This is a genomic window from Saccharothrix sp. CCNWYY140, from assembly GCF_037401995.1.
Taxonomy (GTDB): domain Bacteria; phylum Actinomycetota; class Actinomycetes; order Mycobacteriales; family Pseudonocardiaceae; genus Actinosynnema.
In genome coordinates this window covers 1-51,692 of record NZ_JBBEGC010000051.1, presented here as the reverse complement: position 1 = coordinate 51,692, position 51,692 = coordinate 1, and the positions used below count along the sequence as shown (strand labels likewise).

The 51,692-nt window shown below is 71.1% G+C and carries 48 protein-coding genes; 28 read left to right on the top strand and 20 right to left on the bottom strand.

Translation table 11 applies throughout. The features are described from left to right. Nucleotides 1-283 precede the first annotated feature (283 nt). The 5 genes from WBN91_RS22195 to WBN91_RS22175 all read left to right on the top strand — a co-directional run bounded on the left by WBN91_RS22195 (nt 284) and on the right by WBN91_RS22175 (nt 3,790). Nucleotides 284-709, top strand: a complete 426-nt coding sequence (locus tag WBN91_RS22195) for an SRPBCC family protein (protein ID WP_337726042.1) — start codon at nt 284-286, stop codon at nt 707-709. 73 nt (nt 710-782) lie between these two features. Beyond that, on the top strand, nt 783-1,145 hold the full coding sequence (locus tag WBN91_RS22190; protein ID WP_337726041.1) for a YciI family protein: 363 nt from the start codon (nt 783-785) through the stop codon (nt 1,143-1,145). Beyond that, nucleotides 1,142-2,347, top strand: coding sequence for an RNA polymerase sigma factor (locus WBN91_RS22185; RefSeq protein ID WP_337726040.1), 1,206 nt, complete (start codon nt 1,142-1,144; stop codon nt 2,345-2,347). The genes WBN91_RS22190 and WBN91_RS22185 overlap by 4 nt, the downstream gene beginning before the upstream one ends. Nucleotides 2,348-2,358: 11 nt before the next feature. Then, nucleotides 2,359-2,994: a Pr6Pr family membrane protein gene (locus WBN91_RS22180; RefSeq protein ID WP_337726039.1), complete on the top strand. Its 636-nt coding sequence runs from the start codon at nt 2,359-2,361 to the stop codon at nt 2,992-2,994. Nucleotides 2,995-3,025: 31 nt separating this feature from the next. Further along, complete coding sequence (locus WBN91_RS22175; RefSeq protein WP_337726045.1) at nt 3,026-3,790, top strand: EI24 domain-containing protein; 765 nt, start codon at nt 3,026-3,028, stop codon at nt 3,788-3,790. On the opposite strand, the gene WBN91_RS22170 is transcribed toward WBN91_RS22175, so the two are convergent. After that, on the bottom strand, nt 3,783-5,672 hold the full coding sequence (locus WBN91_RS22170; protein WP_337726038.1) for a beta-propeller domain-containing protein: 1,890 nt from the start codon (nt 5,670-5,672) through the stop codon (nt 3,783-3,785). The two genes, WBN91_RS22175 and WBN91_RS22170, sit on opposite strands and share 8 nt — an antisense overlap. A gap of 154 nt (nt 5,673-5,826) precedes the next feature. Between WBN91_RS22170 and WBN91_RS22165 the strand changes: the two genes are divergently transcribed. The 4 genes from WBN91_RS22165 to WBN91_RS22150 all read left to right on the top strand — a co-directional run bounded on the left by WBN91_RS22165 (nt 5,827) and on the right by WBN91_RS22150 (nt 8,108). After that, entirely contained in the window at nt 5,827-6,195 is a 369-nt protein-coding gene (locus tag WBN91_RS22165; RefSeq protein WP_337726037.1) for an FKBP-type peptidyl-prolyl cis-trans isomerase, read from the top strand. Nucleotides 6,196-6,291: 96 nt separating this feature from the next. Then, the gene (locus tag WBN91_RS22160; RefSeq protein WP_337729398.1) at nt 6,292-6,840 is read left to right on the top strand and encodes a YbaB/EbfC family DNA-binding protein; all 549 of its coding nucleotides are present in this window, start codon (nt 6,292-6,294) and stop codon (nt 6,838-6,840) included. 24 nt (nt 6,841-6,864) lie between these two features. Next, nucleotides 6,865-7,167 carry a type VII secretion target gene (locus tag WBN91_RS22155; RefSeq protein WP_337726035.1) on the top strand — a complete coding sequence of 101 codons (303 nt, stop codon included), beginning with the start codon at nt 6,865-6,867 and terminating at the stop codon, nt 7,165-7,167. A gap of 92 nt (nt 7,168-7,259) precedes the next feature. Continuing rightward, nucleotides 7,260-8,108 carry a hypothetical protein gene (locus WBN91_RS22150; protein WP_337726034.1) on the top strand — a complete coding sequence of 283 codons (849 nt, stop codon included), beginning with the start codon at nt 7,260-7,262 and terminating at the stop codon, nt 8,106-8,108. A 148-nt stretch (nt 8,109-8,256) separates the two neighbouring features. Here WBN91_RS22150 and WBN91_RS22145 read toward each other — a convergent pair whose 3' ends face one another. Next, nucleotides 8,257-9,408 carry a glycosyltransferase 87 family protein gene (locus tag WBN91_RS22145; RefSeq protein WP_337726033.1) on the bottom strand — a complete coding sequence of 384 codons (1,152 nt, stop codon included), beginning with the start codon at nt 9,406-9,408 and terminating at the stop codon, nt 8,257-8,259. A 187-nt stretch (nt 9,409-9,595) separates the two neighbouring features. On the opposite strand from WBN91_RS22145, the gene WBN91_RS22140 reads away from it, so the two are divergent. Both WBN91_RS22140 and WBN91_RS22135 read left to right on the top strand, forming a co-directional pair. Beyond that, the gene (locus tag WBN91_RS22140) at nt 9,596-10,180 is read left to right on the top strand and encodes a DNA-binding protein (protein WP_337726032.1); all 585 of its coding nucleotides are present in this window, start codon (nt 9,596-9,598) and stop codon (nt 10,178-10,180) included. Between the two features lie 28 nt (nt 10,181-10,208). Then, nucleotides 10,209-10,865, top strand: coding sequence for an RES family NAD+ phosphorylase (locus WBN91_RS22135; protein WP_337726031.1), 657 nt, complete (start codon nt 10,209-10,211; stop codon nt 10,863-10,865). A 13-nt stretch (nt 10,866-10,878) separates the two neighbouring features. On the opposite strand, the gene WBN91_RS22130 is transcribed toward WBN91_RS22135, so the two are convergent. Then, nucleotides 10,879-11,427 carry a GNAT family N-acetyltransferase gene (locus tag WBN91_RS22130; RefSeq protein WP_337726029.1) on the bottom strand — a complete coding sequence of 183 codons (549 nt, stop codon included), beginning with the start codon at nt 11,425-11,427 and terminating at the stop codon, nt 10,879-10,881. A gap of 137 nt (nt 11,428-11,564) precedes the next feature. Continuing rightward, the gene (locus WBN91_RS22125; RefSeq protein ID WP_337726028.1) at nt 11,565-13,466 is read right to left on the bottom strand and encodes a S9 family peptidase; all 1,902 of its coding nucleotides are present in this window, start codon (nt 13,464-13,466) and stop codon (nt 11,565-11,567) included. Between the two features lie 243 nt (nt 13,467-13,709). On the opposite strand from WBN91_RS22125, the gene WBN91_RS22120 reads away from it, so the two are divergent. After that, on the top strand, nt 13,710-14,306 hold the full coding sequence (locus tag WBN91_RS22120; protein WP_337726027.1) for an MmpS family transport accessory protein: 597 nt from the start codon (nt 13,710-13,712) through the stop codon (nt 14,304-14,306). 36 nt (nt 14,307-14,342) lie between these two features. Here the strand turns inward: WBN91_RS22120 and WBN91_RS22115 are convergent, their stop codons facing one another. Together WBN91_RS22115 and WBN91_RS22110 are read right to left on the bottom strand one after the other, a co-directional pair. Further along, nucleotides 14,343-16,115 (bottom strand): AfsR/SARP family transcriptional regulator, encoded by a 1,773-nt coding sequence (locus WBN91_RS22115; protein WP_337726026.1) that lies wholly within the window; start codon nt 16,113-16,115, stop codon nt 14,343-14,345. Nucleotides 16,116-16,282: 167 nt separating this feature from the next. Next, nucleotides 16,283-17,278, bottom strand: coding sequence for a TerC family protein (locus tag WBN91_RS22110; RefSeq protein WP_337726025.1), 996 nt, complete (start codon nt 17,276-17,278; stop codon nt 16,283-16,285). 304 nt (nt 17,279-17,582) lie between these two features. Here WBN91_RS22110 and WBN91_RS22105 point away from each other — a divergent pair, with 304 nt between their 5' ends. Both WBN91_RS22105 and WBN91_RS22100 read left to right on the top strand, forming a co-directional pair. Continuing rightward, nucleotides 17,583-20,447, top strand: coding sequence for an alpha/beta fold hydrolase (locus WBN91_RS22105; protein WP_337726024.1), 2,865 nt, complete (start codon nt 17,583-17,585; stop codon nt 20,445-20,447). Continuing rightward, nucleotides 20,444-21,370, top strand: coding sequence for an ABC transporter permease (locus tag WBN91_RS22100; protein WP_337726023.1), 927 nt, complete (start codon nt 20,444-20,446; stop codon nt 21,368-21,370). Before WBN91_RS22105 ends, WBN91_RS22100 begins: the two co-directional genes overlap by 4 nt. Here the strand turns inward: WBN91_RS22100 and WBN91_RS22095 are convergent, their stop codons facing one another. After that, complete coding sequence (locus WBN91_RS22095; RefSeq protein ID WP_337726022.1) at nt 21,371-21,778, bottom strand: winged helix-turn-helix transcriptional regulator; 408 nt, start codon at nt 21,776-21,778, stop codon at nt 21,371-21,373. Between the two features lie 67 nt (nt 21,779-21,845). Here WBN91_RS22095 and WBN91_RS22090 point away from each other — a divergent pair, with 67 nt between their 5' ends. Beyond that, entirely contained in the window at nt 21,846-22,766 is a 921-nt protein-coding gene (locus tag WBN91_RS22090) for an NADP-dependent oxidoreductase (protein WP_337726021.1), read from the top strand. 10 nt (nt 22,767-22,776) lie between these two features. Further along, on the top strand, nt 22,777-23,160 hold the full coding sequence (locus WBN91_RS22085) for a VOC family protein (protein ID WP_337726020.1): 384 nt from the start codon (nt 22,777-22,779) through the stop codon (nt 23,158-23,160). Here WBN91_RS22085 and WBN91_RS22080 read toward each other — a convergent pair. Further along, the gene (locus tag WBN91_RS22080; RefSeq protein WP_337726019.1) at nt 23,157-23,510 is read right to left on the bottom strand and encodes an MmcQ/YjbR family DNA-binding protein; all 354 of its coding nucleotides are present in this window, start codon (nt 23,508-23,510) and stop codon (nt 23,157-23,159) included. The two genes, WBN91_RS22085 and WBN91_RS22080, sit on opposite strands and share 4 nt — an antisense overlap. A gap of 297 nt (nt 23,511-23,807) precedes the next feature. Here WBN91_RS22080 and WBN91_RS22075 point away from each other — a divergent pair, with 297 nt between their 5' ends. Next, complete coding sequence (locus WBN91_RS22075; RefSeq protein ID WP_337726018.1) at nt 23,808-27,629, top strand: NACHT domain-containing protein; 3,822 nt, start codon at nt 23,808-23,810, stop codon at nt 27,627-27,629. Nucleotides 27,630-27,658: 29 nt separating this feature from the next. Here WBN91_RS22075 and uvrB read toward each other — a convergent pair whose 3' ends face one another. Next, nucleotides 27,659-29,815: an excinuclease ABC subunit UvrB gene (gene uvrB / locus WBN91_RS22070; protein ID WP_337726017.1), complete on the bottom strand. Its 2,157-nt coding sequence runs from the start codon at nt 29,813-29,815 to the stop codon at nt 27,659-27,661. Between the two features lie 57 nt (nt 29,816-29,872). Continuing rightward, a complete protein-coding gene (locus WBN91_RS22065) occupies nt 29,873-31,162 on the bottom strand; it encodes a DUF5685 family protein (RefSeq protein ID WP_337726016.1) in 1,290 nt (429 codons plus the stop codon). Nucleotides 31,163-31,275: 113 nt separating this feature from the next. Between WBN91_RS22065 and WBN91_RS22060 the strand changes: the two genes are divergently transcribed. Both WBN91_RS22060 and WBN91_RS22055 read left to right on the top strand, forming a co-directional pair. Then, nucleotides 31,276-31,788: a DUF402 domain-containing protein gene (locus tag WBN91_RS22060; RefSeq protein WP_337726044.1), complete on the top strand. Its 513-nt coding sequence runs from the start codon at nt 31,276-31,278 to the stop codon at nt 31,786-31,788. Nucleotides 31,789-31,924: 136 nt separating this feature from the next. Next, the gene (locus tag WBN91_RS22055; protein ID WP_337726015.1) at nt 31,925-32,443 is read left to right on the top strand and encodes a DUF402 domain-containing protein; all 519 of its coding nucleotides are present in this window, start codon (nt 31,925-31,927) and stop codon (nt 32,441-32,443) included. On the opposite strand, the gene coaE is transcribed toward WBN91_RS22055, so the two are convergent. The 3 genes from coaE to rpsA all read right to left on the bottom strand — a co-directional run bounded on the left by coaE (nt 32,419) and on the right by rpsA (nt 35,861). Then, on the bottom strand, nt 32,419-33,603 hold the full coding sequence (gene coaE / locus WBN91_RS22050; RefSeq protein ID WP_337726014.1) for a dephospho-CoA kinase: 1,185 nt from the start codon (nt 33,601-33,603) through the stop codon (nt 32,419-32,421). The two genes, WBN91_RS22055 and coaE, sit on opposite strands and share 25 nt — an antisense overlap. Nucleotides 33,604-33,645: 42 nt before the next feature. Beyond that, nucleotides 33,646-34,239, bottom strand: coding sequence for a hypothetical protein (locus WBN91_RS22045; RefSeq protein WP_337726013.1), 594 nt, complete (start codon nt 34,237-34,239; stop codon nt 33,646-33,648). Between the two features lie 131 nt (nt 34,240-34,370). Then, nucleotides 34,371-35,861 (bottom strand): 30S ribosomal protein S1, encoded by a 1,491-nt coding sequence (gene rpsA, locus WBN91_RS22040; RefSeq protein ID WP_121227167.1) that lies wholly within the window; start codon nt 35,859-35,861, stop codon nt 34,371-34,373. A gap of 192 nt (nt 35,862-36,053) precedes the next feature. Here rpsA and WBN91_RS22035 point away from each other — a divergent pair, with 192 nt between their 5' ends. The 5 genes from WBN91_RS22035 to WBN91_RS22015 all read left to right on the top strand — a co-directional run bounded on the left by WBN91_RS22035 (nt 36,054) and on the right by WBN91_RS22015 (nt 41,145). Then, nucleotides 36,054-36,884 carry a class I SAM-dependent methyltransferase gene (locus WBN91_RS22035; RefSeq protein WP_337726012.1) on the top strand — a complete coding sequence of 277 codons (831 nt, stop codon included), beginning with the start codon at nt 36,054-36,056 and terminating at the stop codon, nt 36,882-36,884. 10 nt (nt 36,885-36,894) lie between these two features. Continuing rightward, complete coding sequence (locus tag WBN91_RS22030; protein ID WP_337726011.1) at nt 36,895-37,851, top strand: GNAT family N-acetyltransferase; 957 nt, start codon at nt 36,895-36,897, stop codon at nt 37,849-37,851. Between the two features lie 143 nt (nt 37,852-37,994). Next, nucleotides 37,995-38,666, top strand: coding sequence for a hypothetical protein (locus tag WBN91_RS22025; protein WP_337726009.1), 672 nt, complete (start codon nt 37,995-37,997; stop codon nt 38,664-38,666). Next, the gene (locus tag WBN91_RS22020; RefSeq protein ID WP_337726008.1) at nt 38,663-40,558 is read left to right on the top strand and encodes a YhgE/Pip domain-containing protein; all 1,896 of its coding nucleotides are present in this window, start codon (nt 38,663-38,665) and stop codon (nt 40,556-40,558) included. Before WBN91_RS22025 ends, WBN91_RS22020 begins: the two co-directional genes overlap by 4 nt. Then, nucleotides 40,555-41,145: a TetR/AcrR family transcriptional regulator gene (locus tag WBN91_RS22015; protein WP_337726007.1), complete on the top strand. Its 591-nt coding sequence runs from the start codon at nt 40,555-40,557 to the stop codon at nt 41,143-41,145. The genes WBN91_RS22020 and WBN91_RS22015 overlap by 4 nt, the downstream gene beginning before the upstream one ends. 335 nt (nt 41,146-41,480) lie before the next feature. Here the strand turns inward: WBN91_RS22015 and WBN91_RS22010 are convergent, their stop codons facing one another. Together WBN91_RS22010 and WBN91_RS22005 are read right to left on the bottom strand one after the other, a co-directional pair. Continuing rightward, entirely contained in the window at nt 41,481-42,065 is a 585-nt protein-coding gene (locus tag WBN91_RS22010) for a hypothetical protein (protein ID WP_337726006.1), read from the bottom strand. Beyond that, nucleotides 42,062-42,658 carry a shikimate kinase gene (locus WBN91_RS22005; RefSeq protein ID WP_337726005.1) on the bottom strand — a complete coding sequence of 199 codons (597 nt, stop codon included), beginning with the start codon at nt 42,656-42,658 and terminating at the stop codon, nt 42,062-42,064. Before WBN91_RS22005 ends, WBN91_RS22010 begins: the two co-directional genes overlap by 4 nt. Before the next feature lie 248 nt (nt 42,659-42,906). Here WBN91_RS22005 and WBN91_RS22000 point away from each other — a divergent pair, with 248 nt between their 5' ends. Further along, nucleotides 42,907-43,515 (top strand): hypothetical protein, encoded by a 609-nt coding sequence (locus tag WBN91_RS22000; protein ID WP_337726004.1) that lies wholly within the window; start codon nt 42,907-42,909, stop codon nt 43,513-43,515. Nucleotides 43,516-43,588: 73 nt separating this feature from the next. Here WBN91_RS22000 and WBN91_RS21995 read toward each other — a convergent pair whose 3' ends face one another. The 3 genes from WBN91_RS21995 to WBN91_RS21985 all read right to left on the bottom strand — a co-directional run bounded on the left by WBN91_RS21995 (nt 43,589) and on the right by WBN91_RS21985 (nt 46,244). Next, a complete protein-coding gene (locus tag WBN91_RS21995) occupies nt 43,589-44,341 on the bottom strand; it encodes an STAS domain-containing protein (protein ID WP_337726003.1) in 753 nt (250 codons plus the stop codon). 84 nt (nt 44,342-44,425) lie between these two features. After that, the gene (locus WBN91_RS21990; RefSeq protein WP_337726002.1) at nt 44,426-45,724 is read right to left on the bottom strand and encodes an alpha/beta hydrolase family protein; all 1,299 of its coding nucleotides are present in this window, start codon (nt 45,722-45,724) and stop codon (nt 44,426-44,428) included. A 13-nt stretch (nt 45,725-45,737) separates the two neighbouring features. Next, nucleotides 45,738-46,244: a GNAT family N-acetyltransferase gene (locus WBN91_RS21985; protein WP_337726001.1), complete on the bottom strand. Its 507-nt coding sequence runs from the start codon at nt 46,242-46,244 to the stop codon at nt 45,738-45,740. Nucleotides 46,245-46,320: 76 nt separating this feature from the next. On the opposite strand from WBN91_RS21985, the gene WBN91_RS21980 reads away from it, so the two are divergent. Continuing rightward, complete coding sequence (locus WBN91_RS21980) at nt 46,321-46,764, top strand: winged helix-turn-helix transcriptional regulator (protein ID WP_337726000.1); 444 nt, start codon at nt 46,321-46,323, stop codon at nt 46,762-46,764. On the opposite strand, the gene WBN91_RS21975 is transcribed toward WBN91_RS21980, so the two are convergent. Continuing rightward, nucleotides 46,748-47,830, bottom strand: a complete 1,083-nt coding sequence (locus WBN91_RS21975; protein WP_337725999.1) for a nucleotide disphospho-sugar-binding domain-containing protein — start codon at nt 47,828-47,830, stop codon at nt 46,748-46,750. The two genes, WBN91_RS21980 and WBN91_RS21975, sit on opposite strands and share 17 nt — an antisense overlap. A 53-nt stretch (nt 47,831-47,883) precedes the next feature. Beyond that, the gene (polA, locus tag WBN91_RS21970) at nt 47,884-50,553 is read right to left on the bottom strand and encodes a DNA polymerase I (protein ID WP_337725998.1); all 2,670 of its coding nucleotides are present in this window, start codon (nt 50,551-50,553) and stop codon (nt 47,884-47,886) included. Nucleotides 50,554-50,666: 113 nt separating this feature from the next. Between polA and WBN91_RS21965 the strand changes: the two genes are divergently transcribed. Next, a complete protein-coding gene (locus tag WBN91_RS21965) occupies nt 50,667-51,029 on the top strand; it encodes a hotdog fold thioesterase (RefSeq protein ID WP_337726043.1) in 363 nt (120 codons plus the stop codon). Nucleotides 51,030-51,155: 126 nt separating this feature from the next. Then, nucleotides 51,156-51,590 (top strand): DUF4352 domain-containing protein, encoded by a 435-nt coding sequence (locus WBN91_RS21960; RefSeq protein ID WP_337725996.1) that lies wholly within the window; start codon nt 51,156-51,158, stop codon nt 51,588-51,590. Nucleotides 51,591-51,692: the final 102 nt, after the last annotated feature.

The following is a 51,692-nucleotide window of genomic DNA, read 5'->3' as shown; positions in this document are numbered from 1 at the left end:
CGAAACGTGGTTGGGCTTCGCCCAGGCCGGACGGGGAAAGAAACCGAGGCCCTTCCCGTGGTCGCTGCCGCTTGGCGTGCGCCTTCGGCGGAAAAGCATCCCGCCCTGCGGGCGAAAAGCGGCGCGGCCGGTGAGTGGAGGGTGGAGTGGGCTTGCGGCCGGCGGCCGGGTGGGTGGACGGGTCGTCGGTGGGTGAGATGTGGGGTGGGTTGGGTGTCGCGTGGGGTGGGGGTTGTTCGACGTCCTCTGCGGAGGGGCTCGGGCGAGCGGAGGATGAGTGGTCATGGATGTGGTGGCACGGCGGGTTGTTGCGCGGGCGCCTGACGAGGTGGCCGCGTACGCGATGGACTGGCGGCACGATCACGAGTGGACGCAGGGGATCAAGAAGGCTGAGCTCACCTCGCCCGCGCCCGGTGGTGGGTTCGGGGTCGGGGCCGAGGTGACTCGGACCGCCTACTTCCTCGGGCGGCGGATCGACTACGTGCTCCGCGTCGAGGCGCATGAGCCGCCTGCGCTGTTGGACATGCGGTCCGTGGCCGGGCCGTTCCCCATGCACGTCACCTACCGGTTCGACCCCGCGCCTGAGGGCACGTTGGCTTCGATCCGGGTTCGGGGTGGACGGTACAAGCTGCTGGACCCCCTCATGGGGTGGTTCGTGCGGCGCAACCTTCGCAAGGATCTTCGGGATCTGGCGGAAAAAGTTGGCTGAGTGTGTCGCGCGGCGGGGGTGGTGTCCGACGTTCTCGGTGTCGGGGCCGCAATGAGACCTAGGAGCTCTTGAGATGAAGTACCTGCTGCTGATCCAGTCCAACCCCGCCAACTGGGCCACCCTCACGCAGTCCGAACAGGACGGCATGATGACCGAGTACCGCGCGTTGACCCAGGAGATGGTGGAGTCCGGGGAGCACCTGGACGGGGGACCGCTGACCGACCCGCAGACCACCCGCACGGTTCGGGTGCGGGACGGGCGGGCCGAGGTGACCGATGGGCCGTTCGCCGAGTCCAAGGAGTACCTGGCCGGGTACTACCTCGTGGACGTGGAGTCCGAGGAGCGGGCTGTCGAGTTGGCCAAGCGGATCCCGGACGCCCGGTTCAACGCCGTTGAGGTGCGGGCGGTCATGGACATGGGTGGTTTGGAGTCTTGAGTGCGCTTGTCGAGGGCCTGTTGCGCGAGTTGGCGCCGCAGGCCCTCACGGCCGTTCTCCGGTACGGCGCCGACTTCGGTGCGGCGGAGGACGCCGTCCAGGAAGCCTTGTTGGCCGCTGCGGTGCAGTGGCCGGGTGAAGGCGTGCCGGACAACCCTCGTGGGTGGTTGGTTCGGGTGGCCTCGCGCAAGTACCTGGACTGGCGGCGGCGGGAAGCTGCCCGGCTCTGCAAGGAAGCCGAGTCGGTGGAGTGGTCGCGGCCGGTGGAGGTGGACCACTGCGACGAGTTGACGCTGCTGTTCCTGTGCTGCCACCCGGCCCTCTCCCGGCCGGCGCGGGTCGCGTTGACGTTGCGGGCGGTCGGTGGGTTGACCACCGAGGAGATCGCTCGGGCGTTCCTGGTGCCCGAGCGCACGATGGCGCAGCGCATCACGCGGGCCAAGCGGCAGGTCGCGACCGGTGGGCTGCGGTTCACCCCGCCGCCGCCGCACGAGTTCGCGCAGCGCATGGACACCGTGCTGGAGGTCCTCTACCTGGTCTTCAACGAGGGCTACGCGGCCAGTTCGGGCGTGGAGGTGCACCGGGCGGCGTTGACCGGCGAGGCGATCCGGCTGGCCCGGCAGCTGCACCGGATGGTGCCCGACAACGCCGAGGCGGCCGGGCTGCTCGCCCTCATGCTGCTGGTCGACGCCCGCTCCGCCGCCCGGTCCGACGGCGGGCGGCTGGTGCCGCTGCGCGAACAGGACCGGTCGAAGTGGGACGCCGGGCGCATCGCCGAGGGGATCGCGCTGGTCGAGTCGGCGCTGCGGGACGGGGTCGTGGGGCCGTACCAGGTGCAGGCGGCGATCGCGGCGCTGCACGACGAGGCCCCGACCGCCGAGGACACGGACTGGCTCCAGATCGTCGGCCTCTACGAGGTGCTGGAACGCCTGTCCCCCGGACCGGTGGTGCGGCTCAACCGGGCGGTCGCGGTGGCGATGGCCGACGGTCCGCACGCCGGGCTGGCCCTGCTCGCCGGACTGGACGACGACCCCCGCCTGGCCCGCCACCACCGGCTCGCGGCCGTGCGCGCGCACCTGGTCGAGCTGACCGGCGACCACGCGCGGGCCGTCGAGCTGTACCGGGCGGCGGCGCGGGCCACGGCGAGCGTGCCGGAACGGGACTACCTGCTCGGCCGGGCGGATCGGCTTACCCGCGGGTAACCTCCGCGATCATGGACGTTCGACGCGGGTGGTTCGGGTTCACGGCCCTGGTGGTGCTGGTCGGTCTGGTGGTGCAGATCCTGGTGACGGCCGGTGACTCCACCGGCCGCTTCCCCGACCTGGGGCCACGCCTGTTCAACGTGTTCTGCTTCTTCACCATCCAGTCCAACGTCCTGGTCCTGGTGACCTCCGCCCTCCTGGCCGCCAACCCGGACCGCCCGTCCACCCTGTTCCGCGCCCTGCGCCTGGACGGCGTCCTGGCCATCGCGGTGACCGGGGTCGTCTTCCACACCGTCCTCAAAGGCCTGCACGCGCTGACCGGCGCGGCGGCGTTCGCGGACTTCCTCCTGCACACCATGTCCCCGGTGCTGTGCGTGATCGGCTGGCTGGCGTTCGGCCCGCGCGGCGCGATCACCGGCCGGGTCATCGGCTGGTCGGTGGTGTTCCCGTTGGCGTGGCTGGCGTTCACGCTCGTCCGGGGCGCGGTCATCGACTGGTACCCGTACCCGTTCGTCAACGTCACCGCCCTCGGCTACGGCCGCGTGCTGCTCAACTGCGCCGCCGTCGCCGTGCTGTTCCTGGCGCTCGCGGCGGGCGCGCTGTGGCTGGACCGCCTGATGTCGCGCAAGCAGGCCCCGGTGGCGTAGCGGCGGCGGTTATGCTCCGCCGGTGATCAGGGTGCTGCGCGACTTCTCCACCGGTGTCGGACTGCTGGCCAAGGGCTTCGGACTCGTGTTCCGCTCGCCCCGGCTGCTGCTCATCGGCGCGATCCCGGCCCTGATCACCACGGTGCTGCTGATCGGCAGCGTCGTGGCGCTGGGCGTGTGGATCGACGACATCGCCGCCTGGGCGACCCCGTTCGCCGACGACTGGAACGAATCCCTGCGCACGGCCACCCGGTTCGTCGCCGGCGCGTCGATCATCGGCGCGTTCCTGGCCGTGGGGCTGCTGCTGTTCTCCGCGATCACGCTGATCATCGGCGGGCCGTTCTACGAGCACATCGCGGAGACCATCGAGGACGAGCACCTGGGCGGCGTGCCCGAGGCGCAGAAGGTGAGCTGGGCGCGGTCGGCGGCGGTCGGCATCCGGGACGCGATCCTCCTGGTGGGGCTGGCGATCCTGTGCGCGATCCCGCTGTTCGCGGCCGGGTTCATCCCCGTCGTCGGGCAGACGGTGGTGCCGGTGCTCGCGGTGTGCGTGAACGCGACCCTGCTGGGCATCGAGCTGACCGGCATCCCGTTCACCCGGCGCGGGCTCAAGCTGGGCGTGCGGCGGAAGGTGCTGCGCAGCCGCCGCGCGGTCACGCTCGGGTTCGCCGTGCCGACCTACCTGCTGTGCCTCGTCCCGCTGGCGGCGCTGGTGGTGTTCCCGGCCGCGATGGCAGGCGGCACGGTCCTCGCGCACCGCCTGCTCACCGGGACCCTCGACCAGCCGGTCAGGTGAACGGGATCCAGGCCTGCTGGACCAGCCCGTCCAGCTTCGTGACCTGGAGTCCCGCGGTCGACGCCGTCCACAGCTCGTCGCCCACCACGAACGCCCGCCGCACGCCCTCGTAGTCCGAGACGCCCTTCTGCCGCACCATGCCCAGCTCGCTGAAGGCGCTGCCCTGCAAGCGGAGCACGAGCACGCCGCTGGTCGGCGGGAAGACCGGCTTCTCACCGGTCGGGTAGGTCATGACCGGGACCACCACGAGGTCCTTCCAGTGCAGGAAGGCGTGCGGGTCGAACTCGACCTCGGAGTAGCCGCCCGGCAGGTGGTGGCCCGCGACCTTCCTCGGGTCGGCGGCGTTCGAGACGTCGAACAGCGACACCTGCGTGCCCTGGACCCGGCCCTGCTCGTTGGCTTCCTGCCCGACGCCGATGAGCTTGCCGTCACCCGCCGGGTGCAGGTAGGCGGAGTAGCCGGTGATCTTCAGCTCGCCGACCTTGCGCGGCTTGGTCGGGTCGGACAGGTCGAGGGTGTAGAGCGGGTCGGTCTGGCGGAAGGTCACCACGTACCCGACCGGTCCGACGAACCGGACGCTGTAGATGCGTTCGCCGATGCCCAGCCCGTCGATCTTGCCGACCTCCTTGAGGGTGGCGCCGTCCTTCTTCAGGACGCTCACCGCGCTCTGGGACGCGGGCGGCTGCTCGGGGATGCCGGCGGCGTTGAACGCGGTGGTGGCGATGCGCAGGTGACCGTCGTGCTCGGACAGGGAGTACTGGTTGAGCGGGCTGCCGGTGACCTGGCCGGAGGCGACGTGCTTGGGCGGTCCGGGCTGGGAGATGTCGAACTGGTGGACGGCCGTGACGCCGCTGGGGCGGTTCTGGTTGGGCACCAGGTGGTGGTCGTCGGCGACGTAGAGGGACTTGTCCGTGGCGTAGACGGTGTCGCCGTCGGCGAGGATCGAGACGGCGTCGCCCGTGCCGAGGTCGCCGGGGAAGTCGAAGGTCAGCACGGACAGCATCGAGGTGCCGGAGTGGGTCTGCGGGTGGCTGACGCGCTCGCAGGCGACCAGGGTGCCGGTGGACCGCTTGCCCTGCTCGGTCAGCTCGTACTGCGGCAGCCAGGACTCGATGGGGGCGGTCGCGGCGATCTCGCGGTTGCGCAGCAGCGCCTCGGCCTCGGACCGGGCGCCGTCCGGGTAGACCCAGGGCAGGCGGGGACCGGAGTGCACGACGACGCGGACGACGTCCCCGATCTGGCGGGCGTCGAGGTAGCGGCCGTCGACGGTGAGCGAGCCGACGACCTTGGGTTCCTTGAGGTCGATCAGCGTGATGGTCGAGCCCTGCTCGGGGGCGAAGCCGGGGTCGACGGTGCCGCGTTCCATGACCATCGTGGAGCCGGCGAGGACCAGCGCGCGGTCGCCCTGGACGAGCAGCTGCGAGGCGAACCCGGCCGGGAGGTCGAGGGTGGCGGTGAGCTTGCGGGAGGCCGCGTCGACCACGCGCAGCTTGCCGTCGACGACGGTGACGACCCGGGTGCCATCGGTCTTGACCAGGTCCGGTTCGTCCACACCGGCCTCGTGGACGTTGGTGGTGGAGTGCTCCTTCGCCTCGGCCGGTGCGGCCTGGCGGGCGTCGGCCGACTGGACGTCCCCCTCTGCGAACAGGAAACCCTTGTTGCCCAGCCCGTACACGCCGACGTGCGGCGCGGCGGCGGTCCGCAGCCCGTCGAGGGCGGCGCCGCACCCGTCGTAGGCGACCAGTTCCACCGGCACGTTCTCCACCGGCTGGTCCGTCCGCAGGTCGAAGACGGAGGGCACGGCCGACGCCGCGCTCACCCCGACCAGCAGGGCGGCTCCGCCGAACACCGCCGCCCGCCTACCCCAGCTCCATCGCGTCATGGCTGGAGGACGGAGGAGGGGCGGTGGTGCGTTGCGCGGGTTTGCAGGCGGGTGCGGAGGAACCGATCCAGCGAGGGCGTGTGGGTCGCGCGGTCGGACGAACGGGGACGTGATTGACTCGGGGCGCAACGATTCCGATCGCTAGGAGAACGTCATGACCAAGCCCGTGGTCGAGCCGCACGACGGGCCGGCGCCCGCGGACCTGGTGATCCAGGACATCACCGTGGGTGAGGGGCCCGAGGCCCAGGCGGGTCAGCTCGTGCACGTGCACTACGTCGGCGTGTCCCACTCCACCGGCGAGCAGTTCGACGCCTCCTGGGACCGGGGCGAGGCGTTCAGCTTCCCGCTCGGCGGTGGCCGGGTCATCGCGGGCTGGGACCGGGGTGTGGCCGGCATGAAGGTCGGCGGCCGGCGCAAGCTCGTCATCCCGCCGCACCTGGGCTACGGCGACCGCGGCGCGGGCGGCGTCATCAAGCCGGGCGAGACGTTGATCTTCGTCGTGGACCTGCTCGGCGTGAACTGAGCGCTCGCCACGGGTGGTCCGGCGCCCCTGAACAGGGGAACCGGACCACCCGCCGGCGCGTCAGGGTGGGGTAAGGGACCAGAGGGGGAAGTGGCAGTGCCCGAGGACATCGGCGGCTCGGAGCGGATGCTCCAGCAGTGGCAGGCGAGCATCCAGGAGAAGGCCGACCGCTACCAGGAGATGGCGACCCGCGTGCAGGGCCTGTCCATCTCCGAGGCGTCCAAGGACGGCCAGATCCGGCTCACCATCGGGTCCAACGGCATCCTCCAGCACCTGGAGATCGCCGAGGCCGCGGGCACCAAGCGGATGGCCGAGGTCGCCGGCGAGGTCATGCGGACCCTCCAGAGGGCGCAGTCGCGCATCCCGGAGCTGCTCCAGCAGGCGATGGCCGAGACCATCGGCACCCGGGACGAGACGGCGAACGTGCTGTTCAACGAGGCCAAGAAGAACTTCCCGGCCCCGCCCTCGGACGACCCGCCCGCCGCGCCGCAGCGCGCCCAGGAGATCAACTTCGGCATCGAGGACGACTACCAGCCGCCCGCCGGACCCCGCCACGCCGCGCCGCCGCCACCGCCGCAGCCCCACCGCCGACCGCCCCGCCAGGACGAGGACGACGACTTCGACGGCCAGTCGTTCCTGCGCTGACCGCCACCGATCGGGGGAGACCACATGACCGGCTACGAGATCGTCTCGGACACGCTCGACGCCCACGGCAAGGAGCTGGCCGACCTCAGCTCGCGCATCCAGACCGCGATCGACGCGGCCCGGACCGTGAGCATGCCCAACGACGCGTACGGCATCATCTGCCAGCCGTTCCGCATGATGCTCGACCCGGTGGAGCAGTGGGGCCTGGACGCGCTCGGCGAGGCCGTCGAGGCGATGGAGGCCTCCGGCCGCGAGGTCAAGAACACGGTGGACCAGTACCGCGAGATGGAAGAGTCCATCAGCGACAGCTTCAAGACCTCGGGCTGACCCCCGGCTCACCCAACCGGACCACACCCGCGCAGCGCGAACGTTAAGATCAGCGCGCACTGTGCGGGGGGAGCCGAAGGGGTGTTCGACGCATGAGCCAGCCAGCCACACCGCTGTCCGAGCAGGAGCAGCAGCAGCTCGTCCGGCTGATCGGCCGGGCCATGCTGCCCGCGCTCCCGCAGGGGTGGCAGCGGGTGCGGGCCGAGTACCGGGCGGCCGGCCGGCACATCGAGGTGGACCTGGCGTTCGCCGGTCCGGACGGCCAGTGGCGCCCGGTGCGCCCGCCGATGGACGTCGTGCAGCTGTTCGGCCAGCTTCGCGCCGGCATGTACCAGCCCGACCGCGGGACCTGGCTGTCCGCGGTGTACGAGATCGAGCAGCCGGGCACCTTCTCGGTCGACTTCGACGCCGAGGACGAGCCGCGCTGGCGCAACGCGCCGCCGGTGATCGGCTTCCAGGACGAGCTGCGCACGTTCCCCCGATCCGACGAGCGCATCCCGGACTGGCTGCGCCAGCGCGTCGGCCTCCCGCCGCGCGTGGAGCCGGCCCCGGTCGGCGACGCCGTGCCGGCGGGCGAACTGCGCACCGCCCACGTCTACGACGGCCGCGACGAGGCCGGTCGCCCCGTGGTGAACCGCCAGACCGTGGACCCGCAGCTGCGCGATGCCCTGCTGGCCTACCTGGAGGCGGCGCCGGTCGTGCTGGCCGCGCGGAACCTGGACGTGGACGAGTTCGCGCCGGGCGAGCAGGACGTGCCGCTGAACTTCCGCACCGACGGCACCTGGATCTGGGCCGGCGCGGTGCCGCACTACCTGCGCAAGCACGGCCTGCCCCCGGAACCCGCCCTGATCCAGCACATCGTGGACCGCAACTTCGCCCTGGCCGAGGTCGACGAGCCCACCCGCGACCGGGCCGTCGCCCTGATCACCGGCGGCAGCTGACCACAAAGGACGCCCGCTCGACTGTCGTACCCCCGTGGGACAATGGAACCGGGGGCCGGAGGCCGGCCCCCGCTCAGTCCAGCCCCGCTCAGTCCAGCCCCGCTCAGTCCAGCCCCGCTCAGTCCAGCCCCGCTCAGTCCAGCCCCGCTCAGTCCAGCAGCGCGGGCTCGCGGCGCGGCACCGGGCGGCGGACCAGCAGCACCAGCACGGCGATCCCCACCCACACGTAGGCGTTGCCCACGACGTGCTGCCACCAGGACCAGGTCAACTCCAGGTCCTTCTCGTGCGGCAGGAACCACATCGGCGCGACCAGGAACAGCGCCGCCGCCAGGCCCGCCCACAGCCGCGACACCGTCACCAGCAGGACCAGTCCGGGCACGACCCACACCCAGTGGTGCGACCAGGACACCGGCGACACCAGCAGCCCGCCCGCGGCCACCGCCAGCAGCGCGGACACGTCGTCCTGCGCCCGCCGGACCGCGAACCACACCAGCACCACCGCGGCCAGGCTCAGCAGGCCCCAGGCGGCGGTCTCCGCGAACCCGGTGAACCCGAGCCGGTGCACGAAACCGCGCAGCGACTGGTTGCCGACGTAGGCCAGCCCGCCCACGCGGCCCGGGTCCAGCAGCGACTCGAACCAGTACTGCTTGGTGTCCGTCGGCGCCACCGCGAACCCGACCAGGCCGAACCCGACGAACGACACGACCGCCGTCACCACGGGCTTGATCTGCTTGCGCGGCAGGAAGAACAGGATGAACACCATCGGCGTCAGCTTGACCGCCGCCGCGAAGCCGATCAGCAGACCGCGCGGCCACTTCGTCTTGGGCAGCAGGCAGTCCAGCGCGACCAGGCCCATCAGCAGCAGGTTGATCTGCCCGAAGTCCAACGTCTCGCGCACCGGCTCCAGCAGCAGCGACCCGGCGGCGAAGGCGAGCCCGACCATGACGGCCTTCTCGCCGCGCCCGTGGACGTGCTGCGCCGTCACCACGCACACCGCCGTCAGCAGGCCCAGGCCGACGAGCGTCCACACGGCGACCGCCGCCGGCCACGGCACCAGCGCCAGCAGGCTGAACAGGAACGCGGCGATCGGCGGGTAGGTGAACGGCAGCGCCGGGCCGTCGAGGGGCTTGGGGAAGCCCTCCGCGTACAGGCGGACGCCCTCCAGCCACGCCTGCCCGCCGACCCGGTACACGCGCAGGTCGATCAGGCCGGTGCCCGAGCGGACGAGCACGACGGCGAGGGCCGCGGCCATCACCAGCAACCACAGACCCAGCGCACGCTTGTCCGTGCGTACCGGCACCGCCACCTGACACCCCCGCAGTAGGTCAACCGGCGGCATCGTATCGACCAGCCCGGTGAGGCCGAGGTCACCGTGCCCGACCTCGCACGTTTACGTACAGTGTCGAGGTGTGCGCGCACAGTCGGCCCCCTGGGACATTCGGGGAATCCTTGCGCACAAAAGCGCACGCGCGGGATACCCTGTGCGCATGAGTCCCGCGCTGGAGGCCGTGCTGGCCAAGGCAGGCCTACAGGTCACGCCCGACGAGTTCCTGTCGCTCGTGGCCGACGCCGCCAAGCGGCTGGCCCCGCCGCACCCCGACCCGGCGGGCTACTTCACCCCCGACCAGCGGGACGCGCTGACCGACGTCGGACTCGACCTCAGCCCGCACCACACGGGCGACGACCAACCACGCGCCCGCACCGTCGTGGCGCACGCGGTGCTCCGGGACTCGGCACTGACCGTCGCCGAGGCGGCCCGCCAACTGGGCGTGGACACCAGCCGCATCCGACACCGACTCGGTGTGGGCCGCCTGGTGGGCTGGAAGGACCGCGGCTCGTGGCGGCTGCCCGCGTGGCAGTTCGCCGGCGGCGGCGTGCTCCCCGGCCTGGAGGCCGTGCTGGCCGCCGTCCCCACCGACCTGCCCGCACTGGTCGTGGCCGGTTTCATGACCACCGAGCAGGAAGACCTCCTGGTCGAGGGCACCCCCACGTCCCCGCGCGACTGGCTGCTCGCCGGCGGCGACCCCCGCCGCGTCACCGAGCAGGCCGCCCAACTGGGCACGCCCGCGTAAGCAGACGTTCCTCCCCGACGGGATCTCCATGTCACGGCTCCCCCAGCCGCCCGCTCCTGCCGTGCTCCAGGCCAACCTGCGCCGCACCGAGGACGTGGTGGCGGTGCACCGCGCGACCCGCCTGGTCCGCATCTTCACGGCCAAGGGCCTGCACCCCCAACGCTGGAACAGCTTCCGCTACACCGGCCCCCTCGCCCACGCCCGCTTCGACACCCAACCCCCAGCCCCGGACGGCTCCCCCACCCACGCCCACGACCAGGGCGTCCTGTACTTCGGCCTGTCGGTGCGGACGAGCGTGGCCGAGGTCTTCCAGGCAACCTCGGTGGTCGACCGCCGCACCCGCAGCCCGTTCCTGGTGGTCCTGCGCCCCCGCCGAACCCTGCGCCTACTGGACCTGGCAGGCCTGTGGCCGACAAGGGTGGGTGCGTCCCAAGAGATCAGCTCGGGCCCCAAGGCGATGACCCAACAATGGGCACGGGCAATCCGCGCGGCATACCCGGAACTCGACGGCCTCTGGTACCGCTCGTCAATGGACTCGGGCGACCCGGCGGTCTGCCTGTGGGACCCACCGGCAGCCTCAGGCCTACCCGCCGCCCCGGACGTCCTGCTCCCGCTCGAACACCCAGGCCTGGACCTTCCCCTGGCACGGGTGTGCGAGGAACTCAATTACACGCTTTTGGGCTGACGCATCGGCACGATCAGCGGGACACGCGGCGAGGAGCTGGGAGAAAGCGGCCATAGCGGACCTCAGGAAGGTGCTGCTTACCCAACTCGTACCGGTGCACCAACCCGTCGTGCCGCCACCCGTGCGACTCATAGAACTCACGAGTCTTGGCGTTGTCCTGGAACACCCACAGCACCGCATACCGAAAACCCTGGTCCATCAGATGCCGCACCCCGGCCTCGTGGACCTCATGCCCAGCGCCCGTGCCGTGGAAGCGAGGATCGGCGTAGATCGCGACCAGCTCACCCGTGTGCAGGTCGGGGTGGGCGTCGGTCGCCTCCCGCACGGCGTCCACCGCGCAGTACGCCCCGATCCGCCCGTCATCGTCCACCGCCACGAACACCCGGCTGGGTTCGGGGAGCCGCAACACCCGGGTCAGCGCGGGCAGCCTGCTCTCCGGGAGCATCCGGTCCAGCACCGGGTCGTCGACGATGCCCCGGTAGGAGTGCTGCCAGGCGTCCACGTTGATCCTGGCGATCTCCGGGGCGTCGTCGGGCCGGGCGGCCCGCACTGTCCACTGCATCCGGTGAGCGTGCCGCAAGTCCCACCACCTCCGCCGGCTTTCCCCCCAAGACGGGTTCCGCCAGCGCCACACCGTAGCGGCACCACTGCGCACAGCCACCGCGGCCTCCCCCACTCACGGGGAAGGCCGCCGGCAAGTCAGGACAGGTGCCGAGCCCACCACGCCAGAACGTGGTCGAACCGCTGCTTGCGATGCCGCGGCTGCCCCGAACGCGTCAGCTCGTGACCCTCGCCGGGGAACAGCAGCATCTCCGCCTCGACGCCATTGCGGCGCAGGGCCACGAACTGCCGCTGAGCCTGCTCCAGCGGGCACCGCCAGTCGTGCTCGGAGTGCACCACCATGAACGGGATGGAGACCTTCTCCGCGTAGGTCAGCGGCGACATGGCCCGCTGCGTCTCCAGGCTCGGCCCGCAGTAGGCCTCGGTGAAGAACCAGCCGATGTCCGACGAGCCGGAGAACGAGTCCCACGCGTTGACCGCGCGCTCGCTCCACGCCGCCCGGAACCGCTCGCCGTGGTGCGCCGCCAGCCACGACGTCATGAAGCCGCCGTACGAGCCACCCATCACGCCGACCCGATCGGCGTCGAGGTCCGGCCGCTCCAGTGCCACATCGAGCACCGACAGCACGTCATCCACGTCCACCGTGCCGAACCCGCCGACCACGGACTGCCCGTGCGCCTGCCCATACCCGGCGGAACCACGCGGGTTGGGCAGCACGACCGCATACCCGGCAGCGGCGTACACCTGGGCCTCGTCGAAGAACCCCCACCCGTGGTACATGAACGGGCCGCCGTGCACCACCAACAACACCGGGTGCGGCCCCTCGCCCTCGGGCAGCACCAGCCAGCCGTGCACCGGATACCCGTCGGACGCGGCCCCGGTCAGCTCGACCGCCTCCCGAAGCGGCACAGAAGAACCAAAAGACGTCAGCTCGCCACCGCCAACCCGCACGACCTCGCCGGTGTTGTCGGTACGCGCCACGACCGCCACCGCGACATCGCCGTCCGCCGCGAACGACTTCACCTCGGCCCGCTCGCCCGCCAACAACTCCAACTCGGCCAGCGGCACCTCGACCCCGTCGACGGGCACCCGGCGCAACTCCACCGCGCCCCGGTTGCGCACGGCGACCAGCACACCAGCCTCGGTCACCACGGGCGCGCCGGCAGCCCGCTCGCAATCGACGCTCTCCAGCTCGGTGAGCCGGGTCAAAGTCCCGTCCGTGAAGCGCCACACGCTCATGTTCCGGGCCACGCTGTGCACGCCGGTGAACTCGCTGCCGTAGAACAGGATCCCGTCGCCGAACGCGACCGGGTGCGCGACGATGCCCTTCGACCGCACGTACAGCTCCGGCTCGCCACCGCCCGCAGCCACCCGGTAGACGTCCTGGTGCAGCGTCTCCACCGCGCCCAGCTCCCGGTCGGACACGAACACCAGCGCGGTGCCGTCGGAGGTCCACGCCGGGTCGGCCACGTCGAAGGACCCGTCGGTCAGCTCGACCGGCTGCACCTCGGGGTCGAGGGCGTCGACGGTGAACAGGCGCGGGCAGCGGTCGCCGACGAAGCCGATGTCGTCGTAGCGGTAGTCCAGCCGCCGGATGTGCCGGGGCGCCTCGGACTCCGGCTTCCACGGCTCCTCGCCCTCCGCGACCGGCACGCCGTAGCGGCCGGCCTCGGGCACGCGGGAGGTGAAGGCCAGCCGCGTGGAGTCGGGCGACCACACCGGCGCGCCCGCGCCCAGCGGGAGGTCGGTCAGCCGCCGCGCGTCGCCGCCGGTGGCGGGCATGACGTGGAGTTGCGGCTTCCCGCCCTTCTCCGCGCGCAGGAAGGCGACCCAGCGGCCGTCCGGCGAGATCCGCGGGGCGAGGTCGCGGTCGGCCCAGGTCCAGCGCTGCGCGCCGGAGCCGTCCAGGGGCACGCGGTACAGGCCGCCCCGGTAGGCGTTCGCGGTGAGGTCGGGCGTGGCGACGTTCACCAGGACGAGGTCGCCCTGGACCGACACCGAGCCGGGCAGGGTCAGCGACTGCAAGTCATCGGGGCGCACGAACACGGACGTTACCCCAGTGTTCGTTAGCAAGGCTCACGAGAAAATTGACGCTCACAGTTGGCGTCACGGACGGGTTCGACCCGGATACCCGGCGCGATCCGCGGGCCTGGCGCTTTGTGGATCGCGGGTGTGCCGCGCGTGTGGTGGGCGTTGGCACGCTGTGCGACGCCTTTCGAGCCGTTCTCACGAATTCCGCGGCCGGGGCGAATTGTTGTTCCCCGCAATGAAAGTGAAGGACAAATGTCCCAGCAGACCTCCTACCCGCCCGTGCCGCCGACCGCGCCCGTGCCGCCCAGGAACGGCCTGGGCACCGCCGGGTTCGTCCTCGGGGTGGTGGGGCTGGTGTTGTCGCCGGTCCCGTTCATCGGGGTGGTGGCGTGGCCCCTGGTCGTCCTGGGTCTGATCTTCTCCGCCGTGGGCATCGCACGGGTGAGCAAGGGCAAGGCCACCAACAAGGGCCTGTCCATCGCCGGTGTCGTGGCGTCCGTGCTCGGCCTGGCCGTGTGCATCACCTGGGTGTTCATCTTCAACGCCGCCGTCGACGAGGTGAAGCAGGAGGTGGAGCGGGTCGCCAAGGTGGACTACGAGGTGACCGGCGACGCCACCGACGTGGAGATCCTCTACGGCGAGGTGTTGGACCCGAAGTCGGAGACGGCGCCGACCCTGCCGTGGACCAAGCAGGTGGAGAACAAGGGCGTCTACAAGGGCGGCACGCTGACCGTCACGGCCGGCGAGAACGGCGGCACGGTGACCTGCAAGATCACCGTGGACGGCGCGGTGGTGTCGACGAAGACCGCCACCGGCCCGTTCGCGACGGCTGCCTGCACCGGAGTCTGATCGGATCCGCAGAGCGAGGGGTGGGGGCTCAGGCCCTCACCCCTCGCTCTGTTCCTGCGCGTAAACACGGAACAGCTCGGGCACCCGGTACCGCGCCTCGCCCGACGCCTGGAGTTCCAGCAGCCCGAAGGCGACCAACTCCTCCAGCACGGCGTCCGCATCGACTTCCCCGGACGGCCCGGCCACCTCGCGACCCGCCACCACCTCCAGCAGGCCGGTGACCTCGCGTTCCGACACCTCCCGCGCCCCAAGGGCGGCAATCCGCCCGGCCGCCCACCGCGCCCCGGGGCGCAGCCGCGCGTGGACCCGTTCCAGCCCGGACCGCACCCCGACCCCGCCCACGCACAGCTCGTCCAACCGGCCGCGCTCGTCGGCCAGCCGCGCCGCGAACGCCGCGATGCCCAGGTGGGGGCGCTGCGCCAGCCGGGTCGCGGCGATCCGCACGGCCAGCGGCAGGTGCCCGCACAGCCGCGCCACCTCGTCGGCCGCCGCCTCCTCCGCCGCCACCCGCTCGGGTCCGGCCACGGCCGCCAGCAGCTCGCGGGCGTCCTGCGGGGTGAGCGGGCCGACCGGCAGCGGGGTGGAGCCCGCCAGGTCGTCCATGCGCCGACACGCCGTCACCAGCACCGCGGACCCCGCCGTGCCGGGCAGCAACGCCCGGACCTGGTCGGCGTGCGCGGCGTCGTCCAGCACGACCAGGACCCGCCGGTCGGCCAGCACCGCGCGCAGCGCCGCCGCCCGTTCCGCCACGTCGTCGGGCACGTCGGCCTGCAACGCCCGCAGCAGGCCCGCCACCAGGTCACCCGGCGACCGCGGGGTCGCGCAGGAGCCCCGCAGGTCCAGGAACAGCTGGCCGTCCGGGAACCGCGTGCGCAGGCGGTGGGCGACCCGGACCGCCAGCGCGGTCTTGCCGACCCCGGGCTGGCCGGTCAGCACCACCACCGGCACCGGGCCGGCGGCGCCGAGCAGGTCCACCAGCCGCCGCTCCTCGGCGCGGCGACCGCGGAAGTCCGCGGTGTCCGGCGGCAGCTGGCAGATCGGGAACACGCTCGCCTCGCCGCCGACCGGGGGTGGTTCGGGCACGTCGCCGCGCAGGATCTCGCGGTGCAGCCGGCGCAGCGCCGGGCCGGGTTCCACGCCGACCGCCTCGACCAGCCGGTCCCGGGTGGTGCGGTAGGCGGCCAGGGCGTCGGCCTGCCGGCCCGCCGCGCACAGCGCGAGCATGAGCTGGCGGCACAGCCGTTCGCGGGTGGGCTGCTCGGCGACCAGCGCCTCCAGCTCGGCGACCACCTCGACGTGCCGCCCGGCGGCCAGCTCGGCCTCGAACCGGTCCTCGACCAGCAGCAGCCGGGTGGACTCCAGGTGCGAGATCTCCGGCTCCAGCGCGGGCGCGTCCAGGTCCAGCAGCGGCCGGTCGCGGAACAGCGCCAGCGCGCTGCGGTAGAGGTCGGCGGCCAGCGCGTGCTCGCCGCGCCGCACGGCCAGCCGCGCCGCGTCCACCCGGCCTCGGAAGACCAGCAGGTCGAGGTCGGCGGGGTCGACGCGGGCGGTGTAGAGGCCGTCGGTGTGGTCGATGCGCAGGTCGGGCAGCCGGTCGCGCAGCCGGGACACGTAGGTGTGCAGGTTGGACAGGTACGACTTGGGCGGCTCGCCCTCCCACAGCGCGTCCACGAGCTGGTGCGCGGCGACGGGCCGGCCGGCGTGCACCAGCAGCACGGAAAGGAGGGTCCGCAGGCGTTTGCCGCGAATGGGCACCGGCGCACCGTCGGACGTGCGCACCGTGAGCGGCCCGAGAACTCCGAACTTCACCCGGTCACCCTAAGGAGAGTGATCGTCATGAAGTAACTGATTCTTCGATGTATTTCGGAAAATTCCAACTAATCGTGAGATCACCTCGACGGCCGCCAGGAGATCCCCGGAAAAGCACCGCGCGCCGCGTCCCGACGGGGAACGCGGCGCGCGGTGGGTGCCTGGAGTTACTTCGCGACCTGCTTGGCCGACTCCGGGTCGCGCTTGACCTTGATCAGGGACGCGACCGTGGTGATGGCCAGGACGCCCACGATGACCGACAGCGACAGCTCGATCCCGATCACCGGCACCGGCAGCGGCTCGCCGCCGTTGAGGAAGGGCAGCGAGTTGGAGTGCAGCGCCTCGAGGATCAGCTTCACGCCGATGAACCCGAGGATCACCGACAGCCCGATCGACAGGTAGATCAGCTTGCTGAGCAGGCCGCCGAGCAGGAAGTACAGCTGCCGCAGGCCCATCAGGGCGAACGCGTTGGCGGTGAAGACCAGGAACGGCTCCTTGGTCAGGCCGAAGATCGCCGGGATCGAGTCCAGCGCGAACAGCAGGTCCGTGGTGCCGATCGCGACCATCACGATGAACATCGGGGTCACGAACCGCTTGCCGTTGATCCGGATGAACGACTTGGAGTCGTGGTACTGGTCGGTCACCGGGAAGATCTTGCGGACCAGGCGCAGCGCCGCGTTCTCCTTGAACTCCTCTTCCTCCTCGTCGTGGTCCGTCCGCGCCAGCTTGTAGCCGGTGTAGATCAGGAACGCGCCGAACAGGTAGAAGACCCAGCTGAACTGGGCGATCACGGCCGCGCCGACGGCGATGAAGATGCCGCGCATGACCAGCGCCATCACGATGCCCACGAGCAGCACCTTGTGCTGGTGGATCGCGGGCACCTTGAAGGTGCTCATGATGATCAGGAAGATGAAGAGGTTGTCGACGCTGAGCGAGTACTCCGTGATGTACCCGGCGAAGAACTCACCCGCGTAGGTGCCGCCGGCGAAGTACCAGATGCCCAGGCCGAACGCGATCGCGACGGCGACGTAGAAGGTCACCCACCGGCCGGCTTCGCCGATGGTGACCTCGTGCGGCTTGCGGTCGACGATGAACAGGTCGATCGCGAGCAAGGCCAACAAGCCCGCGATCGTCGCGATCCACAACCACGCAGGGACACCCATCGACACACCTCCGGTACATCGCGCGCACGCCAATGACCGGAGGTCTCCTCCGCCGATCGGGCGAACCGGTCGACCGGCGGCACCGGGAACCCGACGCTGGGCTCCGTGCTGACGACACCGCCGCGAGGGAGTACTCCCCTCCACATTTCGCTGCCCAGTCTCACGCACAACTGCGGGTTCGCGCCAGCCGGCGTGATCAGACACACCCGCTCGGGTGGGCTTTCCCTGAGAAAGGGCAACCTCGGAGATCACGTCTTCTCAGCATCACACGCCAGTGTGACGCAGTCGGCCTAACCTCAGGCTCGTGGCCCCAACCTCCCGCCTCCGCGGCAGGTGGTCGCTCCCCGCGCTGGTCGTGCTGGTCGCCCTGGTGGGCGCCATCGTGGTCTGGGTGCGGTCGGGCGACGACCCTCCGCCGGTGAGCACCCGCGACGCGGTGATCGACGTGCCGGAAAGCCCCGGCAGCGACCGCACGGTCCAGCTCGACACCACCCTCTACCTGCCCGAACGCACCCCCGCGCCGGCGATCCTGCTCCCGCACGGCTTCGGCGGCAGCAAGGACGGCGTCTCCGCCCAGGCCCGTGAGCTGGCCCAGGGCGGGTTCGTCGTCCTGGCCTACTCGGCGCGCGGCTTCGGCCGCAGCACCGGCAGCATCGAGCTGAACTCGCTGGACCACGAGGTCCGCGACGCCCAGAAGCTGCTGGACTGGCTCGCCACCCGCGAGGAGGTGCGCACCGACGCCGCGGGCGACCCGCGCGTGGGCGTGACCGGCGGGTCCTACGGCGGCGCGCTGGCGCTGTCGCTGGCCGGCGTGGACCCGCGGGTGGACACCATCGCGCCGGTCATCACGTTCAACGACCTGGGCCAGGCGCTGCTGCCCAACTCGGCCCGGCCCGACCGGGTGGACGCCGGGACGCCGGCGGTGGGCGCGTTCGCCGACGACGGCGTGTTCAAGCGGTCCTGGGCGGGCATCTTCTTCTCCGCGGGCCTGTCCGGCGGAGACCTCGCGAGCCCCGGCCAGGAGGCCGCCGAGCCCGGCCAGGACGACGACGCCGCAGGTCAGGCGGCCGACGCGGCGGCAGCGGTCACGGCACCGCAACAGCAGGGCGCGCAGCAGGGCCGGCCGGCAGCCCCGGTGAACGGCGCGTGCGGCCGGTTCGCCGCGGACGTGTGCGCGGCCTACACCGAGGTCGCCACGACGGGCCGGGCGAGCGAGAAGACGCTGGAGATCCTGCGCCGCGCCTCCCCGTCCTCGGTGACCGACAAGATCACCCAGCCGACGCTGCTGGTGCAGGGCGAGCAGGACACCCTGTTCGGCCTGGACCAGGCCGACGCCAACGCCCGCCAGATCGCCGCGAACGGCGCGAAGGTGAAGGTCGTCTGGTACTCCGGCGGCCACGACGGCGGGTCGCCCGGCCCCGAGCTGCGCGGGCAGATCGCCGACTGGATGGCCTTCCACCTCGACGGCAAGGGCGCCGACCCGGGCACCGGCTTCGAGTACACGGTCGTGGGCGCGTTCCGCAGCAGCGGAGCGCCGTCGCTGCGCAACGTCATCGCGCCGAGCTACCCCGGCCTGAACGGCGGCAGCGCGGCGGAGCGCAGGAACGTGGCCCTGTCCGGGCGGGACCAGACGGTGGTCAACCCGGCGGGCGGCAACCCGGCGGCCGTGTCGAGCCTGCCCGGCCTGGGGTCGGCGCTGTCGCGGTCGTCCTCGCTGACGTCGCGGCTGTCGCTGGACCTGCCCGGCCAGGCGGCCGTGTTCGCCAGCGAGCCGTTCACCTCGCAGGTGCTGCTGACCGGGTCGTCCACGGTCCGGTTGAAGGTGTCGGCCGTGCCGGGCACGGTGGTGCCGCCCGAGGGCGCGGTGCTGTTCGCCAAGCTGTACGACGCGGACGCCAACGGGGTGCGGACCCTGCCCGGGTCGGCCGTGGCGCCGTTCCGCGTGCGGAACCTGCCCGCGGACGGCACGCCGGTCGAGGTGACCGTGACGCTGCCCGGCGCGGTGCGGCCGGTGGAGAGCGACCACCGTCTCCAGCTGGTGGTGTCCACGACCGACCAGGCCTACGCCAACGCCACCGCCCCGGCGGCCTACCGGATCTCGCTGGCCTCGCCGGACCTGGCGGTGCCGGTGGTGCCGGGCGCGAACGCGACCAGCGAGGTGCCGACCGGCGCCCTGTGGGGCATCGCGATCGTGCTGCTGGTGTGCCTGGTGGTGGCCGTGGTGGCGTGGTTCCGCCGCCGGCTGACCGCGGACGTCGACCCCGAGCTGACGTCGGTCCCGCTGGTCATCTCGAGCCTGACCAAGTCCTACCCCGGCGGGCTGACCGCGGTGCGGGACCTGTCGTTCCGGGTGGAGCACGGCCAGGTGCTGGGTCTGCTCGGCCCCAACGGCGCGGGCAAGACGACCACGCTGCGGATGCTGATGGGCCTGATCACGCCTTCGGAGGGCGAGATCAGGGTGTTCGGGCACCGGGTCCACGCCGGCGCGCCCGTGCTGTCGCGGATCGGGTCGTTCGTGGAGGGGTCGGGCTTCCTGCCCCACCTGTCCGGCATCGCGAACCTCAAGCTGTACTGGGCGGCCACCGGCCGTCCGGTCGAGCAGGCGCACTTCGACGAGGCCCTGGAGATCGCGGGCCTGGGCGGCGCGGTGCACCGCAAGGTCCGGACCTACAGCCAGGGCATGCGGCAGCGGCTCGCCATCGCCCAGGCCATGCTCGGCCTGCCGGACCTGCTCGTGCTCGACGAGCCGACCAACGGGCTCGACCCGCCCCAGATCCACCAGATGCGCGAGGTCCTGCGGCGCTACGCCGCCGCCGGGCGCACGGTGCTGGTGTCCTCCCACCTGCTCGCCGAGGTCGAGCAGACGTGCAGCCACGTCGTGGTCATGCACAAGGGCACCCTGGTCGCGGCCGGTCCGGTCGAGGAGATCGCGACGGGCGGCGGCGAGGCCAGCTTCCGGGTCGACCGGCCCGAGGAGGCGGCCGACGTGCTGCGCGGGTTGTCCGGGGTCCGGAGCGTGTCGGTGGACGGCGAGCAGGTCCACGCGAGCCTGAACGGGACTCCGCGCGCGGAGGCGTTGCAGGCTTTGGTGGCGGCGGGGGTGGCGGTCGACCAGGCCGGTCCGCGCCGTCGGTTGGAGGACGCGTTCCTGGAGTTGGTGGGCGAATGACTGAGAACGGTGTGCACACCGACCCGTCGGCGATCTCGGACCTGACCGACGCGGCGGAGCACGAGAACGCGGCCGTCGCGCCGGACGGGTCGAAGGTGGGCTACCGGGCCGGGCGGACGCTGCCGGTGCGGGTCGAGCTGGCGCGGCAGTTGCGCCGGCGGCGGACGCAGTTGGTGCTGGGTTTCCTGGTGCTGCTGCCGTTCATCCTGGTGGTGGCGTTCGAACTCGGTCAGGCGTCGCCGAACCGGCGCTCGGGCGGGTTCGTGGACCTGGCGACGGCGTCCGGCGTGAACTTCGTGATCCTCACGCTGTTCGTGTCCGGGAGCTTCCTGCTGCCGATGATCGTGGCGCTGTTCTTCGGCGACACGATCGCGTCGGAGGCGTCGTGGTCGAGCCTGAAGTACCTGTTGGCGGCACCGATCCCGCGGCACAGGCTGTTGCGCCAGAAGGCGCTGGCGTCCGGGGTGCTGTCGGTGTTCGCGCTGGTGCTGCTGCCGTTGGTGGCACTGGGCGTCGGCGTGGCCTGGTACGGCGCGGGCGAGGCGGTCTCACCGACCGGTGAGGCGGCGTCGTTCGGGTCCAGCGTGTACGGGGTGGCCCTGGCGGTCTGCTACATCTCCATCCACCTGTTCTGGGTGGCGGGGTTGGCGCTGTACCTGTCGGTGTCGACGGACGCGCCGCTGGGCGCTGTCGGCGGGGCGGTGCTGGTGTCGATCCTGTCGCAGATCTTGGACCAGATCACGGCTTTGGAGGATTTGCGGGACTACCTGCCCACGCATTACGCGTTGGCTTGGGCGGACTTGTTGTCGTCCGACGTGGACTGGTCGCAGATGGCCAAGGGGACGTTCTCCGCTTTGGCTTATGGGGCGTTCTTCACGCTCCTGGCCGCCCGCAAGTTCGCTCGCAAGGACGTCACGTCCTGATCACTGTTCGGGCCGGGAGCGGTCATAGCGCTCCCGGCTCGCCAGGACGTCCTCGATGTTCTCCTCCGCCCAGCTCTTGATCGCGGCCATGACCGGCATGAGGCTGTGGCCCGAGGGCGTGAGTTCGTAGTCGACCCGGACGGGGACCTCGGCGGTGACCCTGCGCGTGATCAGGCCGTCCCGTTCGAGTGAGCGCAGGGTCTGAGTGAGCATCTTTTGGCTGACGCCGGCGATGGTGTGGTTCAGCTCGCTGTAGCGGCGGGGGCCTTCGGAGAGGGCTACCAGGACCAGGCTGACCCACTTGTCGCTGATGCGGTCCAGCAGGTGCCGTGCCGGGCATTCCTTCAGGTAGGCGTCGTAGGCCTGGCGGCGTTCTTCGCGGCGTTCGCTCGCCGTTCGGGTGACCATGAGCTCCCCTACGCACTTTCGGGTTCGTACTTCCCTATGGAGAGTAGCTCTCCATAGGTTCGTGGGCATGCTTGCGGTGATCGTGCGGTCCTTTGGTGTGGTCGAAGTGGTGGATGTGCCGGTTCCTGTGCCTGGGGTGGGGCAGGTGCGGGTTCGGGTGTGTGCGGCGGCGGTCAATCCGGTGGACTTCGCCACTCGGTCGGGGGCGTTGCACGCGGCTGGGTTGGTGTCGGCTCCTGTGGTGGGGCTGGGGTGGGACGTGGCCGGCGTGGTGGACGCGGTGGGGGACGGTGTGGCGTTCGCCGTGGGGGATGTGGTCGTGGGGTTGCGGGATCGGTTGCCGACCTTGGGGGCGCAGGCCGAGTTCGTGGTGTTGGACGCTTCGGCGGTGGCGCGGGCGCCTCGGTCGGTGTCGTTGGAGGCGGCTGCCACGTTGCCGTTGGGTGGGTTGACGGCGTGGCAGGCGTTGGACCTGTTGGACCTGCCGGTGGGTGCGTCCGTGTTGGTGACCGGCGCGGGTGGGTCCGTGGGTGGGTTCGCCGTGCAGCTCGCGGTGGCGCGGGGGTTGCGGGTGGTGGCGTTGGCGGCCGATGCGGAGTTGGTGCGGTCCTACGGGGCCACTTGGGTGGTGCCGCGTGGGGTGGATGTCGGGGCGGCGGTGCGGGAAGTGGTGCCCGGCGGGGTGGACGGGGTGGTGGACGCCGCCGCGTTGGGGGTCGAGGCGTTGGACGCGGTGCGTGGTGGTGGGGCGTTCGTCGCGGTGCTCGGGTCGGCGACGCCGGTCGGGTTGCGGGGCATCCGGGTGGCGAACGTGTGGATCCGGGCGGACGGGGAGCAGTTGGCGGCGCTGGTGGACCTGGTGGATGACGGGACGGTTCGGCTGGTCGAGCCGGAGACCGTGCCGTTGGCGGAGGTGGCCGAGGTGCACGACGGGGTGCGGCGGCGGGTGGTGCTCGTTCCCCCGGCGGCCGGCGGTGGTCGGGCGTAGCGTGCGGGCCATGCCTCGACCTGTGCACTTCGAGATCTTCGCGGCGGATCCGGCGCGGGCGATCTCCTTCTACGAGACGGTGTTCGGCTGGACGTTCGAGCGGTGGGGCCAGGAGGAGTACTGGCTCGTCACCACCGGCGCGGAGGGTCCCGGGGTCAACGGTGGCCTGCTGCCGCGCCAGGGGCCCGAACCCGAGCCGGACGGTCCGGTCAACGGGTACGTGATGACGACCGGGGTGGAGGACGTCGACGCCACCATCGCGGCCATCGAGGGCGCGGGCGGGACCGTCGCGCTGCCCAAGAACCACATGCCGGGCGTCGGACTGCTCGCCTACTACCGGGACACCGAGGGCAACCTGTTCGGCGTGCTCCAGCCGGAAGAGGGCATGGGCTAGGGCCGCTGGGGCCGCTTGCCGCGTGGCAGCTTCGCCACGACCGCGTCGTAGGACCGGTCGACGAGTTCGCGCACGTCGTCCTCGGGGACGTTGCCGCCGAGCTGGAGGCGGTTCCAGCCGTAGCGGCCGATGTACGGGCTGATCGTGATGTCGTCGGGGAAGCGGTCGCGCCACTCGACCGCGTCCTCGGCGTTCACGCCGCACTTGACGCCCACGGACTCGGCGGACAGCCCGATGAACGCGAACGCCTTGCCACCGACCTTGCAGACCAGTTCCTCGTCGCCCCAGGGGTAGCTCTCCTCGGCGCCGGGTTTGGCGAGGCAGTACGCGATCACGTCGTCAACCGTCACGCGCACACGCTAGGCCAATGCCCCGACGAACCGCGTGAGCAACGACGCGAACACCTCCCGCTTCGCCTCGGTCCACCCGGTCATGGCCCGGTCGAACGCCTCCTGCCGGCGCCCGCCGCCGCTGTCGCCGCCGGACCTCCACCATCGGTTCGCACCGCCCAGATGGGTGACCTGGCCGTCGAGGAGTACACCGCCACCGTCACCACGCTGGAGAAGATGGCCGCCAACCTCGAAAAGACCCATTCATAGCGGATGGAAACGCCGTAACAGGACTTCGCCGGCCGTCGATCCACGATCATGGGGACGCCCAGGAGCAAGACCGCGCGCAACGAACTCACCTTCGACGGCCTGTGCCGGTTGCTGAAGTCGGCGTCCACCGACAGCAAGCTGCTGGACAACCTCGACACCCTCAGCGGCGCACTCCTGGTGCTGGCGCCCGTCGCCGTCGGCGCGCCCTCCCTGCTCCCGTTGCTGGGCGCGAAGAACGAACTGGTCAAAGCCGGGAAGCACGTCGTCCGCACGTTGGCCAAGCGCCCCGCCGACGACAAGCTCACCCGGCACGACCTGCTCCTCACCGCCTACTGCCTGACCTGCTACACGGCGTTCTTCGAGGCCGTGCACCGCATGCTGCCCGGACTGCGCGAACGGCTCGGCCTGACCGACGCGGACCGCCTGGCGCTGACCAACCGGGCGGTGCGCGGGCTCGGCGGACCCGCCGGCGCGGACGACGTCTCCGCGCTCGCCCGCTACCAGATCGCCCTGCCCCACCCCAACGACCTGGTCGAGCACACCGCCAACCAACTGGACCCGCTCTACGCGCGGATGACCGCCGCGTTCGAGGTCCTGGTGCGCCAACTCGCCGTGTGGGACGAGGCCGACGAGACCGAGCGCGACCACGTCCTCGCGGCGATCCGGGAACTGCCGGACGTGGCGAAGAAGCTGTACCGGACGCAGTACCAGGCGCTGTGCGTGGAGTTCAACGAGTTCTACGTGTGGGCGAACCTGCAAGAGCACGCGATCACCCGGCGCAACCTCGACCAGGTGGCCACGGACGTCAAAGCCGTGCTGGAACTGCTCTCCGCCCGGCCCGCCGGTGTCGACATCGGCCTGGCGGGCCTGGGTGACGCGCTCGCCCGCGCCCTCCCGCGCGAGGACAACCTGGACGAGACGCTGGCCGGCCTCGGGCGCGCGTACCGGGAGGCGCTCGACGAGCCGATCATCGACGACACCCACTCGGGTGACGGCGTCGACCTCCGGTACCCGGCCAAGGCGGACATCTTCGTGCCGCAGGCGTTCCGGTCCCTCCGGTACACCCGGGACGTCGGCCCGCTGGAGAACGAAGACCTGTGGTCGAGGTTGGACGTGCGGCACGACATCGGTCGGTACGTGCTCGCGCACCTGTCCAGCCCGTACAGCCTGGAGGCGCCGCTGGTCGTGCTCGGCCAGCCGGGGTCGGGCAAGTCGCTGCTCACCGAGGTGCTCGCGGGGCGACTGGCCGGCGGCGAGTACCACCCGGTGCGGGTGGAGCTGCGGGACATCAACCCGGACTCGGACATCCAGACCCAGATCGAGGAGCAGATCCGCGCCGACACCGGCCGCGAGGCGAACTGGGCGGAACTGTCCAGCCGCTGCGGCGACCGCCCACCGCTGGTGGTCCTCGATGGCTACGACGAGTTGTTGCAGGCCAGCGGGAAGGTGTTCAGCACGTACCTGATGGCGGTGGCGGCCTTCCAGAAGCGCGAACGCGTGCAGGGCCGCACGGTCCGGGTCATCGTGACCAGCCGGGTGACTCTCATCGACAAGGCCGAGATCCCGGCCGGCTCCACCGTCGTTCGCCTGGAGGAGTTCGACGCTGCCCGCCAAGCCGAGTGGATCGACATCTGGAACCGCGCCAACGACCCGTACTTCACCGCCCACGACACCAAGCCGTTCCACCTGCCCGACGATGACAACATCCGCACCCTGGCCGGCCAGCCGTTGCTGCTGCTCATGCTGGCCCTGTACGACTCGGACCGGAACCGCTTGGCACAGCAAGGTTCCCTGGACCGGACCGTCCTCTACCACGGCCTGCTGACCAGGTTCATCACCCGCGAACGCCTCAAGGGCGAGGACGGCAAACTCTTCCGCGCACTGCACGTGGAAGAGCGCGGGCGCTTGGTGGACACCGACTTGCGTCGCCTGGCGGTGGCCGCCGTGGGCATGTTCAACCGGCGTTCGCTGCACATCACCAAGAGCGACCTCGACGGGGACATCGGGTACTTCGGCCTGCACCGGGCCGCCGCCTCGACCCCGGGACCGGAGCTCGGGCAGGCCGAACTCCTCCTGGGCAGCTTCTTCTTCGTCCACGAGTCGCGGTCGCGGTTGCGTGCCGGGACCGGCGGTCAGGCGGCGTTCGAGTTCCTGCACAACACGTTCGGCGAGTTCCTGGCCGCGCACTGGCTCATGGAGACGGTGCTCGGCGAGACGGAGACCGTGCGCCACCTGTCGGCCAACCCCGGCCTCGGCCACATGCTGGACCGCCACCTCGGCACACTGCCGGACCACTGGTACACGACCCTGATGGCCACGCCCCTGTACAGCCGCCCGGTCGTGCTGGAGATGCTGCGCGAGTGGAGCGCACACCGGCTGGCAGCGGCGGGCCGGACGCCCGAGGGCTTCACTACCGACCTCGAACGGATCTGCTACCGCCAGCTCGGCCTGTGGCAGGAGGACGCGGCGGTGCCGGACATGCTGCTGGGTACGCGCAAGACCCCGTTCCCGCCCAACTCCCCCATCACCAACCTGGCCACCTACACGCTCAACCTCGTCGTCCTGCGGTGCATCGTCGGCGGCCCGTTCGAGGTGGACTGGAGCCGGCTGGGCGGGAAGTGGACCAACCTCACCGACCTGTGGCGCGCGGGCTTGGGCCGCAACAACCTCACGGGCGTCTCCACGGTCCTCTCCGCCCAGGTGAGGCCGGGCGGTCTCCGCTTGGAAGCACGACCGAAGCTGGGCCAACTCAGCCCGGCCGGCTACTTGACCGCGCGGTACGACCTGGCCCAGGCGATCGGCGACGACGAGTTGGCGGCCCTGGCCGGCTGGGCGCTCCAAGACGCGAACCCCTTCGACCCACCGCCGCTGGAAGAGTTGGCCAAGCTGCCGACCATCGGGGGCAGCGCCCTGCACGACGAGATCCACGCACGGGCGGAACTGCGCGCCTGGCGGGTGCACGGGACGAGGCCCTCCAACGTGCGCCCCAAGCACAGCACGGCGAGCAGCCTCCTACTCGACTTCCTCACGACCGCGACCGCCCTGCACTTCGAACTGTTCACCAGGGTCGATCCCGATTTGGCGACCCGTCTCTGGCACACGCCGCCGGCCGTTCGCAGGTTCGACTCAGCGTCCGACGCCGAGGCACACCGGTGGGTGGAAGAGCTACCGGCGATCACCGCGGACGTGATCGCCGATCGCCGCGAGAAGGGATTCGCACGACTCGATGACGAAAGCCCTCGCGACCTGTGGGTGAAAGCCCTCTCCAAAGCAGCGTTGCGCGTTGTTGACGCCGCTCCGGCGACGCTGCATCCGGAGATCGGCTACGAGCTGATCGCCTCCGAGCAGGCACCCAGCTCGCTGGTCCATCGGCTGCTCGGGCCGGAGGCGGACCCCTGGACCATCGCTCGCCGCCCTCGCTCGACACTGGTCCGCCTGATCGAGCTGTCGAGCCAATGGGGCACGTGGGGTTGGGTGGTCACCACGCTGCGCGCGCTGGACGAGAGCGACGATCGCACTCGACTGGTGGCGGACTTCGGCGCGGTCGGCACGATGGTCCTCCTGCGTGCCGGCGGACGAACCGCTGAGCGTGAGGCCGGCGCACTGCTCTCGTTGGACCTCCTCGGCATCGTGGACTGGTGCTTCACGGTGGTCTCCGCGGAGGAACAACGGCTTGCTGTCGAGGAGTGCCTGAAGCTGGTGGACGAAGCCCCGGCGTCTTGGCTGCGGATCGTGGGCATCACGTTCCCCGACGGCCGGCATTGGGTGTGGGAGTTGGCCGAGCAGTTCAAAGGTGAGTTGTCGGTGTCTGCGACCGCCGTGCTAGAGCGTCTGCGCGAACGGGAAGAAGGTGGCCCCGCCGCTGGGTGAGCGGCGGGGCCGGTGTGGTGGGAGCGGGGTTACTTGACGCCTGCCGCGTCCATGCCTCGGAGTTCCTTCTTCAGGTCCTGGATTTCGTCGCGGAGGCGGGCGGCCAGTTCGAACTGGAGTTCTCGGGCCGCGTTCATCATCTGGTCCGTGAGCTGCTGGACCAGGTCGGCCAACTCGGACCTGGCCATCGTGGTGGTGTCGCGGTCGGCCAGGACGCCCGAGCTTCGGCCGCTCGCGCCCGGGTCGCCCGTGGGCTTCTTGCCGCGGGAGGCGTTGCGGCCGGAGCCGCCGGGGGCGATGGCGTCTTCCGCCTCGGCGTAGACCTGTTCCAGGATGTCGGTGATCTTCTTGCGCAGCGGCTGCGGGTCGATGCCGTTGGCCTCGTTGTAGGCGATCTGCTTGGCGCGCCTGCGGTTGGTCTCCTCGATCGCGTGCGCCATCGAGTCGGTGATGCGGTCCGCGTACATGTGGACCTCGCCGGACACGTTGCGGGCCGCGCGGCCGATGGTCTGGATCAGGCTGGTGCCGGAGCGGAGGAAGCCCTCCTTGTCGGCGTCCAGGATCGCGACCAGCGAGACCTCCGGGAGGTCCAGGCCCTCGCGCAGCAGGTTGATGCCGATCAGGACGTCGTACTCGCCCAGGCGCAGCTGCCGCAACAGCTCCACGCGGCGGAGGGTGTCCACCTCGGAGTGCAGGTAGCGGACTCGGATGCCCAGTTCCAGCAGGTAGTCGGTGAGGTCCTCGGCCATCTTCTTGGTGAGGGTGGTGACCAGGACCCGTTCGTCGCGTTCGGCTCGGACGCGGATCTCGTGGACCAGGTCGTCGATCTGGCCCTCGGTGGGCTTGACGACGACCTCGGGGTCGACCAGGCCGGTGGGGCGGATGACCTGTTCGACGAACTCGCCGCCCGCCTGGCCCATCTCGTACGGGCCGGGGGTGGCCGACAGGTACACCGTCTGGCCGATCCGGTCGGCGAACTCCTCCCAGGTCAGCGGGCGGTTGTCCAGCGCGCTGGGCAGGCGGAAGCCGTGCTCGACCAGGTTGCGCTTGCGGGACGCGTCACCCTCGTACATGCCGCCGATCTGCGGCACGGTCACGTGGGACTCGTCGATGACCAGCAGGAAGTCGTCCGGGAAGTAGTCGATCAGGGTGGCGGGCGCGGTGCCGGGGCCGCGGTCGTCGATGTGGCGCGAGTAGTTCTCGATGCCCGAGCAGAACCCGACCTGGCGCATCATCTCGATGTCGTACGTGGTGCGCATGCGCAGCCGCTGCGCCTCCAGGAGCTTGCCCTGCCGCTCCAGCTTCGCCAGCTGGTCGGCCAGCTCCGCCTCGATGTTCTGGATGGCCTTCTCCATGCGCTCCGGGCCGGCCACGTAGTGCGTGGCGGGGAAGATGCGCAGTTCGTCGACCTCGCGGATCACGTCGCCGGTGAGCGGGTGCAGGTAGTACAGCTTGTCGATCTCGTCGCCGAAGAACTCGATGCGGATCGCCAGCTCCTCGTACGCCGGGATGACCTCCACCGTGTCGCCCCGGACGCGGAAGGTGCCCCGGTTGAACGCGATGTCGTTGCGCGCGTACTGGATGTCGACCAGCGCCCGCAGCAGCAGGTCGCGTTCGACCTCCCCGCCGACCTCCAGGTGGATCGACCGGTCGAGGTAGGACTGCGGTGTGCCCAGGCCGTAGATGCACGACACGGACGCGACCACGATCACGTCCCGCCTGGTCAGCAGGCTCATGGTGGCCGAGTGGCGCAGCCGCTCCACGTCCTCGTTGATCGAGGAGTCCTTCTCGATGTAGGTGTCGGTCTGCGGGATGTACGCCTCGGGCTGGTAGTAGTCGTAGTAGCTGACGAAGTACTCCACCGCGTTGTGCGGGAAGAACTCCTTCAGCTCGTTGGCCAGCTGCGCGGCCAGCGTCTTGTTCGGCGCCATCACCAGCGTGGGCCGTTGCAGCTTCTCCACCAGCCACGCCGTGGTGGCGGACTTGCCCGTGCCGGTGGCGCCGAGCAGCACGACGTCCTTCTCCCCGCCCCTGATCCGGCGCTCCAGGTCGGCGATGGCCGCCGGCTGGTCGCCCGCCGGCTGGTACTCGCTGACCACGCGGAACTGACCGTCGGAGCGGGGGATGTCCCCGACGGGGCGGTGCGACGAGTGCGCCTTGACCGGGATCTCGGTTGGGAATGCCACGGACACGACGGTACGCCCCGGGTACGACAATTTTCGATCGGACCTGGTCAGGAGCCGTCAGCAGTTGCAGTCGCAGCAGGTGCAGCACTCGCAGGCGCTGCAACACTCGCAGGCGTTGCACCACGCGTCGCGGGGCTTGCCGCTCCACGAGCCCGGGTACGGGTCGCGGCAGCACTGCTGGCAGGTGCCGCACTGGTAGAGCGCGGCCAGGCAGCCCATCAGGAAACCGCGTTCGCGGGGCGGGTGGACCAGTTTCGGCCAGAACCACAGGCCGCTGCCGGGCGGCGGCTCGGCGGAGCGCTTGCGCTTGCCCTTCTTCGTGGGCGGTGGCGTGCCGCCCGTGCCGGGGGCGGCGGGCGGGGGCATCGCGCCGGGCGGCGGCACGGCTCCGTGAGGCGGCTGACCGGGGTGATGCGGCTGACCGGGGTGAGCGGGCTGGGCGGGCGGGTACATGCCCGGGGCGGGGTTCCAGCCGGGCGGCGTCGGCGGGGTGTGGGCGTGGGGGTCGCCGAACGACCGGCGGATGGATTCCTGCACCTCGTGCACCAGCAGCGCGTGCACCAGGCGGTCGTCGGTGAACTCGACCTCCTTCAGCGCCAGCTTGATGCCCAGCGCCGCGTCCTCGCACAGCCGCCGGGCTTCCTCCAGGGACGTGCCGGTCGCGTCCAGCGGGTTGTACGCACCCGACGCCCGGTCCTCCTCAAGGTCCTCCACGGCGTCCAACAGGTGCGCCAGCCGCCCGAACAGCCGGCCCACCTCGCGCAGCGGCTCGGCGTTCCCCGGACGGCCGGCCAGCACGGCGGTCTGCGCCACGGCCTCGCCGGCGGCGGTCTCGGTCGGCTCCGTCACCAGCAGCACCGAGCTGCCCAGCCCAGCCGCCGCCTCCACCTCCGACTGCCGCGCCACCGCCGCCACCAGCACCGACGTGTCGAACCCCAGGTCCGACCCGGTCTCCGCCGCCTGCGCCGCCCAACGCCGCGCCACCTGCCGCCCGACACCGCGCGCCGGACCGGTCGAGAACACGCCGTCCCGGTCGTCCACGTGGTCCCCGACCTTCGCGGACGCCAGCACCAGCGACACCGCCGCCGCCAGACGCGCACCGGCGCCCACGGCCACATCGGCGGACTGCATCCCGCGCAACGCACAAGGCCCCGCGCTGCGCCTTGAACGGCCCATCTGCGCCTCTACAAGAGCCGAGATGACCAGACCGTCGTAGTTCGTCACCACCCGCGCCATGTGCCCGTGGTCGTCGCGGAGGGCGAGGCACAGCCCGCACAGGTGGGCCAGCCAGGATTCACGCAGGTCCGCGCCCAGTCGGTTGCGGCACGGGCGGATGATTCCGAACATGGCCGGAAGACTAAGCGATCATCCTCCTTTCGGGTGACTAAACGAGGTGTTCAGCGGGTGTGCGTGCATAGGGTGCGCACGTGACGCTGAGCGCCGCCGCAGGGACCACGCACATGCACATCCACCCGCCCAAGATCGAGTACTTCGACCTCGACGCCAAGAGCAACACGGACCCGAAGGGCATCCTGCGCGGCGTCGACGAGTACCGCCTGACCGAAGCGGGTCTCTACATGTTCCGGCCGGTCCCCGGCCACCCCCGCCTGTCGCACTTCGAGTCCTGGCTGCTGCCCGCGCACGGCCTGCGCGTGACCCGCCAGTCCTGGCACCCAGGCCACGAGTGCGACTACGACCTCTACCTGGACGTGGTGGAGATCAGCTCGAGCGGGTCGGTGTGGAAGACCGTGGACCTCTACCTGGACCTCGTCGTGCGCACCGGCCACAGCGTGCGCGTGTTGGACACCGACGAGCTGCTGTTGGCGCTCCAGCGCGGCCTTGTGCAGCCAGAACGCGCCCAATGGGCACTGGAGACCACCTACAACGCCGTGGCGGGCATAGCGGCCCACGGGAACGACGCCATCCGCTGGCTCGCGGCCCAAGGAACGATCACCACATGGCGTCGGCGGTAATACAGAGGGTGAGACCCGCTGGTCAACCGCCGTCCGAGTCCGTCACCTGATAGTGACCTCCCCCTACACAGACCGTGATGTAACGAATCGACCCGCTGTGTTACCAGCCGCACACTTACGGCTACCCTCGGGTCGCGTGGGAGCGGTCATCACACCTCAGCTGGTCGACGTGGTCGACACCGTCAGCGCAGTTCGGAGCTATTCCTCGGGCATGTCGCGGCACTTGACGACGTGCCGGGTCGAGCACTGGGGACTGCGCCTGGAGTGCCCCACGCCGGACGACCCGTTCTCCGACTCCGAGGTCACCTGGTTGATGCCGGACCTCGGCCTGCGGCTCACCCACCAGCGGCCCCGGTCGCGGCACGCCCGCAGCGGCCCCAGCGTGCTCAGCGCGGTCCGCGTGCAGCGCGACGGCCGCTCCTGGCGCACCACCGACCTCCTGCTGGGCCTGGCCGTCCCCGGCGGCACCACGGCCCGCATCGTGCGCTCCGAGGAGTTCGCGGCGGCGGTGGCCGGCCGGGTCCTCGGCCCCGAGGACGCCGACCAGGCCCTGCGCACCGTCCACCGGACGCTCGAGCAGATCAGCCTGCACCGCCACGACCTGGGCGCCTGGCTGACCCACCGCGGCATCTACGACGCCTGGCCGTCCTTGTAGGTGCTGTAGAAGGCGTTCATCCGCTCCACCGCCGCCTCCATGAACGGCTCCTTGGCGTCCCCGTAGGCGAAGCCGTCCTTGTCGCCCGTGAACTGCGCCGACAGGCCCAGCTTCAGGGCCTCGTACTCGGCGCGCGCGACCGAGTCGACCCGCAGCCAGTCCCGGAACCGGACCGCCCACGTCCACGCCGGGCCGTCCTGGACCCGGACGTGCAGGTTGACCCGGCGCTTCGGGTCGCAGCCGGCGTGCAGGCGCTTCACCCACAGCGCCGGGTCGCCGAACCGCACGGTGTCCTCGCCGTAGCCCAGGGAGGGGAAACCGGCCTCCGCCAGCACGTCGGCCAGCGAGTCGGCCTCCTCCATCGACCGCACGCCCAGCTGGAAGTCCAGCACGTCCTTGGCGGCCAGGCCGGGGATCGAGGTCGAGCCGATGTGCTCGACGTGCCGCCCGCCCGCCGCCAGCGAGATCCGCTTGGCGATGCGCTCGGCCTGGAGCGGCCACGTCCCGTCGTAGGGCACCACCTTCGGCGGGCCGCCGGCGTAGCGGCGCAGGCGCACGTTGGCCTCGTAGGGCACCAGCCGGTCCGCCCACAGGGCGTCCACCTCCGCGAGCACCACGTCCGGCGTGCCGCTGTTGTCCAACCACACGTCCGCCACGGCCCGGCGCTGCTCGTCGGTGGCCTGCTTGGCCATCCGGTTGCGCGCGTCCTGCTCGTCCAGACCGCGTCCGACCAGGCGTTTCACCCGCTGGTCCAGGTCGGCGTCCACGATGATCACCAGGTGGTAGGCGGGCGCCAGGCCGTTCTCCACCAGCAGCGGGACGTCGTGGACGACGATGGCGTCCGCGGGCGCGGCGGCGATCAGCTCGGCGGTCCGCGCGCCGATGCGCGGGTGCATGATGCCGTTGAGGGTCTGCCGGTCGCGGTCGTCGCCGGAGCCGAACACCCGCTCGGCCAGGGCCGCCCGGTTCAGCGACCCGTCCGGGTTGAGCACCTCGGACCCGAACGCCGCCTCGATGTCCTTCAACGCGTCCGTGCCCGGCTCGACGACCTCCCGGGCCAGCCGGTCGGAGTCGATCACCACCGCGCCGTGCTCCGCGAGCCTGCCCGCCACCGTCGACTTACCGGATCCGATGCCCCCCGAGAGGCCCACGCGCAACATGGCGCACAGTCTGCCGGGAACGCGGAGAAGCCGCGATCGACTTCAGGCGTCCTCGAGGGGCGTCATGGACTGCACCGCCAACGCCGTCAGGATGTCCTTCACCTTGTCGTCGGGCAGGTAGCCGGCCTTGGCCCGCACCACGTAGGTCGTCTTGCCCAACGAGCCCACGAGCAGCCGTTCGGCGTTCGTGGTGACCAGCTGCGCCTTGTGCTTGGTCACCTCGACCTCGGTCGCCTGCCCGCCGTCCTTCTTCTCGGCCTCGACGCTCTCGGTGACCCGTTCCTTGGCCGAGGCGTCGTCGGAGTAGGTCGACAGGCCGATGATCAGCGGCGAGTCGCCGATGTCCTTGCCCTTGGGCACGTCGTGGTAGCAGTCGATCTTCGCGGTGCGCGCGATGGACTCCTGCGGGATGCCGATGATCTGCCGCAGCTCGCCTTCCATCTTGCGGCCGAGGATCTCGTTGACCCGGTCCACCGGGACGACCAGCTCGCAGTCCTCGGGCATGGGCCGGTCCACCATCGGCCGCACCCGGCTCGCGCTGGTGGGCGCCACGATGGTGGGGATCTGCGGCGGCGGCGCGGGCGGTGGTTTCTCCTGCGTGCAGGCGGCCAGGGCCGCGACCACCAGGGCCAACACCGCCGTTTGCCTGTTTCGCGCACCCATAGGGATCACAACTTAGCGCACGACAACGGCCCCGCACCGTAACCGATGCGGGGCCGTTGTGGCGTTGCGTTCAGACGGTCATCTCAGACCGCCGGAGGAGCTGATCAGGCGCCGCCCGACAGCTTCTCGCGGAGCGCGGCCAGCTGCTCGTCGCTGGCGAGGGTGCCGCCGGCCTGGGCCGGGGCGCCGCCACCGGTGGACGCCGGGGCGTCACCGCCGGACGAGTAGTTGGTCTCGCCGGCCGCCTCTTCCTCGGCCGCGGCGGCCTTGGCGACCTGCTTCATGTGGGCCTCGTAGCGCAGGTGGGCCTCGGCGTACTGCCGCTCCCACTCCTCGCGCTGCTTGTCGAAGCCTTCCTGCCACTCCTGGGTCTCCGGGTCGAAGCCCTCGGGGTAGATGTAGTTGCCCTGGTCGTCGTACTCGGCGGCCATGCCGTACTGGGTCGGGTCGAACTCGGAGTCGACCGTGAAGCCCTCGTTGGCCTGCTTGAGCGACAGCGAGATCCGCCGGCGGTCGAGGTCGATGTCGATGACCTTGACCATGACGTCGTCGCCGACCTGGACGACCTGCTCCGGGATCTCCACGTGGCGCTCGGCCAGCTCGGAGATGTGGACCAGGCCCTCGATGCCCTCGTCCACGCGGACGAACGCACCGAACGGAACCAGCTTGGTGACCTTGCCCGGCACGATCTGGCCGATCGCGTGGGTGCGGGCGAACTGGCGCCACGGGTCTTCCTGCGTCGCCTTGAGCGACAGCGACACGCGCTCGCGCTCCATGTCGACGTCCAGGACCTCGACCGTGACCTCCTGGCCGACCTCGACGACCTCGGACGGGTGGTCGATGTGCTTCCAGGACAGCTCCGAGACGTGCACCAGGCCGTCCACGCCACCCAGGTCCACGAAGGCGCCGAAGTTGACGATGGAGGACACGACGCCCTTGCGGACCTGGCCCTTCTGGAGCTGGTTGAGGAACTCGCTGCGCACCTCGGACTGGGTCTGCTCCAGCCAGGCGCGACGGGACAGGACCACGTTGTTGCGGTTCTTGTCCAGCTCGATGATCTTCGCCTCGAGCTCGCGGCCCACGTAGGGCTGGAGGTCGCGGACGCGCCGCATCTCCACGAGCGAGGCGGGGAGGAAGCCCCGGAGGCCGATGTCCAGGATGAGACCACCCTTGACGACCTCGATGACCGTGCCGCGGACCGGCTCGTCCTTCTCCTTGAGGGCCTCGATGGTGCCCCAGGCGCGCTCGTACTGGGCGCGCTTCTTCGACAGGATCAGGCGGCCTTCCTTGTCCTCCTTCTGGAGGACGAGGGCCTCGACCTCGTCACCGACCTTCACAACCTCGTTGGGGTCGACGTCGTGCTTGATCGACAACTCGCGCGAGGGGATGACACCCTCGGTCTTGTAGCCGATGTCGAGCAGGACCTCGTCCCGGTCGACCTTGACGATGGTGCCCTCGACGATATCGCCATCGTTGAAGTACTTGATGGTCTTGTCGATGGCGGCGAGGAAGTCCTCCTCCGTCCCGATATCGTTGATAGCGATCTGCTGCTTCGGCGCGGTGGCAGCCGGGACAGTGGTGGTGTCGGTGGACATTAGGTAGGTGGCTCCGGTACGGATTGGGGTTGTCTGGCCTTGGGTGCAACGCTGCGCGGGAGGCAAGGCTTCCCCCGACGACCGATCCCGTGACTGCACACCGATCATGGGCAGCGCGAACCCACTACGCGGGCGGTATCGTACGCGGCTCGACGACCACCGGGCAAACCGGTACCCCTCGTAAGGAGCAGTGTGTCCGACCAGCACGCCAGCGCGGAACTCGCGCTGGGCACCACCGGCATCGCCAAGCGCGGCGCGGACGCCGCCGAGTCCCGGGCCGCGAACCGGATCTGGTGGGACGCCGACGCCGACGACTACCACGCCGAGCACGGCGACTTCCTGGGCGCGGCGGACTTCGTGTGGTGCCCCGAGGGGGTGCGCGAGGCCGAGGTCTCCTACCTGGGTGAGGTGACCGGCCGGCGGGTGCTGGAGGTGGGCTGCGGGTCGGCCCCGTGCGCGCGGTGGTTGAAGGCGGCGGGCGCGGACGTGGTGGCGTTCGACATCTCGGCCGGGATGCTCCGGCACGCGGTGGCGGCGAACGCGTCGACCGGGGTCGAGGTGCCGTTGGTGCAGGCCAGCGCGGACCAGCTGCCGTTCGCGGCGGGCAGCTTCGACGCGGCGTGCTCGGCGTTCGGGGCGGTGCCGTTCGTGGCGGACGTGGGCGAGGTGTTCGCCGAGGTGGCGCGGGTGCTGCGGCCCGGCGCGCCGTGGGTGTTCTCCGTGACTCACCCGATGAGGTGGATATTCCCGGACGATCCCGGACCGGGCGGACTCACCGTGACGCAGTCGTACTTCGACCGCACCCCGTACGTGGAGGTCGACGGGACCGGCAAGGCCACGTACGTGGAGCACCACCGGACTGTGGGCGACTACGTGCGCGCCCTGGTCGCGGCCGGGCTGGAGCTGGTGGACGTGGTGGAGCCCGAATGGCCCGCCGGGCACACCCGGACGTGGGGCCAGTGGTCCCCCCTGCGGGGGCGGCTATTCCCCGGGACCGCGATTCTGCGGACGCGCAAGCCGTAACCTGCGGGGCATGACCGTCAGTCGGGGGCTGGTGGAGGCGCAGGGCGCGCGCTTCGCGTGTCTCGACCCGTTGCTGCCCGCGGTGACCGCCCCGCCGGACGGTGACGTGATCACCGCCGCCCTGCCCGACGGGACCCGGGTCGCGGGCGTGGTGACCAGGCAGGTCCACGACCGGCGCTCGGCGGCGCGGCTGTGGTCGGCGACCGAGGTGTGGGAGCTGACCCCGTTGCTGGGGTCCGGCGGCGGGGCGGCGATGGACGCGCTGCTGCGGGCGTGGCGGCACCGGATGGACCGCATGGGTGTGGCCGACCGGGTGGGGACGGACCGGGTGGGGGCGGACCACGACTCCGCGTGTGTGGTGACCTGGCCGAGTCGGGACGCCGAGGCCGCGCGGGCGCTGTTGGACCACGGTCTGGTGCCGCTGTCGGTGATCGCGGTGCGCCGGGGCGGGCCGCCCCCGCCGCTGGACGGGTCGTTGGCCGTGCGGCGGGCCACCCCGGCCGACCTGGACACCGTGCTGGCGTTGGCGCTGGCGGAGCTGCGGTACTCGGCGATGGTGGGCTCGACGGTCGACCGGCCGGAGGCGGCCGAGCTGAAGCGGCGGACGCTGGCCGAGCGGTTGGCGGCGGGCGGCCCGGCGTGGCTGGCGGAGCGGGACGGGATCGCCGTGGGCCTGGCGGAGTGCGCCGTGGTGGTGTCCGAGCCGGGGAACTGGACCTCCACGCGGCTGCCGCCGGGGCGGTGGGGGTACGTGAACTGCGTGTCGGTGCTGCCGGGGGCTCGGGGCACCGGGATCGGGCGGCGGCTGATGGCCCACGCGCACCGGGAGCTGCACCGGCTGGGCACGGTGGGCACCTACCTCTACTACAACCCGCCGAACCCGTTGTCGTCGGTGTTCTGGCCGAGGCAGGGGTACCGGCCGTTGTGGACGGTCTGGGAAGTCCGCCCGGCGGGCGCACTGCGCTGACCGGCGGTCCGGGCCGTCCCTTCGGCGGGCGGCCTGGACCGGCAGACCTCATCCTGGCGTAGCTCACACGTCCTTCGAGTTGCGAGTGACCCTCTGCTGCGCCACTATTTGAACTGACCGGTCAGTTCAAAAGGAGGGTCCTCGTGGAGATCCACGCCCAGCGCGTCGGCGTCGCCGGGCCGCACGGTCCGCTGCTGCGGCCGACCGGACTGCGCGTGCCGCCGGGTGAGGCGGTGCTGGTCGCGGGCGCGCCCGGGGCCGGGCACACCGCGTTCGGGCTGGTGCTGTCCGGGCGGATGCGGCCGACCACCGGGTCGGTCTCGCCCGACGCCGCCGCGTTGCGCCGCCACGTGGTGCTGGTCGACTCCCCCGGCGTGAACGAGCCCGAGGCGTCGCTGACGCTGGCGGGCGTGGTCGGCGAGGAACTGGCCATGAACGGGCGTCGCGGCGGGCGCAAGGCGGTCGCCGACTGGCTGGTCGAGCGGGGGGCGGACGAGTACCTCTCCACGCGGTACGAGTACGTGCCGGCCGACCTGCGGTGCTCGCTGATGCTGGAGCTGGCTGCCGGGCGGCCCGGGGCGCGGGTGCTGGTGCTGGACACCCCCGACCGCTACCACGGCGATCCCACGACCTGGTGGAAGCTCGCGCGCGAGCAGGTGACCGCCGAGCGGTCCGTCGTCGTGCTGTGCACCACCGTCTCCGCCGCCGCGCTGGACGTTCCCGCCGCGCGCCTGGGCTCGGAGAACCTCGGGGACACCGAAGACGACAACGCCGACGACAGCGCCGCCGCCGGAACCGAGAAGGAGACGAAGTGACCTCCCTGCGGATGGCGTTCAACGAACTGCGCCGCATCACCTCCGGCAAGCTGCCCAAGCTCGCGGTGCTCGCGTTGTGCCTGGTGCCGCTGCTCTACGCCGCGCTGTACCTGTACGCGAACAAGGACCCGTACGCGAACCTCAAGCAGGTGCCCGCGGCTTTGGTGGTGGCCGACAAGGGCGCCACGACGAGCGACGGCCAGGTCAAGAACGCGGGTGAGGAGGTCGCCGCCGAGCTGCTCAGCGGCGACAAGTTCGACTGGCACCGGGTGAGCGAGGAGGACGCCGAGGCGGGCGTGCGCGGCGGCAAGTACACCTTCGCGCTGACGCTGCCCGAGGACTTCTCGCAGGCGCTGCTGTCCTCCGGCGACTTCCAGCCCCGCCAGGGCGTGATCATGCTGACCACCAACGACGCCAACAACTACCTCGGCTCGACCATCGCCAACCAGGTGGTCGCGGAGGTGCGCCGGTCGGTGTCGGTGCGGGTCGGCGCGGAGGCGGCGGACAAGTTCCTGCTCGGGTTCTCCACGATCCGGCAGAAGACGGTCGAGGCCGCCGACGGCGCGACCCGGATCGCCGACGGCACCCAGCGCGCCTACGACGGCAGCGCGAAGCTCGTCGACGGCGCGGTGCCGCTGGCGGACGGGTCGGCGCAGGTGTCGGCCGGGCTCAAGCAGTTGCGGGACTCGACGGCCGACCTGCCGCGCAAGTCGCAGCAACTGGCGGACGGCGCGAAGCAGGTCGCGGACGGCAACGAGACCGTGGCGCGGACCGCCGAGGACTACGCAGCCAAGTCGCAGGCCCTGGTGGGGCGGCTGGACCAGCTCAACGGCGACGTCGCCAACCGCTTGCGCACGCTGGGGTTCACCGAGGAGCAGGTGCAGCGGGTCGTGCAGGCCATGACGGACGTCCGCGCGCCGGTCGACGAGGCCAACGGCAAGGTCCAAGGCGCGGCCGGGCAGCTGCGGACGCTGTCCAACGGCTCGAAGCAGGTCGCGGACGGCGCGGCGCAGCTCGCCGCGTCCACCCCCGCCCTGACCGACGCGATCACCCGGCTGGGCGACGGCGCGGGGCAGGTCGCGGCGGGCAACGCCCAGCTGCGCGACGGCGCGGTGGCGTTGCGCGACGGCGAGAAGGAGCTGGTGGACGGCACGACCAAGCTGCGCGACGGGCTCAACGAGGGCGTCGGGCAGATCCCGAACCCGGACGACCCGACCCGGCACGCCACCGCCGACACCATCGGCGACCCGGTGAACGTGCGCGGCGTCAGCCAGACCTCCGCGGGCACCTACGGCGCGGGCCTGGCCCCGTTCTTCCTCGGCCTGGCCACCTGGATCGGCGCGTTCGTGCTGTTCCTGCTGCTCAAGCCGCTGTCCAAGCGGGGCCTGGCGGCCGGGCAGAACCCGGTGCGGGTCGCGGTGGGCGGCTGGCTGCCGGGGCTGCTGCTGGGCGCGGCGCAGGTCGTGATCATGTTCTCGGTGGTGGTGCTGGTGGTGGACATCCGGCCGTCGCACCCGCTGGGGACGCTGGGATTCCTGCTGCTGACGTCGGCGACGTTCGTGGCCGTGCTGCACGCGTTGAACGCCCTGTTCGGCGCGGTCGGCAAGTTCATCGGCCTGGTGCTGCTGATCCTCCAGCTGGTCAGCGCGGGCGGCACGTTCCCGTGGCAGACCATCCCGGTGCCGCTGTACCCGCTGCACTACGGTCTGCCTATGGGATACGCCGTGGACGGCCTGCGGCACCTGATGTACGGCGGCTCGCTGGGCGGCGTCGGGACGGACGCGCTGATCCTGGTGGCCTACCTCGTCGGCGCCCTTGCCTTGTCGACGCTGGCCGCGTACAAGCAGCGGGTGTGGACCCCGTCTCGACTCAAGCCCGAGCTGGTGCTGTGACCGGCACGCGCCCCGGCCGCACGGCCGTCACCAAGCAGAAGCTGTTCGACGCGGCCCTGAAGCTGGTCGGCGAACGCGGTGCGGCGAGCGTGACGGTCGACGAGATCGCCGCCGAGGCCGGGGTCGCGAAGGGCACGGTCTACTACAACTTCGCCAGCAAGGACGCCCTGGTCGACGCGCTGCTGCGGCACGGCGTCGACCTGCTGGCCGCCCGGTTGCGGGTCGCGGAGGGCGAGGCCGAGACCGACCGGGCGATGGAGTCCCTGGTCGACGGGATGCTGGGGTTCTTCGCCGAATACCCGGCGTTCGGGCAGCTGCTGGTGAGCGAGCTGTGGCGGACGCCGGGGCAGTGGCACGGGACGTTGTCGCTGTTGCGGGACGACATCGTGTCCATCGTGCGTGGGCAGATGCAGCGGTTGTCGGACGAGGGGCGGTTGCCGGAGGGGGTCCAGGTCGGGACGGCTTCGGCGGCGTTGTTCGGGACGTTGCTGGTGATCGCGTTGGACTGGCAGGTGTTCCAGCCGGAGCGGACGTTGGCGGACGTGCGCGAGGCTGTTCTGCTGCTGGTTCGGGGGCTCAAGCCCTGAGTGCGCTTCGCGCTTTCAAGCCGAACGCGCTGCGCGCTCTCAAGATCAAAAAACCAAAAGATCAAAAGCGCCTCGCCGGCGGGCAGGCCGCCAAGGATGGACGGAAGAACAAGGGCGGGGGCTTCTTCCGTCATCCCCGTATGGCCTGGCGGAGCCAACCACACTTTTGGCCGGGTGCCGCTAAAATTTTTGCTCGTTCCTCACAAAAATGTCGGCTGCACCCGACCAAAAGCGTGGTAGCCCTTCGGGCAGGCCATACGGGGATGACGGAAGAAGCCCAGGTAGGAGGTCTGCTGCGCTAGCTACTTCGGGTGCCCTGCGGGCGAGGGGTGGCTCTACGAGCGGACTACCCAGGTGTCCACCTCGCCGATTTGGTGGATTGACGGGGCCTTGCCGTCCAGCGCCCGGTGGACCGCTTCCAAGACGCCTACCGACGTTTCCTCGTGGCTGAGCCAGCGGGTGGTGGAGCCGTGGCGGATGAAGCCCAGGACTACCTGTTGGGTGGGGTGGCCGGTCAGGATGGGGTCGCGGACGCCCTCGCGGGGGTTGATGTCGCCGATGTCGTGGACCTCTACCACCGGGGCATTGGGGGCCAGTAGCGGGGCTACTGCCTGGAGGACGGGGATGCGGTAGCTGGCGTGGACCCAGGCCACCAGGAGGTCCGCCGGGGTGTCGAGCACGGCTCTCACGCGTTCCGCCAGCTCTGCGGGGCGCGACCAGTCGGCCTCGACCAGCTTCGGCTGGTTGCCCTCGACCTCCTGGGGGGTGTGGCCGCGTTTGCCCAAGGCCCGCAGGGCCGCCGAGCCGGGGCCCGAGCCCGCTCGCCTGCTCGGGAGCACCACCCGCCAGCCCTGTGCGAGCAGCTCGTCCGCGCAGCCCTTCAGCATGCCGGTCCCGCCCAGCACCAAAGCCGTCCTCATCGCACCGACCTCTCCCCGCGCTCCGCCGCGCGCCGGAGGGGGCCGGCGCGCCACTGGTCCACCTCACGCTGCCCTCGCAGGCGCACTACCGCCAGTCGGGGGCCGTGCTCGCCGGCCAGGACGGCGGCCACCCGCTGGCCCGTCCTGGTGTGGGACTTCCACGCCCAGCGCAGGATGTGCTCCCGGTCGGTGAACACGGTGTGCAGGGGTGGCTCGACGTTGCCGTTCCACAGTTCCTCGTTGCGCAGCCGGCGGACCACCGTGCGCAGCGTGATGCGGCGCAGCACGGTGTGCTTGCGGTGGTCGAGCCACACCAGGGTGTCGGCGCGTTCCAGCAGCAGCGGCCGGGCGCGGGTGTACTGCCACTCCGTGGCCCAGGTCTCGCCGCGCACGAAGGCCCGGACGTCGGCCTCGAACTCCGGGCGCGGGGTCCACTGTGGACCGTGGAACAGCGAGTCCATCTCCACATAGGACAGCCCGAGTTCTTCGGCGATCTGGCGGGCCAGCGTGGTCTTGCCCGCACCCGAGGTGCCGGCCACGACGACCCGCCGGGGCGACCGGGGCAACTCGTCAGCAGGTCCCAAGAGCGGCACCGGGTCAGGCTACCGTTGCGCCGCCTGGAGTTCACCGAGGTGACGGCGCAACACGGCGCGTACCTTCGCCGGTGTCACGAGGTCCGGCTGGAGCACGCCCCGCACAACCGCGTTCCGGTACTCCGTTCGCCTGTTCTTGAGATGCGATTCACGTAACGCGGGATCATTTGCGTGGAATCGGGAATTTCCGTGTCGGGGGACGCGTCCGAACCCCCATACTGTGCGTACTTCATCCAGGGGGGATTGCCATGACCTACCCGGACTCCGGAAGACCGGAGAACCCGCCTTCGTTCCCGGTGCTGGAGCCCTACAGCCTGCACCCCGAGCAGGTCGCCCAGCCGCCGCAAGCCACGCCGGCCGGCGGGTTCGCCCAGCCCCAGCCGGGCACGCCGCCCGCCGGGTTCGCGCAGCCCGGACCGCTGGGGCAGCCGGGCGGCCAGACGACGTTCACGCCCTCCGGATTCGAACCGAGTGGGACTTCGCCGGCTCCCGCGCCGCGCAAGAAGACCGGGTTGATCGTGTTGTCGATCATCGCGGTGTTGTTCTTCGCGACCGCCGGTGTGTTCGGTGTGCTGTTCGCGAACGAGACGAGCAGAAACGACCGGCTCACCGGTCAGGTGGCGGAGAAGGAAAAGCAGCTCTCCGATTCCGCTAAGCAGCTCAAGGACGCGCAGGACGAGTCCGCCAAGGCTCGGGACGCCCAGAAGGCCGCCGAAACCGCCCGCAAGCGCGCGGAGGACGACAGCGCCTCGGTCGCCAAGTGCCGGGACGCGGCGCGGTCCCTGCGCGAGGCGTTGATCGCGAACGACGACGGGAAGGCCGACCAGGCCCTGCGGGACCTGTTCACCATCTGCTGACAGGCGGACGGCCGATTCTGTCGGTGGTCAGTGGGACAATGGAAGCGGGGGCCGGAGGCCGGCTCCCGCGCGTTCAGCGTGATTCGGGTAGGGCCACGGCGGCCCAGACGATGTCGCCCCGGTCGAGGGTCGGGGTGCAGCCGCAGGCGGTGGCCAGGCGGTGCAGGCGGGTCAGGTCCGGGCCCCGGGTTCGGCGGCCCGGTTTCGCGTCGGTGTAGCGGACGGCCAGGGTCAGTTGCCGGACCGTGCGTTCCACCCGCAGCTCCACCGTGGTGGCCCGGCCGGCCAGGCGTCGGGCGATGACGACCAGTTCGGCCGACAGCAGCACCGCCCGTGCGGTCACCTCGTGCAGGCCGCCCCACGTCTGGCAGGTGCGGCGGGTGAAATCGCGGGCCAGGTCGGAGGCGTCGATGTCGGCGGGCAGCACGGCCTGGTCGCGGCGGCGCGGTGGTGGGACGCCAATACTGGCCAGTGCGGTGCTCAGGCGGTCGTGGCAGGGCAGGAAGCGGTGCAGGCCGGTGCGGCTGATCAGGCGGCGGTGCCGGTCGGTGGTGGCCACGAGCACCACGGGCACCCCCGGCCACCGGCAGCAGCGCAGCCACACCGCCCCGAACACGCCGGCCAGCGTGTCGCTGCCGACCTCCAGCGCGGGCCCCAGCACGACGACCACGGCGGCGGGCTGCTCGGCCACGTGCTTGAGCAACCCGTCCCGCAGGCCGACGTACGTCGTCAGGTCCAGCCGCCCGGCCGGTGACAGCAGCATCACCTCGCCGCGCGCCCGAGCGCGCAGGTCCAGACCGGCGGCGGCTTCCGGCACGGTGTCCACTCCCCATCCCTACCGGCCACCGGCGGCGGGACGCGGTCCTGCACCGGGCACCACCCGGTTGACGGCCCGCCGATCGATACCCCCTCAGCAGGCCGGGAACAGCTTGCGGCTGCCGGTGCCGTAGGCGGTCGGGTCGGTGAACCGGCAGCCGTAGGACGGGGCCGCCACCGCCGCCGGGTCGTCCACGACGTCGCCCTCCGGCCGCTTGCCGGTGTCCACCCACGCGACCAGGTCGTCCCAGGCCGCGCCCGCCTCGGCGGGGCTGAACTCGCAGTGGTTGACCGCCCGGATCGCGCGCTGCACGAGGGCGTCACCGCGGCCGTGCACGACCACGTCCCGCCGGTACTGCTGCTCCATCGAGAACGGCACGAACAGGTCGCCGAGGTTGTGCAGGGACAGCACGGGCGCGGTCGGGCGGCCGGCGATGCGCGGCACCTCGGTGAGCTTCGGCGTCAGCCGGGCCTTGACGTTCTCCGGGAACACGCGCTCGACGGTGGCGTCGAGGTCGACCGGCGCGCTCGGCGCGTACCGGGTGAGGATGTTGGTGGCCAGCTGGCTCGGGTCGGTGGACAGCGCGTCGCCGGTGCTGGTGGCGGACAGCTGGAACAGGAAGTCCTTCCAGAACCCGAACGCCGCCTCCGCGCCGGGGCGGGGACCGCCGGACCGGTTGATCACGACCTGCGCGAACTGCTTGCCCAGGTCGTTGGGCGTGCCGGTGAGGCCGAGGGCCTCCTTGATGCGCGGCACGACGGCGGTCAGGTAGTCGTCGGGCAGCGGGTAGGCGTCGATGCCGGCCAGGGCCTGCGCGACGACCTGGTAGTCGAGGAAGAAGTCGAACAGCTCGTGGTCGCCGAGGACGCCGCACATCGGCAGCGCACCCTTGTAGAAGTGCGGGTACTGCTCCAGCGACCGCCCGGTGACGTGGCCGCCCATCGAGACGCCGAGCAGGAAGACGTCCTTGGGCTTGTCGACCAGCTTCGCGAACTCCTGCGCGAGGTCGTGGATGCTCTCGACGCCGGCCTTCACGTCGTAGTTGTTGGCGTAGTAGCTCGACGCCGCCCACGCGAAGCCCTGGTCGAGCAGCTTCTGCCGCAGGCCGTAGGCGGGCGGGTCCACAGTGAGCACCGTGCTCGCGCCCCGGTAGCCGTGCGCCCACATGGCCAGGCGGCCGTTCCACCGCGGCGGGACCTCGATGGTGTAGGCGGCGTGCCGGTGGACGCCTTGCAGCACGCGGCTGGGCTGTCCGCCGACGTTCGCGGGTGGCAGGGGCGGGTTGTTGATGGTGTACCCGGGGAGCGGCTGGTCCGACGGCGGCGACGCCGAAGCGTGCGGTGTCGTGAGGAGGAGCACCAGGACCGCGGCCAACCCGAGTACCTTTCGCATGGCCCCAGTGTGGTCACCAGCGCAAGTCCGCCACCAGCTCCTCGTGGGTGAGCGTGAAGGTGAGCGGGTAGGTCACGCGGACCACCTCGTCCTCGGTGGGTTCCAGGCGCGCGCCGGGGAAGGCGCGGCGGACCAGCGCCATCATCGCCAGGTTCTCGTGCAGGATGTCGCCGGTCAGCGCGGAGTAGTCCAGGTCGACGGCGAGGTTGCCCAGGGCGGTGATCAGGCGCGTGCCGATCCCCTTGCGCTGCCACCGGTCCACCACGGCGACGGCCATCTCCGCGCAGCCACCGCTGGTGGCGGCCAACCGGGCGATACCGACCGCCCGCTGCTCGCACTCGGCGACCACGGCGGCCCGCTGCCAGCCGTCCAAGTCGATCAACTGGCGGCGCATGGACGCGGTCAGGCGCGGCATCGGGGCGTGGAACCGCAGGTAGCGGCTCTGGGCGGAGAGTCCCTCGAACACCGCGTCGACGGCGGCGCCCGCCCCGGCACGGTCGAGCACGCGAACGGTGGTCATCGGGCACGCCCCCTAAGTTCGGAAACCGAACCCTAACTGGGTCCGGTTTCCGAACGCAAGGGGTATTCTGAGGGTCATGTCCCGCGTGAAGGTGGTCGACGAGCTGTGCACGTTGTCGCTGCCCGCCGCCCTGCTGGGTGAGCGGTGGACGCTGCTGCTGCTCCGGCAGGCGTTCCTCGGGACGCGCCGCTTCGAGGACTTCCAGTCCGCGATGGACATCTCGCGCAGCGTGCTCACCGAGCGGCTGGCGACCTTCGTCGACGAGGGCATCCTGCGCCGCGTCCCGTACAAGGACTCCCGCACCCGCTACGAGTACCGGCTGACCGAGAAGGGCCTGGACCTGTACCCGGTGCTGATGGCGCTGCGGAAGTGGGGCGACAAGTGGATGGCCCCGGCGGACGGCACGTCGTTCGACCTGCACCACAAGGACTGCGGCGGTGACGTCGACGTGCGGGTCGAGTGCACCACGTGCGGCGAGGACCTGGGCGCGCGTGACGTCCGGGTCACGCGCCTGCGCTGAGGCCTTCCAGGCGTGGCACCAGGTCCTCGGGGACGGGCATGGCGGCCATCTCGGCGCTCACCTCACGGGCCGCCGCCGCCAGTGCGGGGTCGGTGACCAGCCGCGTCAGCACCTCGGCGGTGACCTCGCGTTCGGCCAGTCCCGCACCGCGTTCCGCGACCAGCCGGGCGTGCCGTTCGCGGTCCCCCGCGCCGGGTTCCACGAGCTGAGGGATGCCGGCCGCCAGTGCGCTGAACAACGTCCCCGCGCCGCCGTGGTGGACCACCGCCGAACACGTCGGCAGGACCTTCGAGAACGGCACCCAGTCCACCGCGCGGACGTTGGCGGGCAGGGGCTTGTCGGCCAACCGGCCGGGCCTGGCCAGCACGAACTCCGCGTCCACCCGGTCCGCGACCGCCACCACGGCCGCCATCAGCCGGCTCCCGCCGGGGCCGCCCACGGTGCTGCGGCTGACCAGGACGCGCGGCCGGTCCGGTCGCACCGCCAGCCACTCCGGGACCGGACCGTCGCCGCTGTGCGGAACGGCCCGCAGCGGCCAGGCGTCCCCGGTGGCCATGAGGCTGGGCGGGGCGATCCGCAGCACGGCCGCCGGGTCCGGCGCCTGCCACGCCGTGCGGGCCAGGGTGACCGAGGCGAGCTGGGCGCCGTCGAACAACGACATCTCGTGCACCACCGCCGGCACCGACAGCTCCGCCGCCGCCCGCGCGCCCGCGACGGCGAAGGGCTCGTGCACCACCAGGTCCGGCCGCCACCGCCGGGCGTGCTCGACGACGCCGTCGACCATCCGGGCGTTGACCGCGGCGAACAGGTGGGACGCGAAGCGCAGGTCCGCCCCGCCCGCCAGCTCCGAGCACAGGGCGAGCGGGTGCCGCAGCGCGGTGGCGGCGGCGACGCGGCCGAACCGGATGCCCGGCGCGACGTCCACGACGTCGACGCCCTCGACCGCCAAGGCGTCCCCGCCGGTCGCCAGGAGCACGTCGTGCCCGGCGGCGCGCAGAGCGGTCGCGAGCGGCACCATCGGGAACACGTGCCCCACCAACGGAGCCGAGACGAACAGGACCTTCACGCGCACCCCCACGGCGACGGATCACCGAAGCCTAGGACAGGGAGAGATCCGGGCTAGTGGGCGGCGTCGTCCCAGGAGCGGCCCACGCCCACCGACACCTCCATCGGCACCGACAGCTCGTACGCCTTGCCCATCTGCTCGCGGACCAGGGCCTCCACCGCCTCCCGCTCGCCCTCGGCGATCTCCAGCACCAGTTCGTCGTGCACCTGGAGCAGCATCCGCGACCGCAGGCCGGCCTCGGCCAGCGCCCGGAACACCCCGAGCATCGCCACCTTGATGATGTCCGCCGCCGAGCCCTGGATGGGCGCGTTCAACGCCATCCGCTCGGCCATCTCGCGGCGCTGGCGGTTGTCGCTGGTCAGGTCGGGCAGGTAGCGGCGGCGGCCGAGGATGGTCTCGGTGTAGCCCTTCTTGCGGGCGTCCTCGACCACGGCGTGCAGGTAGTCGCGCACGCCGCCGAAGCGGGCGAAGTACGCCTCCTTCTGCTCCCGCGCCTCGGCGGTGGAGATGCGCAGCTGCTGGGCCAGGCCGAACTCCGACAGGCCGTACGCGAGGCCGTAGGACATCGCCTTGACCCGCCGGCGCTGCTCCCCCGTCACCTCGGAGGTCGGCACGGAGAACGCCCGCGACGCCACGAACGTGTGCAGGTCCTCGCCCGACCGGAACGCCTCGATCAGGCCCTCGTCCTCGGACAGGTGGGCCATGATCCGCATCTCGATCTGGCTGTAGTCCGCGGTCATCAGCTCCAGGTAGCCGGGGCCGACCACGAAGGCCTCGCGGATGCGGCGGCCCTCCTCGGTGCGGATCGGGATGTTCTGGAGGTTCGGGTCCGTCGAGGACAGCCGGCCGGTGGCGGCGATGGTCTGGTGGAACGTGGTGTGGATGCGGCCGTCGTCGGCCACCGACTTCAGCAGACCGTCCACAGTGGACTTGAGTCGCGTGACGTCCCGGTGCGCCAGCAGGTGCTGGAGGAACGGGTGCTGCGTGGCCTCGAACAGGTTCTGCAACGCGTCCGCGTCGGTGGTGTACCCGGTCTTGGTCTTCTTGGTCTTCGGCATGTTCAGCTCGTCGAACAGCACCGTCTGGAGCTGCTTGGGCGAGCCGAGGTTGATCTCCTTGCCGATCACCGAGTACGCGTCCTGCGCGGCCTGCTTCACGCCCGCCGCGAAGTGCGCCTCCAGCGCCGCGAGGTGCTCGGAGTCGATCGCGATGCCGACCGCCTCGACCTCGTCGAGCACGTGCATCAGCGGCAACTCCAGCTCAGCCAGCAGGTGCGCCTGACCGGTTTCCACCAGCTGCGCGTCCAGCGCGTCGGCCAGCTCGGCGACCGCGAACGCCCGCACGATGGCCGTCTGGGCGCCCTTCTCGCGCTCCTCGTCCTCGTCGGCGAGCAGGGACAGCTGGCCGTTGTCGGACTCCTCCGCGCGCAGCTCCCGCTTGAGGTAGCGCAGCGCCAGGTCGTCCAGCGCGAAGGACCGCTGGCCGGGCCGGACCAGGTACGCGGCCAACGCCGTGTCGCTGGTGACCCCGCGCAGCGTCCACCCGCGGGCCCGCAGCGCGCGCAGCGGCAGCTTCAGATCGTGGGCGGCCTTCGGCACGGCCGGGTCGGCCAGCCACTCGGCCAGCGCCCGGTCGTCCTCCTCGGTCAGCGCGGCCACGTCGACGTACCCGCCCTCGGCGCCGGCGAACGCCAGCCCCTCCAGGTCCACGCCGGACTGCTTGAACGCCAGCCCCACCCGACCGCCGCGGGCGTGCTGCTGGAGCCACGCGGCCAGCGCGCCGGGCGCGATCGTGCCGCCGGAGACCTCGAAGCCCTCCTCGGCCTCGGGCTCGGCGGTGGACAGGGTGGCGAACAGCCGGTCGCGGAGCACGCGGAACTCCAGCTCGTCGAACAGCCGGTGCACCGCGTCCCGGTCCCAGGGCTTGGCCTCCAGGTCGGTCGGCCCGATCGGCAGCTCGACGTCCCGGACCAGCTCGGTGAGCTGCCGGTTGAGCATGATGTTGTTCAGGTTGGCCCGGATCGCGTCACCGGTCTTGCCTGGCACCTCGTCGACGTGGTCGATCAGGCCGTTGAGCGAGCCGAACTGGTTGAGCAGCTTGACGATCGTCTTCGGGCCCACGCCCGGCGTGTTGGGCAGGTTGTCCGAGGAGTCGCCGCGCACGGCCGCGTAGTCGGCGTAGAGCGCGGGCGTGACTCCCTGCTTCTCCAGCACGAGCTCGGGCGTGTAGCGGGCCATCTCGGAGACGCCCTTGACCGGGTACAGGACGGTCACCTTGTCGTTGACCAGCTGCAACGCGTCCCGGTCACCGGTACAGATGAGGACGTCGTAGCCGAGGGCGGTCGCCTGCGTGGTGAGCGTGGCGATGACGTCGTCGGCCTCGTAGTTGTCCTTCTCCAGCGTGGGGATCTTCAGGGCCGCGAGCACGTCCTGGATCAGGCTCACCTGCCCGCGGAACTCGTCCGGTGTCGCACTGCGACCGGCCTTGTACTCCGCGTAGGCCTCGGTGCGGAAGGTCTTGCGCGAGACGTCGAACGCGACCGCGATGTGCGTGGGCTGCTCGTCGCGCAGCAGGTTGATCAGCATCGAGGTGAAGCCGTAGACCGCGTTGGTGGTCTGCCCCGTGCCGGTCTGGAAGTTCTCCTTGGGCAGCGCGAAGAACGCCCGGTAGGCCATCGAGTGGCCGTCGACCAGCAGCAGGCGGGAGGCTTCTGAGGTGCTCACGGGGCCGAGTCTAGGGTGAGGGTCCGACAGTCATGCACCGAGTGGAGCAGCCCGTGAGCCTCAACCCCGCCGACATCCCCGGCGCCGACCAGGCGGTCGCCGACGAGCAGTTGATGACCCGCATGGGCATCGAGATCACCCAATGGGATGCCGACCGGCTCGTGGGCACCATGCCCGTCAAGGGCAACCGCCAGCCCTACGGCCTCCTCCACGGCGGCGCGAACGCCACCCTGGCCGAAACCCTGGGCTCCGTAGCGGCGGCCATGCACGCGGCCCCCGAACGCATCGCGGTAGGGCTCGAACTGTCGGTGACCCACCACCGGGGCGTCGCGGAGGGCATGGTGACCGGCGTCTGCACCCCCATCCACCGAGGCAGGTCCACAGCCACGTACGAGATCGTCATCACCGACGACCAGGGCCGAAGGACGTGCACGGCGCGGCTCACCTGCTTCCTCAGGGAAGCGCCTAAGGTCTGAGGGGTGCGCTGGGTACTGGGAATCGCAGCGGTCCTGTCGGCAGCGGTGTGCACGGGATGCACCGACGTCCCGGCAGCGTCCGAACCACCTCCCGCGTCCGCATCGGCCACCTACCCGGTGCCGAACGTGCCGGTCCGTCCTGACGAGAAGGTCCTGCGGGTCCCGACGGCGGGTGACGGGGAGGTCGCGTTCACCCTGCTGGGGTTGACGACCGAGCTGCCGAGCCTCGTGGGCAGCCACGCGGAGATGCCGGCGTCCAAGGGCCAGTTCGTGCGCATCCGCATGTCGGTGGTCAACAACGGACGCAGCAGCGTGTCCTTCAACGCCCGCAAGCACGTGCTGTTGGACGACAAGAAGAACGAGTACACGGTGGACCTCCAGGCGATGCTGATCAAGCGCCAGCCGGAGGTGCTGGACCTGGGTGCGAACGTACGCCTGGAGTACGACGTGTACTACGACATCCCGGCAGACGCGAAGCCCTTGGGCATCAAGGTCTTCGGCGGCGCAACCCTAGCCGACCCACAAGACGCATCGGGCACAGAAATCCTCCTCGCCCAATAACCCACGCGAAACCGCCGCGCCAAGTTTTTCACGAAGCTGCCGCACGGCACACCTCTGCCTGGGCTTCTTGCTTGTGTCATCCCCGTATGGCCTGCCCGAAGG

Excerpts from the sequence above, each read along its gene's own strand:
- WBN91_RS22195 (WP_337726042.1), top strand. The coding sequence starts at position 284 with ATGGATGTGGTGGCACGGCGGGTTGTTGCGCGGGCGCCTGACGAGGTG.
- WBN91_RS22190 (WP_337726041.1), top strand. The coding sequence starts at position 783 with ATGAAGTACCTGCTGCTGATCCAGTCCAACCCCGCCAACTGGGCCACC.
- WBN91_RS22180 (WP_337726039.1), top strand. The coding sequence starts at position 2,359 with ATGGACGTTCGACGCGGGTGGTTCGGGTTCACGGCCCTGGTGGTGCTG.
- WBN91_RS22170 (WP_337726038.1), bottom strand. The coding sequence starts at position 5,672 with ATGACGCGATGGAGCTGGGGTAGGCGGGCGGCGGTGTTCGGCGGAGCC.
- WBN91_RS22165 (WP_337726037.1), top strand. The coding sequence starts at position 5,827 with ATGACCAAGCCCGTGGTCGAGCCGCACGACGGGCCGGCGCCCGCGGAC.
- WBN91_RS22155 (WP_337726035.1), top strand. The coding sequence starts at position 6,865 with ATGACCGGCTACGAGATCGTCTCGGACACGCTCGACGCCCACGGCAAG.
- WBN91_RS22150 (WP_337726034.1), top strand. The coding sequence starts at position 7,260 with ATGAGCCAGCCAGCCACACCGCTGTCCGAGCAGGAGCAGCAGCAGCTC.
- WBN91_RS22140 (WP_337726032.1), top strand. The coding sequence starts at position 9,596 with ATGAGTCCCGCGCTGGAGGCCGTGCTGGCCAAGGCAGGCCTACAGGTC.
- WBN91_RS22135 (WP_337726031.1), top strand. The coding sequence starts at position 10,209 with ATGTCACGGCTCCCCCAGCCGCCCGCTCCTGCCGTGCTCCAGGCCAAC.
- WBN91_RS22130 (WP_337726029.1), bottom strand. The coding sequence starts at position 11,427 with ATGCAGTGGACAGTGCGGGCCGCCCGGCCCGACGACGCCCCGGAGATC.
- WBN91_RS22120 (WP_337726027.1), top strand. The coding sequence starts at position 13,710 with ATGTCCCAGCAGACCTCCTACCCGCCCGTGCCGCCGACCGCGCCCGTG.
- WBN91_RS22110 (WP_337726025.1), bottom strand. The coding sequence starts at position 17,278 with ATGGGTGTCCCTGCGTGGTTGTGGATCGCGACGATCGCGGGCTTGTTG.
- WBN91_RS22100 (WP_337726023.1), top strand. The coding sequence starts at position 20,444 with ATGACTGAGAACGGTGTGCACACCGACCCGTCGGCGATCTCGGACCTG.
- WBN91_RS22095 (WP_337726022.1), bottom strand. The coding sequence starts at position 21,778 with ATGGTCACCCGAACGGCGAGCGAACGCCGCGAAGAACGCCGCCAGGCC.
- WBN91_RS22090 (WP_337726021.1), top strand. The coding sequence starts at position 21,846 with ATGCTTGCGGTGATCGTGCGGTCCTTTGGTGTGGTCGAAGTGGTGGAT.
- WBN91_RS22085 (WP_337726020.1), top strand. The coding sequence starts at position 22,777 with ATGCCTCGACCTGTGCACTTCGAGATCTTCGCGGCGGATCCGGCGCGG.
- WBN91_RS22075 (WP_337726018.1), top strand. The coding sequence starts at position 23,808 with ATGGGGACGCCCAGGAGCAAGACCGCGCGCAACGAACTCACCTTCGAC.
- WBN91_RS22065 (WP_337726016.1), bottom strand. The coding sequence starts at position 31,162 with ATGTTCGGAATCATCCGCCCGTGCCGCAACCGACTGGGCGCGGACCTG.
- WBN91_RS22060 (WP_337726044.1), top strand. The coding sequence starts at position 31,276 with ATGCACATCCACCCGCCCAAGATCGAGTACTTCGACCTCGACGCCAAG.
- coaE (WP_337726014.1), bottom strand. The coding sequence starts at position 33,603 with ATGTTGCGCGTGGGCCTCTCGGGGGGCATCGGATCCGGTAAGTCGACG.
- rpsA (WP_121227167.1), bottom strand. The coding sequence starts at position 35,861 with ATGTCCACCGACACCACCACTGTCCCGGCTGCCACCGCGCCGAAGCAG.
- WBN91_RS22030 (WP_337726011.1), top strand. The coding sequence starts at position 36,895 with ATGACCGTCAGTCGGGGGCTGGTGGAGGCGCAGGGCGCGCGCTTCGCG.
- WBN91_RS22010 (WP_337726006.1), bottom strand. The coding sequence starts at position 42,065 with ATGAGGACGGCTTTGGTGCTGGGCGGGACCGGCATGCTGAAGGGCTGC.
- WBN91_RS22000 (WP_337726004.1), top strand. The coding sequence starts at position 42,907 with ATGACCTACCCGGACTCCGGAAGACCGGAGAACCCGCCTTCGTTCCCG.
- WBN91_RS21990 (WP_337726002.1), bottom strand. The coding sequence starts at position 45,724 with ATGCGAAAGGTACTCGGGTTGGCCGCGGTCCTGGTGCTCCTCCTCACG.
- WBN91_RS21985 (WP_337726001.1), bottom strand. The coding sequence starts at position 46,244 with ATGACCACCGTTCGCGTGCTCGACCGTGCCGGGGCGGGCGCCGCCGTC.
- WBN91_RS21980 (WP_337726000.1), top strand. The coding sequence starts at position 46,321 with ATGTCCCGCGTGAAGGTGGTCGACGAGCTGTGCACGTTGTCGCTGCCC.
- WBN91_RS21965 (WP_337726043.1), top strand. The coding sequence starts at position 50,667 with ATGACCCGCATGGGCATCGAGATCACCCAATGGGATGCCGACCGGCTC.